Genomic DNA, 57,671 nt, shown 5'->3' with positions numbered 1-57,671 from the left:
AGATGCATTGAGCAAGCCCTAGCATTAGTCGAAAATGGAACAGTCTGGATCGCGGGTCCCTACTCCGGATTTCGCACTCAGGATCACGGCTCTCAACAAACCCATTTACTAGGCTCACTTGAAGAGCGCATCGGTTTCCATACTCGCTTCTTGATCAAAACCGCGAACCTCGAAGTCGACATAGGCGGACGCCATGGCGCCACAAATCAGTTTGCCACTGTCTTTGAAGCAGGAGCTCAAGACGAAGTAATTGGTGTCTATACATCAGAACGCTTCAACGGCATGCCTTGGGGCCTGAGACGCCCGTACGGCAAAGGCGCCATATACCTCCCCGGCTCCGAGCTAGATGAGCCAAGTCGACGAGCCTTCCTCCTGAGCATTACCAAGCGAGAAAGCATCTTCCTCTACCCGGCCGCAGACGAGTTCACCCTGACCCCATTAAGTGAGCAAAACGGCCGCGAAGCCTGGGCCCTATGTAACTATGGCAGCCGTGCACACACGATTGATGCACCGAGCAAGCAAATCCTAGCGTCCAGTAAGATGGTCATCCAACAAGGAGACCAAATCCAAATGCCTGCAAAGTCCTGGGCTATTGCAGGCTGATACATGTCCCATTCAAACCTCTCATCGGCAGCATGGGTCAACTGGTTGAACAGCGTCGTGATTTGCTTGCACACTCTCCTTGCGATTATTCTAGCGAATAACTTTTCGAAGCAATAAACATGCAACGAGCCCTATTTGATACCCCCTAACAATGACCTCTTATATAGCGAATAAAGCTCCGCGTAATAAACGCGGCTTTGCCTTGGTAGTTGCGTTGTCCTTGATGGCCATGGTCGTCCTGCTATTATTGGCAATTTCCTCTCTTACACAGATCCATATGGCGACCACTCGCCATATGGAAATCGAGGTGGAGGCCCGTGCCAATGCACAGTTGGGCTTGATGATCGCCCTTGGTCACATCCAAGAGCAAACCGGCCCCGATCAACGAATAACCGCGACAGCTGCAGCGCTCGAAAATGTGATTGGCGAACCCGCCCATCCCCACTGGGTGGGTGTTTGGAAATCCGCCCAATGGGACGAAAACTCACCAACGGCGACGCCCGATAAAGATGATCTCTTTAACCGATGGCTCGTTTCTTTACCCACTGGCGCAGATAACGAATCGCTTGCAGCGCCGCACGACTTAATTCCGGATGAAACATGGTCGATCATGGTTGGTCCGGGTTCACTCGGACCAGACGCCGATGCATCAGATATTGTCTACGCAGGCAAGGAATCAGTACTGAATGGACATTTCGCCTATTGGGTTGGCGATGAGTCAGTGAAGGCCCGCTACAATCTAACTGAAAAAGGCTCTTCTTTCGATCCACAGATAAGACAAGCTCTCAACTTTGCTTCGCCTCCTCAATGGGGAATCGACGCCGTTGGCAATGACATTGATGACATTTTTGCTCTGGAATACGATCCAACCAATAACGAATTAAAGAACCTGCTGTCCTCTTCGATCGTCGGCATGACAGCCTCAAACTCAGCAAATGCGACTTTGCTCCAGCATGCCTATAATCGCCACTACCATGATCTGTCACTGAGCTCGGTCGGCCTACTCACCAATGCTCGGGATGGTGGTTTAAAGCAGGATCTGAGTATGGCCTTTGAGTTGGAGGACACCGCGTTCAATGCACACCCGGACTTTAGCGTGGGAAGCGCCGGTTGGGATTCTCTCTATACGGACACAAACCCAGACCAGCAACCCGTCAAACACCTGTGGGTTTACAAAAGCGAAGACCCTGAAGAGCCCCAAGGACACTACAAAGGACCCACATGGCACCTGCTACGTGACTACTACCGCCTATATCGCGAACTGGATAATCCCACCAGCAGCCCTTTGCTTAAAGCCCGCAATGCACTCCCATTACCTGAGAGAAACAGCAACAATCTGAGCATTGCGAATCTCTATAATAATGGCCAGAGAAGTTACAATACCGGCTACAGCGGCTCGAGAAGCCTAATCCGCCCACGCTCACTCAAAGTAGCACCAGTACTAGCGCGCATTCAGTTGGTTTTCAGCCTGACCGCTGTTCCGATTGATCCAACCACTGTGGTGCGCCCAGCAAGCGTATCCAATGGAGCCGGAGCCTATAAGCTGCGCCTCATTGTCGATCCGATTGTGACCCTTTACAACCCATATACAACCAGCCTTTGGTTTCAGGGTGTAACGGTTCGAATTCCCAACATTGTCGAGTCCCTCCGATGGGAACTCAATGGAGTGGAATCCAACACGATGAGCGTTGAGGAGCTCTTTGCTTTATCCCATCCTGAGTATTCTGTCTCTCGGGCTTTGGGAGATTTCGTCTTTGGCGTCATGTCCATTGCCGATCCAGATGGCATCACCTTAGCGCCAGGGGAAGTGCGCGTTTACTCCGCAGGCAACAACAGCCCCGTCCCCTACACCGATGCAATTGATGCAGTAGAGGGCTGGCCATCGAGCGGCGGATTCTACGTCGACACACTCGATCCCGCACCCAGAGAAACGGATTGGACTGCCAATAAAATCACGAAGCAATACTACGATCACGAGTTGGATGGTGACGTGAAAAACGTCATCATCGGCACCGGCTCCGATCAAATAGCCGTAAGCTTCGAAGCGCTCTTGGATGATGACGAGAATGTTAAGTGGGTGAGCCGACTGGGACATACCAATTCGGAAAAGCAAATGGGCATCAACGCGTACCTGGTTGCTGAAGGATCTTATAATGATCGCTTTCGCGTTACTCAGACCAATGCAGATATTTTCCTAGCCGATAAAATCCAGCACTACACCGTGCTACGCGCTAACCTCGGGTTTGGTTCGTCATCCACAATGGGAGACATCGGGCGACTCCCCGACGCAAATGGCGCATATAGCTTTAGCAGCCTGGCTGGCTTCAAACAAAGCCTTGGTCAAATCGATATCCGCCTCAAAACCGAGGACGACACGATACGCCCCTACCCAGCGTTCGGACTGTCATCGATGAATGCCTTCCAAACGAATCAGCAGTCGGCATCCAGTGGCGATTATGGTGTTTTGAATCCCCCATTTGCTGCGGTTCGCACCCCCCTAAGCGATGTCGTGCTAGCGGTGCAATTTGACCCGGACACCCTCCGCGGATTCTGGGGTCCCAGCCGCAATTTTACTTTTGATTCGACCAGCTTTGTAGCAGGCACTGAGATACCCAAAGCTCCTCTGACTTCACTCGGGCAACTCCAACATGTCGACACCGCAATCTATGGCTATGAATCATCCCACGCCATCGGAAACTCTTTTGCGACTCCATGGATTAAACTGAATGAGATAGAAGAAACAGACCGTGCCAACATTGATACGTCCTACCTCGCAAACAACGCCATATGGGATGGCTATTTCTTTTCAAGCATCACCGACCAAACGTCATCGGTGTTTGGAGGTTCTAAGCGGACGATTGCAGCAGTAATTGAAGATTTCACCGGTGCATCGTCTGTTCCCCTACCCAACTCTCGGATGGTTCTGATTGGGAGGCAATCTCAAGACATGAAAGATGCTCTCCTGGACTCAAGCGATGAGATACTTGACGATGCCCACCGCGAAAGCGCTGCCTTTCTCGGCGTCGACGGAGCATTTAATGTTAATTCTACATCTGTCGAAGCCTGGAAATCTCTGTATGGCTGCCTTGGTGCTGGGGATCTCTACAAAATTAACCAAGAAGGCAACCTAACTAAGGTTAACAATACCGACGACCATCGCATATCTCGCTTTACCCTGCCATTGGCCGATGCGAGTAGCAAATGGGCAGGCTACTCCAGCCTCACCGACGATGAAATCCAACGCCTTGCTGAGGAAACCGTGATCCAGGTAAAAAAACGCGGGCCATTCCTGAGCATGGCGGAGTTTGTAAATCGCAACATCAGTTCTAATCCCGAACTAGCCAAATCCGGTGCACTTCAGACAGCCATCAACGACTCAGGCATCAATGACACAAGTCGCACAATTAACTCTGCGGAAATCACCGGCTATATCGAAAATAGCAACGCCAAAGTCCCCACCGACCTCGGGGCCGCCGGTTTCCTAACGCAGGCTGACCTGCTGACGATGCTGGGAGCATCCATGACTGTGCGCGGAGATACATTCACGATACGCGCTTATGGTGATGTAACTGACCCGCTGACAAATGAAGTCACGGCTACTGCTTGGTGCGAGGCGATCGTTCAGCGCATTCCTGACTACGTCAACCGGGAGTCCGACGCGCCAACGGTCGAACCAGCAGATCTCACTGACACCGAGAATCAGGAATTCGGACGGCGCTACAAAATCATTGCCTTCCGATGGCTCAGTGAAGATGAGGTATAAACACACTGTACACACGATGCGTAGCCCCTTTCTAATCCTTATCACTGTATTGTTCGCGACACTAGCACCTGCGCTACCCGCACAGACAGAAGCGCTAAACCTTGAGTTTTCTGCGATCAGCTTCGACTCGATGCCTCAAGAGCTATGGTATGAGAGCGAAGGGAAACTAATGGAACTTCAAGCTGGCGGGTCAGTCCGTGGCCCTCTGCTTCGGTACTCGGGAGAAAATCCCGTCAATTTCTTCCGGCTCGTGCCTGATGGTCAAGGCGGCAAAAAACGTGTGATGCAGGCCAGCGCAACCATCCCTCAGGGTGTCAGCCAAGCCCTGCTTTGCTTTCTTCCCAACACCAGCCCAAATGCCGCCCTTCCTTGGAAAATCTTCGTCATGGACGATAGCAGCCAGTCCTTTGCTCCTGGAGACATTCGCTTTATCAATTTTGCAGGCAAAGCCGTAGCCGGTGTTCTGGGAGAGGAAAAAATCCGCTTACTTCCAAACACAGAGCGTACGATCACGCCAGATTTATCCGACACGGAAGGCTTTGGGATCAAGCTTGCTGCATACCTCGACGAGCAATGGGAGCCATTTTTTAGCGCCCGTTGGCCACATCGCAAAAATGTGCGCCTAATGATTCTTTTCTTGCCCGACACAAAGAGCGGAAAAGTAAAAATGCGCGCCGTGCCACAAAACTGGACGCGCTAAGGTTTAATCTTGGCATAGAAACGTCCTCAACGGATCGATTGCCATTCCGCAATCCCCTACGGGTAATTCGCCTTGGCCACCAATCTCTATAGTCAGTTAGTCGCTCCCACACATGAGATTTCAAAATGCAGACACCTTTGCCTAATCCCATTCTCCCCGGCATGCATCCTGATCCAACGGTCTGTCGGGTTGGGCAATGTTTCTATCTCGCCAATAGCAGCTTTGGTCAATTTCCGGGCGTGCCACTTTATCGTAGTCGTGACTTGAGAAATTGGGAATACGTTCGTCATATACTCTCGCGTCCCGAGCAACTACCGTTTGTCCAAAATCAAAAGCTGGGAAACGCCGGTATATTCGCCCCAACCCTACGTTATCACGATGGAACCATTTACCTGATCACGACAATGGTCGGCAGTGGCGGTCATTTCATCGTAACCACAAAAGCACCCGAAGACGAGTGGTCTGATCCCATTTGGCTTGGTTCAGAACACCAGGGCGGCATTGACCCGTCTCTGACCTTTTTGAGCAATGGAAGCGTGCTTTTTCAATCAACTGCTGATTCACGCAAAGGTGAACCGCAGGGAATCATCCAGTTCGAAATAAATCCACAAAATGGCTATGGCCTCACCCCTCGAACATTTCTTACCATGGGCTTCGGCGGTAAAGCAACCGAAGGTCCGCATATCTTTCAGCGCGGGAAATATTGGTATTTGTTGACCGCCGAAGGCGGCACCGAGACCGCTCACCGGGTTTCAATCGGGCGCTCGGACTCAGCTTGGGGGCCTTGGGAGCCTTGTCCGCATAATCCCATTCTATCGCATGCTGGCATAGATTCCCCAATACAAAACACCGGACATGCCGACATGTTTGACGACTCACAGGGCAACTGGTGGATGGTATTTCTTGGCGTCCGGCCGCAAGGCTATCCTCCGGTTCATTTATTGGGCCGAGAAACGTTCATCACCCAAGTAAAATGGACAGATGACGATTGGCCCATCGTAAACGAAGGGAAACCTGTCGAACTCGAACTCTGCAACGCAAAGCGTCCCCACCCCTGGAGTGACTCCTTTAAAAGCACAACGAACTTACATCACCGCTGGGCAACGATTGGGCGATCCTATCGCGATGTTTACGACTTAACTGGACAAGGAATTCAGCTCATCGTTCAAGCAGATTCTTTGTCCAAAATCGGGAAGCAAGGATGGATCGGCACCAGGATGACTCAACTCAGCGCATGCTATGAGGTCGAACTCCGTATTGAATCTCCCGAAACGGAGGTCGGCTTGGCAGCCTATCAAGAAGCCTTTGGATACTTCAGCCTTGGCATCAATGAAAACCCATCAGGAGATGCAGATATAACCTTCCGGCAACGAGTCATTGACATAGAAAAAACGACCCATGCGTCACTCCCTAGGCAGGCTACTTATCGCTTGCGAATGCAGCTATCCGACGATCTGGAAAAGCATTATGCGAGTGGAAAAAGCTGCTTCATCTTTTCTGCGATGCTCTCAGATGGCTCATGGACTCAGATTGCCCAGGGTGCCTCCAGATTGCTATCGACCGAAGTCATCGGCGGCTTTGGCGGTCTATTTGCGGCGGCATACTGCGTTGGCAAAGTCGGCGCAACCGCCCGAGTATTGAACTTTGCCTGTCGCGAAAGCGAATGAGCGATTTTAAATGAACTAAGCCCGAGCACCCCAACTCGGGCTGAGTAAGCATACCTCTATTTGGTTATCAGAACGGAATAACCGTATAGTCCGTGAAGACTGCACGAGTCGTTTCTCCGACTACCCCGCTACTGGAGAATATACCAAGATGAACACTAGCGCTCAGGCCAGTGAGCGTGATTTCATCGATCTCAACAAAGGTCACGCCATCAGTTGAAGTTGCGACTTGGATACTATCGCCAGTCCGCTCTAGAAGCAGCCATGCATTCGGATAAGAGTAAGACTCTGTCGATGTGCTCCGTGTCAAAGCTCCGGCGACCGCTAGCCGAGAAGCGACCTCGTAGTTGCTTCCAGAGTTTGTGGCGACCGCAACCGTTCTGGCATCAGCATCTAAACTCTCACGGATAGCCAAGCCTGCCTGTGGCGCTGATCCACCGTATATATCGTTCACTTTTACGAGCGCCTGGAAATTGCCGCTAACGCTCTCGCTCTCGAAAACAAGGCTATCCGCAATGCCATCAAGTCCAATGCAATCTCCGTCAACTTCCCATTCGCCACTGGTAAGAATACGGCTGCTGCCAGTAGCACCGCTTCCAATCGTGTTTGCCACAAGCCCCGCTGAAGTCAGGTCATGGACAATCGATGTGCTTTCCACAATATCCAATACGTTGATGAAGGCATATCCGGTGTCATCAGACGCGTGGAATCCGATCGCAATCTCACCCAGAGAATTAGCCTGAACGCCAGTGAACGTGATGGTTTGATTCGTATTGCCAGTCGCATCGAGCGTTAGCGTCGTTCCGCCAATCGTGTATTCTCCTACGCCATCATTCGCCGCATCGAAGGCCGCGGATGCAAAGATGGTGATATCAAACGTCGATAGCGGATTAAGATTCCCCAAAGTAATCTCGGCCAGATTCCCTAAGTTAGTGTAATAGGAATCGAACGTAGCATCATCATGGTAAAGGCCCGTTGAAATTGGCCCCAGTGTGTTACGCGCCTTAAAGGCATCAGTCACCACGAGGTTCATACCAGTGCTATTCCCATCCACATCGATCAAGTCAAGAACGGCGTCATTCTCTCCGCCATAGCGAACAAGATTCCAGTTCTCAGTAGAGGGATAAAACTGACCGCCAAAATCAAATAGCAACCTACGGCTAACCGTTTGAGGCGTGTCATCGTTTACCGTAATGGTAACGGTATCAGATGCATTTAAGACTCCGTCGCTCGCGGTTAATTCAAGAACGTAGCTACCATGCGTTGAAAAAGCCACGCTGGTGTCGACTAGGCTTGAGTCAGCAAACGTGGCCACACCAGGACCGCTAACCATTGCCCAACTCGATGTTGGCGTTGGGTAACCTGGTGCAAGCCCATCATCAGAGACCGTCCCAGCAAGTAAAGCTCCTGCCGAGAGCTCCACATTTTGATCAGCACCTGCATCCACCACGGGAGCCTCATTCGATGCAAGTTGCGTCAACTCAATCACATTCACAAAAGCTTCACCACTATTGTCGGATGCGATCATTGATAAAACGATGTGCCCTGAAGCATCTGGAAAAACCTCATAAAAAGTTATCCTCTGAGAACTGTTTTCAGATGCATCCAGCGTCAAAGTCGTCGAGCCAATCGCGTACTCGCCAACCCCGTCATTAGCAGCATCAAAAGCCGCTGAACCAAAGATGGTGATGTTATAGGCCGAGCTTGGATTTAGCCCTTCAAACCGCATCTCGCCCAAGTTTGCATTATTCACATAATAGGAATCTGTCGTCGCATCATCGGGATAGAGGCCTGTCCCCGAAAGCCCTTCAGTGTTACGTCCCTTAAAGGCATCAGTAATGACTAAATCGATAGTAGTGGCATTGCCATCGGTATCAATCGCATCCAATACCTCGTCGCCTACGCCAGCATAACGGACCAAATTCCAATTCCCCGCCGGCAGGCTTGCGGTGCCGAAATCATAAAGCACCGTCAACTGACCCGCGGGCGTCGACTCATTCACAACGATCGTAACCGTGTCATCCGTTGTGTAAATTCCGTCTGTGGCAGACAGCTCTAAAAAATATGTACCTTCGATCGAGAAAGTCGCAGTCGTGTTGACATCACTTGCATCCGCAAAGCTGACGACTCCAGGCCCACTGACCTGAGACCATACCGATGTAGGCGTAGCATTACCCGGCGCCAGCCCATCATCAGATACGATGCCGGAAAGAAGCGCCCCATCCGATAGGCTTACCACTTGATCAGCTCCAGCATCCACAACGGGTGGCGCATTCGCAACGTTGTTGACAGTTATCGTTAGCGAATCGGAAGCAGTAAACACTCCGTCTGTTGCCGATAACTCAAGCACGTAGATGCCTTCAGCCGAAAAGCTAACGCTAGTATCAACCGCACTGTCATCCACAAAGTTGACTGTCCCGGGTCCGCTCACCTGCGACCAAGAAATCGTGGGAGTTGCCGTTCCTGGCGCCAAGCCATCATCCGAGACGGAGCCAGCCAACGTAGCGCCGCTAGAAAGCATTACACTCTGGTCAATCCCTGCATCAACTACCGGAGCTTGATTCGATGGCGTCGACGTTTGTTCCAGTAACTCAACGACATTGATGAAAGCTTCACCTGAATTATCAGAGGCAATACAAGAGAGAACGATCTCGCCTGAAGCGCCAGGTGATACACCGCTAAACTTAATAGTAGCACTCGCGTTGTCCGCTGCATCCAGAGTCAATGTCGTTGAGCCAATGGTATACTCACCGACTCCATCGTTGGCCGCATCGAAGCTAGCAGACGCAAAAATGGTGATGTCGTATGTCAGGCTCGGATCAAGGTCGCTAAAGGTCACTTGACCAAGGTTTGCATTATTCACGTAGAAAGAATCCGTGGTCGCCTCATCCGGGTATAGAGCCGTCCCGGAAAGGCCTTCGGTGTGCCGACCTTTGAAGCCATCAGTAATGTGTAAATCAAAGACCGTCGGGTTGCCGTCGGTATCGATCGCATTCAAAACCTCGTCACCCAGCCCCGCACCATTCACCAGATTCCAATTGCCTTGAGGCAGACTTTGGGTCCCGAAATCGTAAAGCACGGTTCGTGGCGGCAACACTGCATAGACCGTTAGCGTAATCGTATCAGTGGTGGTAAACTCTCCATCCGTAGCCGATAGCTCCAAAACGTAGGTGCCCTCAGCGGAAAAAGAGGCTGACGTAGCGGCCATATTCACATCGCCAAAAGTAACCTGGCCCGGACCACTAACCTTGCTCCAACTAATACCAGGAGTAGCCGCGCCTGGCGCTAAACCATCATCAGTAACCGTTCCATTGAGCGCGGCGCCATTGGCCAACAAAACGATGTCTTGATCTTCTCCGGCAGTAACCTCGGGAGCTTGGTTGATAATCGCTACGACGAGTAGTGTTTGTTCCGTATGATTATTCGCGGCGTCAAGGGCGGTGACAGTGATCCGGTTCATCCCATCATACAAGGGAACGTCATCATACTGCCACGAACCAGCGATAGTAATCGAATCACTGCCACCAAGGTTATTTTCCCAGGTTAACGCCGTCACTCCGGTGTCATCACTGACCGTTCCTGCGATATCCAAGGTTGATGAATAAACCGTGTAGACAGGGCTGCCTGCTGGTTGCGTAACAGAAAGCACCGGCTGTGTCGCATCGCCGCCAGTGGAGACTCGATTAATGTAAACATACGTATTCGATGTCGTGATGCCATTCCCCGCCAGAACATAGTTTGGGCTCTCGGCTTCGATGTAGATCTCGTTGCTTTTATCGTTCCTGAGAGGATCCACCGAAACATTCCAACTCGAAGTTCCAGTGACGGGAATAATATCGCTGTAGTACTGAGAATTCCGATAGGTAATACTGCTAGTCGTTGAAGCGGCATTACCGGAAAGGGCATAGCTGTCGGCGGTCGTTGATACATGCTCTGAGCTCGGCGAAGTGACCTCAACAAACGGCCCAAAAGTATTGCTTGGAGCCTGCCCTCGACGCTGAGACATCATCCATGGCACCAATGGCGTCTGCGCGTTATAAGCGCGCTGCCAAGCGCCAGCATGACCTCCTGTATCATAGCGCGTATAAATTGGCTGGCCTCCCAGCTCACGCATCGTGGAAACAATGTTATCCGATCCGTTTACGGACACCGATCCATCATTCGCACAATGAAATGCCCATAGCGGAATATGCTCAAAACCGGTTGGATTCGAGAACCCGAGCCAACCGCAATTTTCGTTTGCGGCTGCATACCTGCCAGGATAGCGAACCAACTGACTCATCACCCCGTTTCCTCCCATGGAAAACCAAGAAGCAAGAACGCGAAGAGAAGCTGACAAAGCTCCAAGCTGAGCTGGAAGAGGCTAAGAAGCCTCAACCAAAGAATGGTGACGTTTACACATTAGGTAACGCAGTCTGTGTTCTCACTCCTGATGGTCATAATATGATTGTTGAGGACGCCGGTCACGTTCCGTTCCGACAGGGAGGCTTTGAAGCTTTCCTAGAAGACAAGGGAGACGCGCCGCAATACCTAGCAATCGATGTCCTGGACTGGCTTGGATATTAATCAATCAACTCTAATCATGTTAATAGAAGAAGAGTTCAACATTCCTGAGTGGGCCATGATTTACCTTTCTTATGGTCGAGATGAGAGCCTTAGCCGAGAGGAGATAGCCTTAATAGATAATTGGCTTAAAAGGGCAGGATATACCGTAGGTGATTTTTACTCCTGTGAGGAGTCCCACCATTTCTCTCATTTTCCAGAATTTGGAAAACCCTGTAACGTGTATGTAGGGCTGTTTGTGAAAGAAGAGATAATTTCAGATCAATAACAACTAACTAGGAGACATAACCAATGTATATCGAAGTAACCAAGAGCATCTTTATTGATGCATTCAGACAAGCAGGAAGAGCTGAGCAGTTCTCTTATGGAGCCTTATGCGCTCTGTATGATCACCTTACAGACCTAGAAGAAGGACAAGAGGGGACTGGTAGAATGAAAAATACTCCTAAATTTCCCGAATCTTTCCATTCCTTTGTTACTTGCTGTTCTTCGATCTCTTTGGAAACTGATGATGGATTTACAGTTACAGCCCGAATCGATTTTGATGACCAAAGTCACATTGACGATGACGACTGTCACAACACAGATAGAAGCGTAACAGGTTGCAACTTTGGTCAACACATGCAGCTACTAAAAGCTCGCAAGGCTTGGTTTGATAATGAGTGGTTTTATTGTGGGGTTGTCCTCTCTGTATCTAAAGCTGGAGTGGTGTTAGACGACCATGCAGCATCCTTATGGGGGATTGAGGCTAATTATCCAAAGTCAGATAATAACCGCCTAACAGAGGTAGCTAACGAATTGGCAGCGGAAGCCTTAGAGGTTGGACGTGAGGTTTTAGCTAAGCTTGTGGCATGACCCCCACGCAATCAATAATCCTCTGTGTTGTGGGCTTCTATTCTCTCGCCTTCCTTCTAGCTATAGCATTCAGACCAAAGCAGCCAAAAGAGTAAGAACACACCTAAACACTCTCAATCTAGCCTCTCAGTTAATCGCTGAGGGGCTTTTTACTTCCCGCTTGCCTCATGCCACGCCCTAAGCAATCCTAAAGCCTCCTATGGGCTTTTTCATACCCTCACAGAGCAAGCGAGATAAGCGGACCACAGAAGACAGTGGAGAGACCGAACCGGAAACGGCGTTTCTTGAGCTGGACGAGTTTAGCTTTAAAGGCTTTCTGTCTCTGTGCGTTAAGGTGCTCATGGGGTTGTGCCTGTTTGGTTTAGCAGCTTTAACGGTGTTTTATCTAGGAGTTTGGCCCATTGGTTTATTCTTTGGAGGTCTGCTAATCTATTCGATATTCAAGGCTTAATCCTCTCTTAGAGATGAGCCCAGGAATTGATTATTCATCTCGACATCAAGACATATCCAATGAGGAAGCTTAGCCTGAACCTCAGAATCCTGCCCTCTTTTGTAAGTGTTCGTGGAGCACTCGTAAGTGTTTATGCAGGAAGTAAAGCCTTTTTATCTGGCACTTAACTTGGCACTTCCTAAGCTATTCGCTTTTAACGGGTTTTGTAAGTGACTCTACTTCAACAACCTAAAGTGGCACGGGGCAAGGGAGTCGAACCCCTAACCTCCTGATCCGTAGTCAGGTGCTCTATCCAATTGAGCTAGCCCCGCTTGAGGTGAGAAAGTGGAGGATAAAGCCATCCCATCACGAGCATGGCAAGTGTTTTTTCAAAAAAATCTTCAAAGAAATTCAACTCACCGCAGCCGCCATAGCAAACCGCTTGCGCACAACGCTAGCCATGATCTCCAAAGCCTCAGGAAACGCATCGATGTTCATGGCGTAATTGATACGGATACACTCTTCTGCATGCGGCCAAGGCTCGGACAACGCATGAAAGAAAAAATGCCCCGGCACCACGAGCACGCCAGCGGCATTCAAGTCTTGGTAGAGCGCATTCGCCCCACCCGGCAGCCCAGGAAACCAAAGCCATAAAAAAAGCGCGCCCTCCGACACATGGATGCGACAAGGTAAGCCTGCCATTGCCGCGCGCACAATATCCACCGCCTGTTCGCTGCGACTCTTATAGTAAGGACGAATAACATCCCGGGCTAGAGTGACAATCTCACCCGATTCAAACAATGGAAGAGTCAGGGCTTGGCCAATATTCCCATTTGCCAAGCCAGCCACCGCATTCATGGATGAAATGGCTCGGCAGATTTCCGGTGGACCAATTAAGATGCCGGTTCTCGTCCCCGGAAGCCCGACTTTCGACAGGCTATAAGTCAGAATCGTATCTTCCCCCCAGAAGGGCTCGACGTCGGTGAAAATCATATCGGGAAACGGTGCGCCATATGCGTTGTCGATAATCAGGTAGGCGCCGCGCTCTTGAGAAAGCGTATGCAAGCGACGGATCTCACCGTCCGTCAAAACATTGCCCGTGGGATTCGTGGGGCGAGAGACACAGACAGCGCTGACAGAGTCATCCCAAGGCAAATTTTCAAAATCCACATGGTACTTAAAGAGGCAATCAGGCAATTCTTCAATCACACCGCGCGCGGCAATGAACATTTCCGGATGTAGCCCCTGCTCCGCATAGCCAATGTATTCCGGCATCAGAGGGAAAAGCACCCGCTGCATGCCCGCCTCCCCCTCACCCGCCAGGAGATTGAATAAATAAAAATAGGCAGTCTGCCCTCCGTTGGTGATAACGATGTTCTCCTCAGTCAGCCCCCAACCATAAGTATCGTTGAACAGCTTGGCGACAGCGCGCAAAAAACGCTGATTGCCTTGCTGGGGATCATAGACGCCGAGCATACGGTCGAAGCGATCAGGCGACTCTACTAGCATGTCCTGCATGAGTGTGCGCCATTGCTGGGCAACTGCTGAAATGGGAGCAGGATTGCCCCCACCTAGCATATGAATCTCCCCGGCGCCTTCCGCCAGAGCGCGCCCCAAGTCGTCCATCAGCCGCTCGATGCCACTGCCGTATGCTAGTTTGGCCTGAAGCCGGGTTTGATGTCGCTTACGCTGCTTCATATGCAAAGGGTGCAGCATGAGGCAATGGCGGAACGGTGAGCAAGCTAGAACGATGCTACCAAGGCCACTCTCCATGGACTAAGCGCACCGAATGCTCCGCAAGCGGCAAATCATCCAGGGAGAAATCTACCCCAGCGACAACCTTCTCGGAAAAAGGGATAAACCACTCCACCCTCTCGCGAAAATGCTGGTTTAAACGCATCTGTAGATACTCACAACCGTGTTCAGCTGCAACTGGCCAGTTGCCATCATAGTCTCCACCAACACGGAATGGTTTATCCAAGTTGCTTGGGCAGAAGACAAACCCGTCCGCCTTCTCATAAAATAAAACAATAAAATGTAGTCCACGATCAATTGCCTCCCGGTTCCACGTTGGCCGCAGGGAGGACATGGCTAGTAGACTTCAACCACGACCGCAGTCATGTTGTCCCGGGAAACATCCCAAGCTTCTTTGATTAGTCGCTCTGCAGGCAGGAACTTTTGCGCTATAGGTGAAGGCGTGCGGATAAGATCCTCGATTTTCCGGGAACTCACCCCGTCAGAAATTCCATCGGAACAAAAGACAAACCAATCGCCTTTTTCGTATAACACCTGCCCCAAATGAGGATCGACATTATCAACCCGCCCCCCCAACGCCATCTGCAGCAATGATTTACTCGGGTGCGTGCGCGCTTGAATTTCCGTGAGTTGCCCCGCTCGGACCAATGCGCCAACATGCGTGTGGTCATGGGTGATCTGTCGATAGCCTCCATCCTTGGGCAGATGGTAGATGCGACTGTCGCCGACATGGCCAAAATATGCCTTTTCCGGGGTAAACCAACACATGCTGAGCGTTGCGCCCATGCCGCTGGTTTCTTCGTAAAATTGCCCCTGCCAACGCATCTCAGCATGAATCTCGGTAATGACCTCCTGAAGAAAATCCGCCCCCCCCCGCCTAAAGCCAGTCGCTTTTAAACGAAAGGCGCTGGGTAGTAACTGGGTGATTTTTTCCACTGCGATTCGGCTGGCGAATTCTCCTGCGTTGGCGCCGCCCATGCCATCGCTCACGGCAAAAATAAAATCACCTTGCTCAAAAGTTGCTTCGCCGATTTTGCCCATTCGAAAGACTTCACGCCCATCCAGCATGAGCCCCAAAAACGCGTCCTCGTTGTTTTTCCGAAAACGTCCTTTGTCTGTCAGGCCCCACCAGCGCAAGCCATTGGGTTCTGTGTCGAGGTAAGTTTCGTCCATCAGTCCAGTTGCTTGCGTTGTTGATCCAGTCTTTTCTCCACCACCACATCCACGGTGAGCCCTTCCCCGGTCTCCAGAATGGTGGCGAATTCAAAATCGATCAGGCAAAAACGGCCAAGCTGGGGGCTGTAAGTGACATTACGCGCGAAGCGATCCTCGTGGCGAACGCCATAGGTCTCAAGCTCATCAAACAATAGCTTCAGCTTCTCATCGCTGATCTTTTCCACGACCTTACCACAGCTAGTGGTGACCATGTGCAGCCTTGCGGGATCATTCTCAACAATCCGGGGGACAAACGGGCATTCCCGCTCCTCCAAGTAAGTGAGCACACGTAGCTCGTTCTCAAAACGCTCCTTGGCCATGGTTCCAAGAAATGTTTTGCGGACCAAGCCATCATAGCCGACATGAACCTTAGCCTGTTTGGTGTCTTTATCGCCCTGCATGACAGCACGATGAGTAATTCTAGCGGTTTGTTAAGTCAAACCTTTGCCGATCAAATACGCTCACTCAATTTAATGGCTGCCTGTGCAAAATTCACTTCACATTGCGGTCAAAACATGAAAATGATTCATCAATGTCCACTGTGCTGTTTAAATTCGTCCATCCATCTGGAATAATTAACGTAGTCATAAACAAAATCACTTATTTGGCACATGAGGTGCTTTTGGACGTGTCTTTCATCTGAAAAACCCGATAGTCAGCACTGCCGTTCTTTCTCGGAGCGGTTATCTGCATTATCTATCTAACCATAAACACTGATTATGCCTAAGTATAAGCTCGAGTATATCTGGCTCGACGGTTACACCCCCGTGCCAAATCTCCGTGGTAAAACCCGCCTCGCTTCTGAGGAGCCAAAGTCCGTTGACGACCTCCCGCTGTGGGGATTTGACGGCAGCTCCACGCAGCAAGCAGAAGGTCAAAGCTCTGACTGCGTGCTGAAGCCAGTTGCTCTTTACCCAGACAAGGGACGCGACGAATTCTCATTCATCGTGCTCTGCGAAGTCATGATGCCCGACGGTGAAACACCGCACCCATCGAACTATCGCGCCACGATTATTGACGACAACGACACTTGGTTCGGCCTCGAGCAGGAATACTTCCTGATGAAGGACGGCCGTCCGCTTGGCTGGCCCACCGAAGGCTTCCCTTCCCCGCAAGGACCTTACTACACCGGCGTAGGCTACAAGTATGTTGGCGACATCGCCCGCGAAATCGTCGACGAGCACCTCGACCTTTGCCTCGCTGCTGGCATCAACCACGAAGGCATCAACGCTGAAGTGGCTAAGGGTCAATGGGAATTCCAGATCTTTGAAAAGGGTTCCAAGAACTGCGCTGACGATGTTTGGGTAGCTCGCTACATTCTCATCCGCCTCTGCGAAAAGTATGGCGTGGATGTCGAGTTCCACTGCAAACCTTTCCAAGGCGACTGGAACGGTTCCGGCATGCACTGCAACTTCTCCACGAAGTATCTGCGTGAAGTTGGCGGTAAGGATTACTTCCTCAAGCTCATGGACGCGTTCGAAAAGAACAAGGACGAGCACATCGCCGTTTACGGTCCAGACAACCACCTGCGTCTCACCGGCCTCCACGAAACTCAGTCCATCGACAAGTTCTCTTGGGGTGTTGCTGACCGTGGCGCTTCGATCCGTGTTCCTCACGGCTTCGTTAAGGGTGACAAGTATCAGGGCTACCTGGAAGACCGTCGTCCGAACTCGCAGGGTGATCCCTACCAGATCTGCGCTCGCGTTCTTAAGACGATCGCCGAAGTTCCCACCGAATAAGTTTTTAAAACATACCACTACTATTGCGACGACGCCTCCACCTTGGGGGCGTCGTTTTTTTTAACCCAGCAATGACTCACTGAGTGACCACCGAACAGCACAGCGTCGATCTCATTATGCATTCAAATGCCATCGTCGAGACCATGCCTCTAAAAAGTCTCAGAGCAGGGCCAACTTAGTTGAGAAACTCGACTCGGCACCTTGGTCAAACCCCATCCAATGCATGCGACAAGCAGATCCTACGGCTAATCGTCCAATAAACGCCCCAGCGACAAATCGCCTTATCCTTTTCCCAGGCTATATGCCGGGTAAAATTTTACCCATTTGCGAGGCGGAAGACAGGCCGATGATCACGAAGTAGAGCACAACGAGAAAGGCGCCTTCCATACGGGTCACCTTACGCTCAGTGTAAAATGCAAACCACAACAAGAGTGTCAGCAGGACCATTGACGGGAACTCGATCACAAAAAGTCGACGTTCGACTTGGAGCGGGAAAAAAGTCGATACGGAACCACCGATAAGCAGCATATTGAAGATATTGGAGCCCACGATGTTTCCAGCAATGATGTCGCTTTGCCGACGCAGCGCTGCCGCAATCGAAGCTGCCAGTTCCGGCAAACTGGTCCCAAGCGCAACAAGCGTCAGGCCGATCAACACTTCATTGACGCCAATACGTGTCGCGATCTCAACTGCGCTTCCAACCAGCATCTCGGCGCCCAGAGCAAGAAATAGAGACCCGACTAGAATAAACATCGCGCACTTCCCGACTGACTCAAGAGGGTCCTTCAACTCGTCAGCCAATTCATCGGATATCTCACCTTCTTCAGCTGGCCCTGATCGTCTAGCCTGGCTGACCATAAAGAACAGGTAGCCAGCAGTGCCCGCAAGCAACAATAAGCCTTCCACACGCCCGATCTCGCCAGCAGCGAGAAACCCGCCCATGCTCATGAGAGTAAACATGACTGTCACGATCAGCAACAACGGCACCTCTTGTTTCACTAGTCGGTTTTGAATAGTGATCGGGTAAATCAACGCAGCCACGCCGAGTATTAAGCCAGCATTGCCCAGATTACTTCCTACGATATTACCCACAGCCAGGCCACTGTTTCCGCCTGCAGCAGCAATGAACGCAGTGATCATTTCCGGCATTGAGGTGGAAATTGAAACAATCGTCAGCCCCACGATGACTGGGTTGATCTTCAAAATCAAAGCCAAGCTCGCTGCTCCCTTAGCCAACCAATCACCTCCGACGCAGAGCAGGCCCAGTCCAATCAAAAGTATGAAGGCCAGCAGGAATGTATCGAATGTTTCGTAAGGAATCACCAGGTGTAGAAACGTTTTTGAACGTCAAAGCGGAAAATCAATTGAGCGACTCCATGAATTGCAAGCGGAATGCGATCAAGTTGATAAATGCATCATGAAAGGATGTGCGGAGACTAGAAAGATTGTCTGGAGGAAACAACCCTTGAATCAGGGAATTATTGCCTTAAATGCTGATTACCTGAGGGTTAGTGCCCTCGTTTCGAATTTCTTCAATCGCGCTAAGCGATGCATGAGCCAACGCAGCCCAAGTCTCAGCCTTTTCATTCATCAATGAAGAAATGCGCACTGTGCGCCGGGCAAACTCTTCAGCCACACCCATGGCGCCCAACACATGGGACGGACCGGCTTTTCCAGTTGCGCAGGCTGACCCGGTGGACACTTGAAAACCACGCTGATCCAGCCTTCTAACAAAACGCAGGTTGTCACCAATCGGTAAACAAAGGCTGAATGTATTTACCAATCTCGGGGCTCCTGAGCTCCAGATTTTCACTTCAGGTTCCTTGGCCAACAACGCCACTTCAAATGCATCTCTGGAGCCTCGCACACGAACACGGGCAGCCTCTAGCGAAGTATAACTCGCCTGCAATGCAGCCAGCATCGAGGCAACTCCAGGGTAATTTTCCGTACCAGCCCGATGGTCATGCTCCTGCCCCCCCCCTCGCTGGCCTTGGAACCCAGAAAAAGACGATGCGGCGATCACGATGCCGACACCCTTGGGGCCACCAAATTTATGCCCACTGGCGGTAATGAAGTCAGCCCTGGACAGTCCGTCCAATGGCTCTTTGCCCACCCACTGAGTCGCATCAATGTGAAGCGCCACTCGTTGCCTACGGCAAATCTCGATGACCTCAGGCCAAGGCTGAATGACTCCGGTTTCGTTGTTGGCGGCCATCAGCGAAACGAGCGCAATATCTCCCTTGGCCAACCCCCTCTCCAAAGCATCGATTCGAATGACTCCATTGCCATCCACTGGCAACTCACAGGCATCTTCTCCCCATATTGCACGGGCGTTTTCCAAGATGCTTGGATGCTCCACGGCGGACATTGCGAGGCGCTTACGCGGCGACACCTTACGCATGTAGGCCAGAACATCACGGTTACCTTCAGTCGCGCCAGAGTTGAACACCAATGACTCTCGCGGGACCTGAAACAAGTCAGCAATGCTGGCGCGGGCGCCCTCTAACTTCGCATGAACACGGGCCGATGCACGAGATGGACTGGACGGGTTTTGCCAATGCTCATCCATCGCCTCCAGCCAAGCCGCACGCGCCTCTGGTAAAAGCGGCGTAGTCGCGTTGGCGTCGAAGTAATGACTCACCTTACTCTGGCACTTTCAGGGTTTGTCCCACCTTGAGCGCATTGGGATTCGGCAGTTGATCCCGATTCGCCTCAAAAATCTCCTGCCAGCGCCCGGTGTCCCCGTAAACTTTGGTGCTGATGCGCGTCAGCGTGTCCCCAGAGACAACGGTATATGTCCGCTGCGAAACATTCGCACTCTGGCGATTTACTTGCTGCGGGGGGACGTAAGTCTGAGGGGCGGGCTGGCGATCCGGTGGACGAGTCGATTGGTAACTGACCCGCGAATTGCCGTTTACATTGACTGTCTGCGGCGCATTCTGCGCCACCTGTCCCTGACGGGCCGCCGCAAGCTCGCGCTTCAGCTCTTTGTTCTCTTCGCGGACAGCTTCCAGCATCTCCAGAAGATCCAGGCGCTCGATAGCAGAGTCATAAGGCTGCCCAGGCAGCGAACGGGCAAAGTCTTTCTTAGCGCTTTCGATCAATTGCTCAGCTTTTTGCGCCTCCGCAGAATCGGGCCGCAGCTCGACATAACGTCGCAAATGGTAAATCGACGCAACCGGATCACCGATGTGCTGCTGATAAAGGATGCCAGCCTCCAAATGAGATTCTGGCGCATCCGGACGCTTTTCGATTACTTTGAGAAATGCGTTCAAGGCTTCTCCTTCGCGCCCCTCACGGAGCAATCGCTGACCGCGCTGATATTGCTTTTCTTCAGTTTCATTGACTACGCCGCCGGTCTGTGAATCACAGCCAGCCCAAAAGATGCACAGTGTCAAAAATGTCAGGATTAACCCGGTACGACTCATGGGGGGCATTTTTGACAGATAGCCCCAAGCACATGCAAGCGGAGAATGCGCAGTCCGCAGATTGTAGCTTCTACTCAGACTGCCGCGGTGCTCGATTCTGTAACTTCGACGGTCTCCAGAGACTGAATCGCCGATGATTCGCCAACCACGTAGAGCACATCGTGCGCGTGGATAATTTCCTCAGGAGCCGGGTTGGTGATGCGGCGCTCCCCACGCTGAATCCCTAGCACAGTCACACCGTGTTTTTGGCGTAATTCCGCGCTGGCCAGCGTCTCATCAACGAGTTTGGACTCACGTGAGATATAGAGCTTCTCGATGCGTAAATCTGGCGCCGCCTGAGTCACGATGGGGGATTGACCCGCTGCCGTGAACAGAGTTCGGGCATCGCGGGTCTGTGTCTGGCTGCCAAAAACATACCAATGGTCGCCTGGGAAAATAATTTCATCAGGATCAATGTCGTAGAGCACTTGCCCAGCACGGGCCAAAGCCACCGCGCTAGCGCCAGTCGAAGCGCGGAGATTTGTTTGCCGGAGCGTTTGGCCGCAGAGCTTCCCACCCGATGGCACCGTGATTTCCTCGACTGCGATCGGCCAGGGATACCTTTTTTCAATCTCCTGAAGCGTATTTTCCCGCCGGACCACCTCCTCATTCACGACCCGCTGATTGAAGCTCTCCATGAACAGGTATTCAAGCTGGCTGTTGAACTTAATGATGCGCTTCCAGAAGAAAACCGCACTCGCCACAATCAGCAGGAGAAACGCCGCCAATGCAGTGCCTGACGGGAGATACTGCGCCGCAACCGACAGGTAAATACCGCCCATCAACAGACTGACTGCGACGACGATGACGCCGTTAAAAATATTACGCACACGCCCCTGGATAAAGCTCCGCGTAGCGCCGGTAGATAAAATCGAATCGAGCAACATCATGATGACTGCATTGAGGTTGCGGATCATCGCCGTAATGAACGGTAGACTCAGCACCGCAGTGGCAAGCCACACGGCCAAACCAAGAATCATAGCCAACTCTGGTTCTTCGATGCGTTGCGTAATCTGATTGTTCGCCACTGAGGCGATCAGAATGAATGCATTCAGGAGCAGAAAATTGAACAAAATCTGCAACAAAGGACGCTTAACCATTTTGAGTAATATGGCGCGCTCTGCCTGCGTCCCCAATCGATCCAATAAGTTACGATAGAACTCGGCGAGAGTCGATAAGCCACTAGGCAAGCGTCGCGCAAACCAGCCGTGCAAAGGGTCGGAATTTTTCGCTAAAATAATGCTGCCGTCCGTGCTCAACACCGATACGCCGACCGCAATAGACATCAACGAATCATCAGTTACCCCCAGTTGTTGCCCAAGTGCTGCAATGATAAATGAAAATTCGCCGATCTGCGATTTCACCGTCGCCGCTCGAAAGCTCGTATCGGTTCGCTGCCCACTAAGGAAAAAGCCAACCCACACCGAGAGCACCTTCATCGGTTGCATCACCAAAGTCAGCAAAATGATTACCAGCGCATTATCCCAGAGCGTCTCGGGGTCAATCAGCATGCCTGCGGACACGAAAAAAACCGCACAGAAGACATTGCGCAATGGCTCGGTCGCATGCTCGATTTCAGCTGTCATTTTCGATTGGGACAAGATCGACCCGGCCAAAAACGCGCCCAGCGCCACCGACAGCCCCCACAACTCAGCCAAATAACAGAGGACCAGCATAAGCGCGACCACGCAAATCGTCCCCAGTTCCCGACTGCCATATTTCTCCAATGCATCGAGCAATCGAGGCGCAGCGAGTTTGCCAACGAAATAGAAAAACACCACAAACAGGCAGATCAGAAATGTCACTGCGCCAATCGCCGCCCAATTCAATGTGCCCGTCACGGCAACACCGGACAGAATAACCAACAAGGCAATAGCCAGAATGTCCTCCAGTATCAGCACGCCAACGGCCAACTGCGCATGTGGCTTTTGCCAACGTCCTAACTCTTTAAGAATGGCCACGGTGACCATTGAAGAACTGATCGCTAGAATAGATCCCAAAAATAGCCCCTGCACAACGCCCCACCCCAGCAAAGGGGCCGCCTGTGAACCAATCAGCAGCATCACCAACGTTTGCAGGACAATGGCCAACATTGCTGGCCCCAACACCTGCCTTAAGCGCCTCAAATCGAACTCCAAACCCAGCGAAAACATCAGGAAAACGACGCCCAACTCACTCAAAGCCTGAATCGTCTCCAAGTCATGAACCGGAGATCGCTGCCAAAGATTAGGGCCAACGAGGAAACCACTCAGTAGATAGCCGAGAAAAACGGGCAATTTCAGGCGCTTAAAGAGCAAGGTAACCGCCGCCGCACACATCAAAACAACTGCCAAGTCGTTGATCAACACCGGTGTATGACTCTCCACGCTCACCATTACCAGATTGCCTTCAGACTACATCCGTGCAACTGCGAAAATCCACTCGCAGGAATATTTCGCAATGTGCAAAAAAATGCCGCCCTCCCTACCCCTAGGGAGAGCGGCTTCTCGTATATTCCCCAATAATCCCTAGATTTCTCTAGAGAAAAGATATCCTAAGATCAATCGATATCTTTAGGCTGAATCACCCACAATGCAAGCTGTAAACAATGAATATTGTAAAAAAATTAACTTCAGCTTAATGTCTAACGGGTAAGTCGGAATTACATTCATACCCCTGTGGATTTTGGCTAAAAATCTTCATGCGACACCACCTACGACCAGATAAATGATAGGCCAATCTCAAGAACGGGATAGCAACTGGCGTACAGACTAAAGCAACACAACTTAGGCTGCGTAGCTGAACGATTACGATTAAACGTGCTCGATTTTACAGATCAGCCGAATCAATCCAATCCAGCATCGCCTGCTTCGGCTTCGCGCCGATGAGCATATCGACTTTTTCACCGTTGCGTAGGGCAACAAAAGTCGGTGCTCCACGGATACCGAACTGAGCCGCCAAATCCGGCTCTGCTGAGGCGTCAACTTTCACGATTTTCACGCTGTCTGCGAGTTCAGTCGAGATCTCCTCCAACAGCGGCTCCATCTGTTTGCAGGGCATACAGTATGGTGAGAAGAAATCGATCACCACGAGTTTTGTCTCCTGCACAACTTCTGCTTCGTAAGTATCCTTCGTGACTAAAGTAAGAGCGCTCATTTAATTCAAATGCTTAAGGTCTAGAATGCTTCCTCTGCCTAAACTATGGCAGAGGAAGTAACCAATGAGCCATCGCATGGTCTGGCGCAAGTCGTTTTGGAATTTTTCCTTAATTCCACGATCCGACGCGAGAATTTATCGTTCTGGAAAATTTCTTTGAATATTCTGAGAGACCAAGAGTCCAATGCAATAACGCAAGACAATGAGAACCTCAATTCTACTCATTTTATATCTATCATCACTATTATCAACCTATAGCACTGCGGTTGCGACGATTGAGCAAGATGCCTACATCTGGCAGCGTACATGGAGCGAAAAGCTAGAGCGCGCGCTCATCGAACACGTCAATGAACTCAATGGCTTCACCGTTTTAGCTGCGGAAATAACGCCGACGCCGGAAGGTGCTCAAGTCTCGTTCTGCAGTATCGACTTTCCAACTTTAGTAGACTGCCAACTGCCTATCACGCTAGCCATTCGCGTAGGTCAATACCCAGGTCCATTTTCCAACGACGCACCGACCACGCAAACATTGCTTAAGCTCGTCCGTGAAGTTCTCCAACGCGCCCAACAAGCAGGTGTAGAGCCAGCAGCAATCGAAATCGACTTTGATTGCGCCACCAGCAAATTAACTGGCTATCAACATTGGCTACAGCAGTTGCGCATACAGCTGGGAACAACTCCACTGTCCATAACCACACTTCCCACCTGGATGACGCGACCAGATAATTTTCGCCAACTAGTGCATACCGCAGACCGCTACGTTCTGCAGGTTCACAGCATTCAACGTCCAACTTTTTCAAGCAAAGCAATTAAACTTTGCGATGCAAAGTTGGCGCTCAAATGGGCACAACAAGCAGACGCCTTTGGTCAAACGTTTCAAGTTGCCCTACCGACTTACGGATACCTCCTAGGTTACAATGCCGATGGTGAGTTAATCAGCGTCAGCGCCGAAGACACAGCGGCAACACAGGGTAATGATCAGCATTATAAGGAGGTGAGATCCGATCCAATTGAAATGGCTCAGCTTGTTTGCCGCTTCAATGAACTGCCCTTACCAAACTGCAGCGGCATCATCTGGTATCGCCTGCCCGTTGGCGAAGAACGGCTCAATTGGGACGCGGCGACTTGGCGCGCTGTTCGGCTTGGACAAGGCATACTGCCAAACTGGCGTGCAAGCGTAGTGACACAGTCAGATGGCCTGGTCGAAATTCTGCTCGAACAATCCTCCCCTATAGCCAGCGACCCTCCAGATAAAGTAACGCTGCACTGGCAAGGTGCAGCCGCCATTGCCTGGGATGGGCAGCGGAATTTCACCGTTACCCATTCCGGAGAAAACGCTCTGGAATGGAAGCGCCCTTCCAACTCTCCACCACTTTCACAAGGTGAATCCTGGACACTGGGCTGGGTTCGTTTTGCCCAAACACCGTCCCTCAGCTTAACCGTCACACCATGAAGACTCGCCAAATCCTCACCGCTCTCGCCCTGCTGACACCGCTTGCGGCAATCGCCTGTGGACCGTGGCTTCCCGTGCCCTACGTTGTCCGCAACGACTCTGTTTTCTTCAGCGCTCCGCAAGTGGGCTTCCTGCAAGAGTTGGAGCAGGTTCTGCCTGTTGAGCCCACCTTTACTGCCGTGCTCGTTGAAGACCAATCCCCCAACGCCACCGAAGCCTTATTAGTCACGCTGCGAAACGAAGACATACCGGAAAACGAGCGCACGCAAATCCTCAATGCCTACCAACGCTACAGACAGCTCCTGAACGACGCTAAGACTTATCACGACACTTCCCCTTACCGCTCTTATCGGGCAGCGCAACAAACCCAGGAAATGGTCATCGCTCGCCTGCGCAACGAACACCCACCGACTTCGCTGCCTGCGGAATTCCAACGCTATCTCGCCGGTGCCCGCGAATACTATCTTGGAAACATCGACCAAGCGCGCCAGCATTGGCAAGCGGTACTCGATCTGCCTCAAGCTAAACGGCAGCACCAGTCTGTTCGCGCGGCATTCATGCTGGCAAAAACCAGTCCAGACAAAGCATCCATAGCCGCCTTCCAGCACGTTCGCGATCTTGCCAAACAAGGCTTCGACGACCCAGACGGTCTAGCCGCTGCAAGCTATGGACGCGAAGCCCAGATTGCACTGCGACAGGAGAATTTTCAACGCGCCATCAAGCTATATCTCTTACAATGGCGCACGGGCTATTGGAACGCCGGTTTGAGCCTTCAACGGACCGCAGGCTACACCTGGCAAATAGAATCAGCAGAGCGCTTTGCCCAGCTCTTGAAAGACGAGCAAGTGCGCGCCGTATTAACCGCGCATTTGCTCACCAGCTACGACACCTCGGAAACCAAGGATCGGCGCGAGCGCTTTCTTACCGCCCTCCCCAGCCCTAAGGAGATAACCGTCAACGAAGCCGGGCGTTTTGCATTGTTGGAGTATCAGCAAAACAATATCTCCGCAACGCGCCACTGGCTCGCCTACGCCACTCCGGATGATGCGCTGGCGCTCTGGGTGCGGAGCAAAATGCTGCTGCGTGATGGCCACATCGATGAAGGCCGGACCTTGCTCGTCGAGTTGCTTCGCCAAAGTAATCAAGAGACACCAGACTGGGATCGCCTTGACACTCGCCACGCGTGGGGAGAGCTCGGCCTGCTCTATCTGAGAAAGCAAAATTATTCGCAAGCGGCAAACAGCTTTGCCAACGCCCAAAGCTGGCTGGATTTGGCCTACGTAATGGAGCGTGTCATGACCACTGAAGAACTTTTAGAGTGGTCACTCTTTGCGCCGGGCATTCCAGTCGAGCAAAATTTCTGGATCAGTGATCCACGCCAACTCATTGCGCGGCGACTCATGCGGGAGGCTCGATTTAAGGACGCCCTCGCCTACTTTAGCGGCGAACTTCGATCCCAGGCTGACGCTTACATAGCCGCCATGCAGACCGCCAGCGACGATCAACAACCTCCGCAAACTCGCGCCAAACACTACTGGATCGCGGCGCGCATTATTCGCGACTACGGCATGGAGCTGCTGGGTACAGAACTCGACCCCGATTTTGCCTGGAGCGACGGCTTACATACTTGGCCACATAGCATCAGCGAGCGTCGAGACCAGCGCGACATGAAAGGATATGCAGTTAATGTTCCCAGTTACGAGGAAATTGACCGCGTTGACCGCAGCGCTGCTCGGCCCAATCAGCGATTCCACTACCGTTATCGTGCTGCGCAATTGGCAGAGCTGGCCGCCGGCCTTCTGCCCAACAATGACGAAAACGCTGCCCGCATATATTGCATTGCAGGCTCGTGGATCAAAAACCGTGATCCCTACGCCGCTGACCGCTTCTATAAACAGCTCGTGGTACGCTGCCCAGAGACCCCACTGGGGCAGATTGCCGCGAAACGACACTGGTTCCCCGATCAGGCCGACATTCCGGGCGAACCCTTTGAAAGCTAGCGCGGATCATTTTCGCAATCGTAACGGCGCATTCGCGAATAACGACTCGCTATCGGCGCCGCAATTGCTTTGCTAACGCGCATGAACCGCGGTTTCTCGCTGACAATCTACGGGATCAGCGCGGCCTTCTTCGGCTGCTTTCTCATCTGGCCCATCCTGCAGATTTTGCAGGGCGGATTCTTCGTCAATGGCGAATTCACACTGGCTTTCTTTACTGAAGTTTTTTCCAACCCGATTTACCTCGAAGGCCTGCGCAATGCGTTCGGCATGGGAGTATTCTCCACCATACTTGCACTACTACTGGCGCTTCCCCTAGCCTTCGTCGCTGACCGCTACGAGTTTCGCGGCAAAGCGATCTGCCTCGGCGCCGCCTTACTGCCAATTATGCTGCCCCCCTTCGTCGGCGCCATCGGCATCCAACAAATCCTCGGCCGCCATGGCGTATTTAATGTCGTGCTCGCCAAACTCGGCTTAATCGATCCAAGCATGCCCGTTGACTGGTTAGCCGACGGACGCTTCTGGGGCATCGTTGTTCTTAATGCGCTCAGCCTATATCCAATCCTCTACCTGAACGCCGCCGCTTCTTTGGCCAACATAGATCCCGCCATGGAAGAAGCCGCCGAAAATCTCGGCTGCCGCGGTTGGAAGAAGTTCTGGAAAATTACTTTGCCCCTCATGCGTCCTGGGCTATTCGCTGGCTGCACCATCGTCTTCATTTGGGCGTTCACCGAACTCGGCGTTCCGCTAATTTTTAGCTACCCACGAGTGACCTCAGTGCAAATATTTGACGGTCTGAAAGAAGTTGGCGACAATCCATTTCCCTACGCGCTGGTCACGGTGATGTTGGTTTTCTCAGTCGCATTTTACCTAATCGGAAAAGGCCTCTTCGGCCGAAACACCTTCACGATGATGGCCAAGGCCAGCCACGCCAGCGGAGCCAAACGTCCCGGAGCGCTTGGCCAACTGCTCTGCTTATCTCTATTTGCCGGAGTCAGCTTCCTGGCGCTGTTGCCGCATATTGCAGTGATCCTTATTTCATTTTCCAGTGACTGGTATGACACCCTGCTGCCGACCGGTTGGACGCTCCACAATTACGACCTGGCGCTCAGCAATGGCCTGACCGTGCCCGCGATCCGCAATAGCCTCTTCTACGCCGGCTTGGCGACGCTGGTTAACGCCACATTCGGCCTCGCGATCGCCTACGTCGTCGTGCGCTCCAAGCTGCCCGGACGCGGCTTACTCGACACCCTCTCGATGCTCCCTTTGGCGGTGCCCGGCCTGGTGATGGCGTTTGGCTATTTTACCATGGCGCAGGAGGGTAAATTCTTCGGTTTCCTGAACCCGATTGAAAACCCAACTTGGTTACTGATCATTGCATATGCCGTGCGCAAGCTGCCGTTCATGGTGCGCAGCGCCGTGGCGGGACTCCAGCAGACTTCCGAGACTTACGAAGAAGCTGCGCAAAACCTTGGCTGTCCACCAATCAAAGCGGCGTTCAAAGTCACGCTACCGCTCATCACGGCCAATTTGCTGGCGGGCGCAATTCTCGCTTTTTCGCAATCGATGCTGGAGGTGAGTGACTCGCTGATCCTCGCGGTAAAGCAGGAGTTTTATCCCATCACAAAAGCCATGTTCGAGCTGATGAGCCTTCTTGGCGACGGCCCTTACCTCGCCTGCGCTCTCGGCGTCTGGGCCATGTGCTTCCTGGCGGTCACCATCATCGGCGCCAACTTGCTCCTCGGTAAAAAGATGGGCGCAATTTTCCGCGTGTAGTTGTAACCAGGCGGATTTTAAACCCCCATCAAAAGAATTGCGTATTGGCGAGACAGTAGGCATTTCAGGTGCTGTAGTTTTCCAGCTTTAGCCTTGTCAGCATCCACTATTTCACGCCTTTGAACAAGTATCCTGAAGACCTTTCTGACTTCTGTGAAATCCTCCAATTGCTCGTGCGCGAGCCCTCTGTGGTAGGGGCGGAAGATTCGTTTTTCCGCGTGATTCGGCGCGAATTGGAAGAAGTTAATGTACGAGTCGAGCGGCATCTCGGAGTGCTCGTCGCACAAGGCGAGGAACCGGACAGCCTAATTCTCTCCGCGCACATTGACCGGCACGGTTTGCTGTGCACTGGCCCAAACGAGTTCCAATACGCGGCCTTTATCGCAGGCAATAAGGGCGAACTGACCGGCGACTCCGTCTCCGAGCAAATGATGGCCACCATCGCCGACCGCTTTACCGGGCAGCGCGTGCAGGCCCACCTCCCCTACACCGGCACCTACCAGGGCCAAGGCGTCATCGCCAACAGCTACCTCTGCCCCAAGCGCAACAACTTGATCTTTGAAATTAAGGGCTTGGAATTTCTGATGCCCGGCGCACCAGTGTCGTTCCTCGATCGCCTGGCGGTCACAGAAACGCACCTGTCTGCACAGCTCGACAACGTGCTCAGCGTAGCTCTCATTATTTATTTGTTTCGCAATGGCTTCAAGGGCACAGCGATGCTGACCGCCCAGGAAGAAGCGGGCCGTAGTTGGCGCTATGCGCTCTCGTGGTTTCAGCGCGGCAGCGTGATGACTTCCCGGCTGCTCGTGCTCGACACCAGCCCCTACCCGTCTCCTGAAGCCGCAGCTGAGCAAGATCTCGTCCTACGCAACAAGGACGCCACAGCAGCCTTCGACCCAGGCTTCACCCGTGAAGTCGTCAAAATGTGCGACCGACTGGGCATTCGCTATTCCTTTAAGGACGCGTGGATCGAGGCGCAAAATGTCGACCGCCCGAAACCGATGTCCCTCGGCCGCACTGAGCTAGGCCGACTCGTCGCCGCGACCGGCGGCGCGATCAACGGGACCACGCTGCAGATCCCCACAACCGGCTACCACACCGCCAGCGAAACAGCGTCCTTTGAGTCGGTCCGCGCCGCGCTGAGACTGTTGAGCAGCTATATTTAGGGAATCCCTGCCAACGGCAATCTGCTTGCCTTAAGGTGTATTGCTAAGGCCCTTCCAGCGAATAAGCGACTAGCAACCATCCAGTCGGCTCGTTAGCAGTATAGCCTACCGCATCGGAAAGCATCAGAGAGGGATCAAAACAGCGCCAGGAAATTTGCGCGTCCCCAAAGTAGGAGCACACTTGAAATGAAACCGATCACCAGCAATGCGATGTAAAGCTTGAAAAAAGATTTCTCGGATGAATAGCGGTTAAACAGCTTGCCACACCAACTTCCAAACAGCGTTAAGGGAAATAGAACCAGTGCAGCCCCCGCATTGCCAATGTGCAACACGCCGAGCGCCACAAACGGGATAAGCTTGATCGTGTTTTGAATCAGCAGGAAGTAATTCTGCGCCGCAACGAATTGCTTCTTCTCCAACCCATGGCGGACGAAATATACCGTGATCAATGGCGAACCGGAGTTGGCGATGGTCTGGCTCAACGCAAGCAAGCTGCCCACGCCGAACACTCCCTTCGGTGTCGGTGGTCCTCCGCCGCCGCCAAGTTTGGCAATCTTGTCCCGAAAGCTAACCAACGCCACGTACAACAGTGAGAGGCCCGCCACCACATACTCAAGGCGCCGATGCACCACAGCCTCCTCCCCTGAGGCAATCAGCGCCCAAAGGATCAACGCACCAATCGCCGTCCCCAGAAAAGCCGATGGCGCCAGCGGCTTGAGCAACTTTTTATCGACGTTATTGCGATGCTGCCAGCACCCCAGGCATCCCGCCGGAATCATCAGGACGGCAATGATCGCTAAACCGTCCTTTGCGCCCAGCGCGAGCACCATCAATGGCGAGACAACAAAGCCTCCCGCACCCAACCCGCTACGCGAAAAGCCCATCAGCCATGCCGTAAAAACCGCCAGACCAAGGCTAAACCAAGGCAGCGGCGCTTGAATCAGTGGAGCCACAATATCCTGTAAGGGCATGTGGCTAAATTATCATTCAGCCCTCGACTGTCACGACTTAAGGGCGCCACTCCCCCAAATGCATGCCAGCCCACTTCAAAAACAGCGAACACGGTTCATAAGACTGCTCAACAGTTTGATTATAGCATAGATTGGCATGAGCAGGCGCATGGGATTGTATGAGTTTAGTATCCCAATAGCCCCATGAGAAATATTTCCGCATGCATCACATTGAGTGCAGCACTCTTGCTAATCTCCATAAACTCCAGCGCGCAAACCGCATCCGAAGACTTTGAGGACGGCAGCGTATCGCCCTTTAACCTCGAAGTCATTTCCGGAAATACGGCGGAAATCATCTCCCCCACTGGTTTTCCTGCACGCTCTGGCAGCAAGGTTCACCACCTAGTCTGGAATTCTGAATTCTACAATGGCAACCGCTCCAGCAAGAGCGTCGAAGGATCATCCGGCTTTCACCTGGATCGCATCACCGGTGAAGGCTGGCTTGGATTCAGTCTTTACGCGCCAGAAAGCTTCCCCAGTCCGGGCAAGGCCATCGTCTTTGGGCAAATTCACGCCTGGCATTCAAGCCTTCCAGCAACGAATATAACCATCACTGTCGGCATTGAGGCAACTGGCGCCCTCATCCTGGAGGGGGCTTATGGAACCGGCAATGGTGGCAAAACCGTCACCGTGTATTCGACTATCGCGCCGAGCCTGACCAAGGGGGAATGGCATGACTTCATTCTCTATTGCAAGCTATCCCGCAATGAGACCGGTATCCTACGCGCATGGTTCGACGGTGCTCCGGAGTCCACGCCAACGGTCGAATACATTGGCATCAATCTAGGCAACGGAGCCTGGAACAGTGACGAAGAAATGACCCATGGCGCGTATGTAAAGTGGGGACAGTATTGCTGGGACCACACAAACTACGATGCCAATGAAACCCGCGAAATTTACTTCGACGACATTGCATACATCGTGGGTAATCCTACAAACGCCTTCGATTTGGTCAAACCGACTGACTACGGAGCTGGCTACAGCCAACCTGAGCTTGGTGCAGTTATTTTTACCGAAAACTACGACGCAATGACCACCGGATCATGGCCCACTGGCTGGAGCGTGGACAACGATACGACGACCAATATCTTTGTTCGCGAAACACCAAGCGCAACGGACAAGTCTATGCAGTTTTGGGACGGAAATCCCCTCGGACAAATTGAGGCGTGGCGCAGCATTCCCCAATTGACGTCACCTTTCAACCTGCACTTCAGCTTTAAACAAACCGGCGGTGGATCGCTCCTAGGCGAAGGGCACCACATGGCGTTGCTCTCAGGCAGCGAAGTGGCGATTGAACTGCTCACGCTCAGTGGTAACCTAGTCTACCGCGACGCCCATGGAGATCATGTGCTGCAAGCTGTCCCCACCGGAGCTTGGTACGATGTTGATCTCATCGTCGATCCGCTAAAAGGCCTGACAAATATTTACGTGAACGGAGTGCGCTACCTGACTGGGGGGTCCTTTCAAACAGCAACGAATTACTTCGATGGCATCCTGTTTGGCACCAGTAACGAGTCCTACACCTACCACCTTTATGTAAATGACATCGTTATCTCAAACCTGGCTCCAGCGCTTCACGAGACCTTTGACGATTTGGCAACGAGCAGCCGACCGGAAAGCTGGACCTACAATCTAGACAGCAGCACCAACATCGCCGTACGTGAGATTCCCAGCGCTACCGATAAATGCATTCAACTCTGGGATGGCAACACGAGTGGCTACCCAAGTCTGTGGAAAAGCTTTGTGCCGCAAAGTAACCCTGTGACCGTATCGTGGGAGTTCCGTGAAAACGGCATTGTCGACGGACACGTCATGAAGGTGCTGGCTGGCGACACAGCCGCTATCGAGCTCGTTACGGACGGCTCTGGCAACCTGCTCTACCGACAAGCCGATGGCAGTAATGTCGTGCTCGGCGCCATCCCGGCCAACACCTGGCATCAAGTTGAAGCCATTGTCAGCCCCAGCTCAAACCAGGCCGACATCTACTTAAACGGAACGTTCTGCCTGCAAGGCGCCAACTTGCGCAATCCGATAAATTTCGTCGACCGCGTGTTTTTCAGCTCCAGCGATACGGCAGCGAGTTACCACCTTTACATCGATGATGTCGTCGTCGATTCAGCTGAAATCCTAAATCCGTAATTCTCTGACATGAGTTCGATTTCCATCAGTGACGCACGCATTAGCCAAGTCCGCGATTTCATCGCTGGTCATTGGGAGGAAACCGTGCGCAGTTGTCCCAACGACGACGGCACACTGATCGGGCTTCCTTATTCGTACACCATTCCCTGTCGCAAAGGCGCGTTCCAGGAGCTTTACTACTGGGATACTTATTTCACAACGTTGGGCCTACTGGAAACTGGCCATCACGAACTTGCGCTGAACAACACGCGAAACCTGCTGGCCCAAGTTGAACGCTATGGCTTCGTGCCTAATGGCAATCGTACTTATTACCTAACGCGCTCACAGCCTCCCTACTTGGCGCCACTGGTAGACGTCGTGGCCCGCCGCTTGAGCCATACCGAGCTGATCGCCGAAGCTTATCCACTGATTCAACGCGAGTATGACTTTTGGACGACACAACGACTCTCATCCACGGGCCTTTCTCGCTACAGTCAGCACGCCAGTCGGGAGGACTTGATTACCTTTTTTGAAACCATCAAACACCGACTCGGCTTGAGTCATCGAAAACCAGAAGACTGTCTGGAAGAAACTGCGCTTGCCTTGGCGGAATGCGAATCTGGATGGGATTTCAACTCACGTTTCGACCGGCGTTGCCCGGATTTTTGTCCTGTTGATTTAAACGCCAATCTCTGGCTTTATGAAAATCTTCTGGCCCAATGGGCGCCTCAATCAGAGGCCGAACAATGGCGTCAAAAAGCTTACGTGCGCCATGCATTGATTGAAAAATACTGCTGGCGCAAAGACCTACAGTTTTTCACCGACTATGACTTCCGACAAGAAGAGACGAGTGTGCAGCCAACCGCAGCCGCGTTCCAACCGCTGTGGGCTGGATGCGCTACCTCAGAGCAAGCCAAGGCTGTTGTGATAAACGTTTTGCCTCAACTAGAGCATGCCTTTGGCGTCGCGAGTGGCATTCCTCAAGCACAGCCGCAGCAGTGGGATTACCCCAACGCTTGGGCCTGCATTCAGCATCTGGTTTACCGCGCCCTGGCCCGCTATGGCTATCATAACGACGCGCGACGCATCGCATCTAAATACGTGACCAGCGTCGTCCAGACCTTTGAAAAAACCGGCGACTTGTGGGAAAAGTACAACGTCCTCGACGGCTCACACCGCACCTTTGAAGAGGCAGGCTACTTGATCAATCCCGACAACCTCGCTACATGTGCTCCAACCAATGAGAGCACGGAGGCGCCAGCCATGATGGGTTGGACAGCTGGCGTTTTCATCGACGCAGTTGCGTATCTGGCCTCTGCCGAAAGCGAAGCGAAAACCACACTTTCGAAAGCACTGTAATGGCACTGAAAAAATCCATCCTCACAACCCTGATCGCCACCCTTTCGTGGGTCCCTGTTCACGCCGCACAATCGCAATACAGCGTAAGCGTGGATCATCCTGACGGCGTTTACGCCATCGGTGAAACTGCGGTCTTTCAGGTGAAGCGTGACGAAGCCGCAATTGGCGACATCGCGGAATATCGCATCTGGCAAAACCGTTGGGACACCGTCTCTACGCAACCGTTGAATTCACAGTTGGTCGATGAAGCCATTAGCTACACATCGCCGGAGCATGGATGGTTTCGTTGCTCGGTACGCCTGCCCGACGTCAAGCGTCCAGCCGCAGAAGCCGGTGTCATTTTCGGGACCGAAGCGTTCCAACCAAAGCTTCCGCCGCCGGATGATTTCGATGCATTTTGGGCCAGGCAAAAGGAACGTCTTGCCGCCTCGCCAGCGACTCCGACCATTGAGCCGCTTACTGCCGAGCAGTTCGAACTGGAGGCTAAGAATCCAGACCACCGCAATAAGATCAACCGCATAGCAGAAGGCTTTACCTACGCGAATGTCGAAATCCCGTGTCTCGATGTCCAACCAGTGCGCGGCTACTATAGTGCCCCGAAAGACGCGGCGCCCGGCAGTTGCCCAGCAATTATCCTTTTCCACGCTGCGGGAGTAGACGGCGGCTGGTGCCGCTCCAGCCTTGTGCAAACTTTATCTTACGCCGAAAAGTACAACGCCATCGTGATCGACATCAACGCCCATGGCATGCTCAACGGACAACCCCAATCCTACTACGATAGGTTGGCCGAGGGCGAACTGAAGAACTACCGCCACCAAGGTAACCAAAACCGCGACGACTTTTATTTTCTAGGCATGTTTCTCCGACTGATGCGCGCGATCGATTTCCTTTGCGACCAACCGGAGTGGGATGGCCAGCATCTTGTCGCCTACGGCATCAGCCAGGGCGGCGGCCAAGTCCTTGCCGCTGCCGGTCTGGACGAACGAGTCTCCGCCGCTGTCGCAATCGTGCCCGGTCTCTGCGACATTTCTGGTGATATCTCCGGTTGGCCCGGCTTGGGTAAGGCAGAAATCGGCACGACCGAGGGAGACGCAATAGCCAACACCATGCGTTATTTTGACGCAGTGTACTTCAGCGCACGCTCCAAAGCTGACACACTATTGGCAGTTGGCTTGATTGACATCACCTGCCCACCTCCGGGAATTTTTGCCGCCTACAACCAACTACCTTCGTCGAAACGCATCATCAGCGTTCCAGATCAGGGGCATCATCAAATGTCCGTTCCAACTTCTCAACTGCGCCGGGAATACGAAGACTTCATCAAGGAACACTTGAAGAAGTAGCATATGCGCCGATTAAGCCTATAACCAAGAAGTTCCTCACCCTATGCAAAACCCAAACCAACTCCGAAAGGGGGCCAATGCCCTCACCGCTCAACGCAGCGGTTTCGCGTTGGTGATTGCGATCCTTCTCATGGCCATGATGGTCCTGTTGTTAATTTCCTTAACAACGCTGACCCGGGTCGAGACTGAACTTTCCACACAAAAAAAGCAGTCATCCATCGCACGGCAAAACGCCTTGTTCGCGCTCAATATCGCCATCGGCCAATTGCAGAAATACGCCGGCCCCGACCAACGCACTACTGCTCGCGCCGACATGGACGCCACACTCGCCGACACCACCAATGCTAACGGCAATTGGATTGGCGTCTATGGCAACACGACTCCAATCGACTACGCCGAAAAGCCATCCTCCGTTGCTGGCACAATTACGGGCAATGCAGACCGCAAGGGCTCGCAAGCGACATTGCTTAATTGGTTAGTTAGCGGCAATGAGAACGTCAACTTCACGCCAGAAAATGATGTTGCAGACGACGGCCACATTCTCAGCGCCCCCAACGCATTCGCTTACACGCCAACCAGCACGATCAATCTAACGCAGGCTGACAGCAAACCCACGCTCAACGACACCCAAGTGCTCCTTCTCGGTGCGGGCACAGCCTCATCGGTATTTGACTACGTCGCAGCGCCTTTGGTCGACATCAAAGAAAATGCTGCATCCGTGGTAACCGGCCGCTACGGTTGGTGGGTTGGCGACGAAGGCGCTAAAGCGAACGCGACCCTCGACATGGCCGAAACAGCGAACCTGGACAAAGCATTCGTCACAGCGCAACGCACTGCAATTGAGCTGATGGACCGAGTCGAAACCAACGCCTTTGACCAGAGCTTGCTCATTGGAGATAATTTCAACCCTTCTTCCAACGACCTAGCGTTGCTGAACTCTTTAGATGAGCTGTCATTCCTCGCGACAAACGACTCCGATGCAATGATCACTGCCATGCAAGCCAATCCGCATGCGATTACGATACATTCCGAATCTCTGTTGGTCGACAGCTATGCTGGCGGATTGAAGCAGGACCTATCCGGGCTCTTAGCATCAGGAGCCAGCTCCCCTGCCGATACGGCTTACCTCTTCGAACCGAACACCGATGATAGCAATGACTCCTTCGCCGTGCCAACTTGGGGTGCGCTACGGTCATTTGCTCAGACCACATCTCCTAACTCGGGCGGGTTGGAACCACGCATCCCCACCACAACTGATGTCGGCGTTGCGCCAATTTTAACCTACTTTTCCCTCGGCATGCGCTACTATGCGCCAGATGGCAAGGCGGAAGGCTTACCGATTCGTCTGGCGCTATTTCCGCTGGTCGTATTGTGGAATCCCTACACGGCGCCAATCAACGCGCACACTTACGAAATCGGCATCAATCGTCGCTACCGAGCCTGGTATCAGTTGCAGGTGTACAATGAGGACAGTGAAGAATGGGAGCACAAGGAAGCGGTCAACTTCGGTTCGGGCGCCACACTCAGTCAATTCCCAGCCGAATCGTATGTCCGCTTCCAAATCTATTGCCCTGAAATACCACCAGGGGCCAGTTTAATATTTACGCTGCCGGAAGATCAAAGTGGCGTTGCCTATGACGCAGATCGCTACGGCCCAGCGAATAATATCATGACCAATGGATTATACGGCGCAGGGCATGCCTATCTTGATTTCGGTGCTAACGCAGTGAGCTTTGAAAGCGATGAGGTCGATGCACAGTTCCGCGTAAGCGGCGCACGCATGGTCGACCCCGTCACGGATTCATTTGGCATGTCCGGTGGAGAGGTTGCCGTCTACTTTGGTGAAGCCATGCAACAAGGACCGCGCGGCTACGACACTACAGATCACAACGACCAACAATGGCACCAAACAATCACGCGTTTATCTCCAGCACAAGATAGTAACAACAATCTCCACAACAACCGCAATGAATTCCTGCAAAGTCCCGCGCCATTAGATGACTATGTCGTCCAACCGAGCTCGGTGATGTACGTTGAAAGAAACTTTGCAGCAGCTCCCCCCTCATCCTCCATTTATCCTGATGTGCGCTGGATCGCTCAAGGCAACCCCCGATCATTATATGTAACCGAATCCGAGGGTGATTCCAACGTAAACCCCGCCAACTTCAGCGGCGGAGGAGGTATGGAAAGTCCCTGGATGACCTTCAACGCCGAGACAACCGGCAAGCGTGCTTCCGCCGGGATCAGCTTAGATTCCGTTACAGGGATCGTCGACGCTACTTTGTTTGAGTTCCGTCCCCAAGATTTGCCGCTGCTATCATTGGGACAGCTGCAGCACGCCAACCTGTCTTACATCAACACATATCCTGCATATCCAATTGGCAATAGCTTGGCCGACTACCACTTTTTAGATAATCGGAGCGAAGTTAGCCTAGCCTATGATGGCGCTAGCAGCCTGCCCACCCCCAGTGATAAAATTACCTCCTACTACGATATTTCCTGGCTGCTAAATCGCGCGCTATGGGATCGCTACTTCGTCTCGACGATTCCCTATGAAGGTACTGGCACAGACACTGACACGAGCGGGAGCGCGATCCCCTCGGAACTCGTCAACCCACGAATCGAAAACAACGGTAATCTGTCAGATGCAGATTTACGCGATGCAGAATTGGCCGCGTCTGGTCTCAGTCTTAAGGGCGGCTTTAATATCAACAGCACCTCCGAACAGGCTTGGCGCGCAATACTTGGCGGCCTGAATCAGCTACCATATGATCCGGTAGCCGACGGTTCATCCGCAGATAAATTATCAGCAGCGCTCCCCCGCTTTAGTCGACCAACAGAAGCACCTGATATCGACGCATCGCAAGCTTGGGCTTTGCAAGGCTACCGTCAACTGACGGAGGAACAGATTGCCGAGCTAGCGAAAAACATAGTCACTGAAATTCGCAACCGCGGCCCGTTCGTTTCGATGGCGGATTTTATCAATCGTCGCCTGACGGACAATCCTGACACCGTTGACGACGAGCGCTTCAAAGGTGCGCTGCAAGCCGCAATTGACGCTACGATCTCAGGCACTGCCGCTGTCAATAATGGTGAAGATTTAGCGTATGGCAATTCAGGCACAAACCCATTCCACCACCCATCCGGAGATTTACCGAACTACCGTGGCAGCAAGTTTGATCTTGAGTTGATGCAAGGCTACGGAGGCACACTAAACGGTGAGGTTCCCTATGGCTCAACGTCCGCCTTTGCCCCACAATTTCTCACTCAAGCCGATGTGCTTTCCGCCATTGGTTCCGGTTTAACCGCACGTTCGGACACCTTTGTCATTCGCACTTATGGCGAGTCCATTAACCCACTTACTCAGGAGGCAGAGAGCCGCGCGTGGTGCGAAGCGGTCGTTCAGCGCACAATCGACTACATCGACTCCGACGCCAATTCACCCGAAGACACCTTAAATAATCTGAGTCAGCAAAACAGGGCTTTCGGTCGCAAATTTAACATTGTCTCATTTCGATGGCTTACCCCGGAAGAAATCTAATGCACCTCAAATTTCCTTTAAAATTCGGCCTCAGCAACCTACTTGTCGCGATAATCGGCATCAGCTTACATGCGCAAGAGGCAGCAAGCGGAGCAGCCAGCTTTCGCACCTTGGCGCTCGGTAAAACACTGTCCAACGTCTACTACGACTACGATGGCGAAGCCAAGCGGCTCATGGCTGGGAGCACCGGCTTCTCCTCGCCGTATCAAGCCGACATCGGCAAGCAGGTTGATATCTACCGCGAGATACCTGGCGAAAAACCCGGCGCCCCACCCCAAAAGCTCGAAATCGCTAACTTCACGCTAAAAGACGCCGGGCCCTATTTAATTCTGTTTCATGTCAATCCACTCAACACTGACGAAGTTCTCCTGAAAGTCGTGAACGACTCATGGGAACTCCACCCAACTGGCTTTATGCGCGTGTTTAACTACTCACCACGACTAGCGATGATCAAAGTCGGTGATGAAGTCGCCGAGCTGGAGACCTCGCAATCGCATCAGTTTCCCTACTCGAACAAACTACAGGTATGGCTCCAAGCCGCAGTACTCGACAAAGAAAAATGGAGCCTGCGCGTCAGCGCGCCTCAAGTGCTGATTCCCAATTCGCGCTCAACCATTGTCCTGGTTGACCAAGAACCATCGGAAGACCGCCCAGTCACTGAAGAACTGCTCGTGCGTAACTTTATCGAACGCACTCCAAAGCCGAAGGAATAAGGCTAGAGCACTCCCAGCTTAAATTCCGCTCCCACCAGAGTGGACCATTTAAAGGGAAAGAGCTCTAAGCACCGAGTCAGCCAATTCGCTCAAGTATCGAGTTTGGTCCATGAAACTCCTCACTCTTGAGATTGGGGCAGCTTTCAATTGACTACATATGCCCCGACACCGTGCTAATCTGCATCTCGCTCCGCGATGATTGCCTGCACTTTCTGACGGGCTCGCAGGCCACCCCAATATAAAAGCCCACCGGACGCCAGAATAAAGCCAGAGACAAACAAGATACAAACGCGAGCGCCCCAATCGTTCGGCACCAACAGAATTAAGAGCACTGCAGCCCCCACCCCAAAGACAGCCTTGGCCAAGACGAAATACTGATCGTAGTCGATGCTAGTGGAGCCGACTTCCTTCTCGTAATCAATCGGTGTGTGCATCGTTTTGAAAAACTCATCTACATCAGCGCGGGACTTATCCGATGTTGATCGGTAAAACAGCCGGCAGATGATCGTCGCGACCAAACCAAAGATTAAAATCCACATGGTGCGCTGTTGGATGGTCCATTCCTCACCAGTGGAATGCTGCACCCAAAACGACCAGAAGGACGGCAGCATACAGCCTCCGAAAATTGGGAAATAAGACCACTTGGGCAGTTTCTTGATCCACAGCCCCATCAGCATCGGAAAGCCCATTGGCACACCAATCACCGAGCCTAGAATCAGGTAGGCGTCAAATAGCGCAAACTTTGTCTGACTCGCAATGAGCAAGCCGTAGGTGATGATAATCGCGCCAAGGACAATCGTTGACAAGTGGCAGATGCGAATCTCCGTCTTCGGCGCCAGCTCATCTTTGTAGCCGAGCGCGCCACGTAAACGCGGCACAATGTTTCGAGCAATGTTACCCACCTGTGCGTTGAGGCCGGAATCCATACTACTCATTGTCGCTGCGAACATAGCCGCAATCAACATCCCAAGCATACCATTAGGTAATAGCTTTGTTGCGATAAATGCATAAGAGCTCTCCGACGGTTTATCCAAGCCGCTATCCATAAGCTCGGTCTCAAACATAAAGCGTGCGACCATTGGCGGGATGAACCACACCGCGCTGCCAATCGCCATCGTAGCAAAAGCCCACCAGGATGCGCGGGCGGCTTCGCGTCCATCGCGGGCAGCGATATAGCGACCCGCCGCGCTCATGCTGATCTGCGAGTAGATCTGCATGAAAAAGACCACCACGGCCCATTGGTAGGTAAATCGGTCTCCTGGGAACTGCCCGGCGTCGTTGATAAAGCGATAATCTTCCGCAACTCGCGGATCACTGAAATATTCGATAAAACCACTGAAGCCACCCACTGCTCGCAGCGCCAGAAAGCAAACCAGCAGCGTGATCGAATACATGACCAGTGCTTGCACAAAATCCGTTGCCATCACTGCCCATTTGCCTCCTGTCGTCGAATAAAAAGTGACGATTACGCCGATCGCTATCAACACGGGGACAAGGTCAATCTGCAAGACCGTGCTCGCAAACAGCGAAAGCGCATAAAGCTGAATCGCCGCGCCAAAGGGGCCAAGAAATACACCTGAGATTGCAGAGAACTGTTCCACTGCCGTGCCAAAACGAGTGCGCACAACATCCGCTGTCGTGTAGGCACGAGTCTGCCGAAACCATTTCCCCAGAAAAAGCCCGCCAATGGCAAAGCCCAGACAATTGGCCACGTAAATAATTAAAAGGCTTGGACCACCTTCATAAGCCGCCGCCGCATTACCCGTAAACGTAAAGGCGCTGATGCCGCTCATCAGCATACTGGTGCCTACCATCCACCAGGTTCCCTGCGCGCCACCACGCACAAAGTCGCTCAGGTTTTTATTGAATCGGGCAAAAAGCCCGCCCAATAACAACAAGACGCCAAGGTATACAACGAGGGTGATGTATTCAATTTTCATACTGGAGCAACATGCAGTTCGTCACTATTGGCTAGCACGTACTCCATCGGCGAGAACAATCGGTTCAATAATATCATCGACCGCCGTAATTTCCCATACGCCATCACTACCGACTCGAGCTGCAAAATTACGTGGAACCTTCGATTCAAAAGTAAAATCCGCAAAGAATATTTTCCTCGCACCAATCGCGATTAAAGAGTTTACCGCATCATCCTTTTTTCGCAAAGCAACGAATTCAGCCTGCACCTGAGCCACGCCTAAATCCACTGGCTGTTCAGGCGCCTGCTCGTTCCAGCCGATAGTATCGACCCAATCTCCGTCACTGACGATCAGTTGACACTGCCCCGGCTCACTTGACAGTGCTTCGGTTTCCAGAGGCTGCACTCCGCTGCCCTTGGCAATGGGCTGAAGCAACGTCACGAAAGACAATTCGCTCCCCTTCTGGGCGAGCGTGTAGCCTCGGTGTCGTTCCATCTTCACGTCAACTTTTTCCTTTGTCGGTTGGCGTGGCGCAAAGTCCAACGCAGGAACCACTGACTGGATAAACAAATCGCCTTTCTGGCCATCAACGAACATACCACCAGTCAACACATCCGGTTCATAGCGCAAGTGCGCCAACCATTCCGCCGTAACCGGCGCAGACGCCTGCAGATAATCAAGCACTAGAATGTAATCACCGCGCCGGTGCAATACCGCACGTGTAGTCTCTGAAATATCATCGTATACATCGCTCAGATCCACTGAGGCCCAGCTCCAATCTGGAGCCGATAAAAACTCCGTCACCACGGCTTTCGCGTTGTTATCAAATCGCTGATTTTTGCCGTTGATCAAAAGCGTCGCATGCGACTCGGTGGCATTCGAGAAATATTCCCAACGTGGGCCATGGCGTTGCCAGAAATGACTCTCTCCCCCACCTTTGCCATAGCCTGGCGCCGTTAAAAGCCAATCATCGCCAAATGCCAGCGTCAGAGCCCCAGCATCTAGATGGCTATGATTGCGATTCGTGTAGCCCGCCTTCATGCTAAGCAAATAGTCGTTCTCGCCCCAGCCGCTTCGCGTCGTAATCATATCGTTCACTGATAAACGATGGTCCAACTGCTCAGGCGCACTCTCCGGCGTTGGCGCCAAACTGGCCCAGAGCATTTGCAGCGCATACTGGTCGAGTCCACCATTGAGCGGATAAGCGATATTTTCTGCGAGGTAGGCTGCATCGGGATCATCATAAACCGAAGCCAGCCCAAACAAAATATGATGCGGCCCATGCCAATCACGCGCTACAGCATCGCCCCAAAGCAAATTTCCACCGAACCCCGAAGTCGAAGCCATCAGGCGGTAGCTCGCTGCGTTCTGCAAAAACGACAGCTCATAGAGGGATTCAGAATCGATGATCGGGCGTGTCGCTTCGATAAACTGCAAGATGTATTCCATCCCATAAGTCCAGTAGGACACGCCCTCAACCGAGCTGCCATCAGCCGCCATACTCCGGCCCACGTTGATGAAATTTAGCCGCGCCGCCGCCAACCAAATCGGCGCCGAGGGTATTTCGTCATAAAACGCAATGCCACAGTAGCCCAGAGCCGTGACGCTCACATGGTTATGGTTTTCCTCATAACCACGCGCCCAATAGGCATCGCCGTATAATGCGCGTAATAGATTCGGCATGCGACGAGCTATAATCTGCCGTATTTGAGCCTTCTCCTCGGCGGTGAATAGGTCACAACTCCAATCATAGGCCAAGGCAATACCACGGCCGATATGCCCCGCCGCCAAATCCGCATTATTGCCCATCGGTGGATCATGCCGCCCCCAAGATTGATACTGACTAGCGGCCATTACCAAGTCATGTAGACGCGCACGATATAGGGCGTTATCCGGGCGTAATCTCACGGCAAATGCGTAGCCAAAAATCTGGTTGCCAACATCGCGTTGCCAAAGCTCTTCACGGGCGCTATAAAGGGTGCGTGCATCTCCTCGGGTGCCAGCCACTTTTTCCGGTGGTAAATATTGCGGGACAGGCTCATCGAGCAAGCGATCAGCTTCGGCAAAAAAGCGCTCGCGATACTCAGCACGCAGGCCATTCATCGTATCAATATCAGCCGCTATTTTCGGCCATTTTTCCTTATCGTAAAACAAACGCGGCGCATGGGATAGCATCGCAGCTTCCCACTCGGAAGCATGCTCACGCAGTGACTCGGCTACAGCTTCCGGCGAGACATATTCAGTATCGTCGCTGGCCCACGCAGCCAGAGATAAAAAACAAAGGCATGAAAAAATCCGAGAAACAAACTTCATAAAGCAAAAACGGCCATTCGGTAAAATGACACAAGGAGTATACGGTGAGTCGATTACCTCTTAGGTTGCACGATCGTATATATCAAGGGTAACGACTGCATGTAGCGGATCACCTTTCATGAAGGCGGCAATGTTGCGAAGCGCCTGCTCGCCACAACGGGCAAATTGATCAGAAGTCGGACCGGCGATGTGTGGCGAGAGCACCGCATCTTCCACATGGTGCAGTGGAGAATCAGGCTCAATCGGATCTTCCCTGTAAACATCCAGCGCGATATCGATTCGACCTGATGACGCCAATGCAGCAAGCGCCTTTTCATCGACAACCGCGCCACGCCCAACGTTAACAAACAACGCGCCATCGGGGAGTTGTTCCAGCTCCACTTGAGTCACCGAGCCCAAAGTATGTTCATTCAGCGCTTCGCACTCTACGAGGATGTCGCTGTGGGCAAAGAGAGACTTTAGGCTGTCGCAACGCTGAGCGCCATACTCGTCATAAAGCGCGGATGGAGCCCCTTCCGAGTAGGCAAATACACTGACCTCAAACGGCTTCAGCAATCGAATTAAATTCTGCGCCACGTTCCCCATCCCATGCAGTCCAACGCGTTTGCCGAAAAGCGTGCGCGTGACAATCGGCGAAGGTTGCCATTCACGTTCACCTGAGATCACGCTTGGCCATTCCGAGGAACGGCGCAGACCAGAGAGAATCAAGAGCAATGCATGTTCAGCAACATTAGCTGCAACGAGCGTGCCCCAATTCGTGACGATCAGTCCGTGCTCGATGTAAGACCTGGGCAACAAATTACGGACCGATCCACTTGCGTGGCAAACGTAGCGTAAAAATGGCATCTCTTCGCGCCACTGCTCAAGCAGAGTCGGTGTATTCCAACAACTAATGATCAACTCAGGCTGGAATTCCAAGAGACTTCGGCGAAAACAATCCTTACCATCTTCCAGACAAAAATGACGAAGCTCAGCGCCTGTAATGCGCAAACCATCAGGAAAGAATAACGCGAGTTCATCCTCGGTTAACGCACAAAGTATACGGTGCGCTTTTCTGGTATCGCCTTGATTGGGTATTGTAGTCTGTAATTCCGATTCCTGGGGCATTTACAGTATTGTTACCGAGACCGAATTTGGGAACGAGTCAATGTATGCTCAAACTGTTGACATTGCACAGCTCAAACACTGGTATTGAACCATGAATTCCCGGGTAACGTTGCGCGATATCGCAGAGGCCGCTGATGTCCACTATAGCACCGTCAGTCTCGCACTTCGCGACCATCCTCGGGTTTCCGTTGCAGTTCGCGAAAAGATTAAGACTTTGGCGCAAGAAATGGGCTACGTACCCGATCCGGCATTGTCGGCGCTCAACGCATACCGTAAAACAAAATTACCCGTTCACTACAAATCGACCATTGCCTGGATTGACACTTGGGTTAATCAACATGAGCTGCGTGATCAGCCCACATTTAACGATTACTACACTGGAGCCAGCGAACGTGCGCGGCAGTTGGGCTACTCTCTCGAAGAATTTAAGCTACGCGATAGCGATTTGAGCTCTAAGCGACTCTCTCAAATTCTAGTGAGTCGAGGCATTGTAGGCCTTTTACTGCCGCCGATCGAAAATCCCGGCAAACCGCTCGAGCTCGACTATGAGCAATTTTCTACCGTCACTTTTGGCTACAGCATCACGCCGCACCTCTTCCATTTAGCGACGAATCACCAGTTTCACAGCATGAGTCTGGCCCTCGAAGAATTGGCCAAGCTCGGCTACCAGCGCATTGGCGTTTTTCTGCATGAATACGTCGACAGCAAAACCGACAACGCCTACACATCCAGCTACTGGCGCTTTCAGCAACGCCATCCCGAGCGCAAGCACATACCCGCCTGCATTGTCCCCGATGAACAGAGCGACCGCGAAGCGCTCGTAGCTTGGTTTAATCAATACAAACCGGACGTCATCATCAGCGACACCGATGAGCCAACCACCGAGATGCTCGCCAAAATGGGCCTACGCGTCCCCCAAGACATTGGCTGCGCCTGGCTCAGCCAAAGTGGTGAAAACGATCTTCGCGCTGGCATTGATCAGAAAGGCCAACTCATTGGGCAAACCGCCATCGATTTTTTAGTCGGCATGTTGCAACGCGGTGAGCGTGGCATTCCGGCAACCCCTATTCGCATGCTCGTGGAGGGCGCTTGGCGCCCGGGGCAAACAGTCCAACAACAAAAGCAGCGGTAAACAGGGCGCAAAAAAGGCCGGCAAAATTAACTGCCGACCTTTATTGAAATCAGTGGAGATCCCCCAATCCCCATCTGATATAATTCAACCCTAAATTTATTCGATACTCACGGAGAGCGGAGTTGATTCATCCACTAGCTCCAGGGACACATCATCCACATAAAAGCTACCGCTTGCATCCCAAACGAAAAGAGATACATTCATCTTGGCCGTCTCTGGAGATGCCTCGAACACAGCCTCCAATTTTGTCCATTCAGTAGGCATGACTTGGCCATCGAAAACACTGATGTCCTTCCCTCGCATCAGCCGGTCATTGACACCCAGGTAGAGGATGCCATTCGTGGCGTTGTCCCAACCATCCACGGTAGAGAACATCGTGACACGGAGCAAAAAGCCTGGCTTGTCGTAATTCGGCTGAAAATCTTCACCCGCCTTAACCCAAGCGGTCACACGGTAGCGCTGCCCCGGCATGAATACATGATCCTTCACGTAGTTCACGATGCCATAGCGCACAGGTTCGGGAGAGATCAAAGCTGCCGAAGACGTACCATTGTGGGACTCCTCCAACGTAATCGACCAATCACATCCACTAACGGAAGCGTCCCCCGGGGCAAAGAGAGACCAACTCACCTCGCCGTCCTCGAAGTCTCCGTTGTAGAGTAAATTCTCAGCCCGGCAGGTCATGCCCCACAGTAAGACCATCGCCACGACAGCATTGAATGCGCTAAAGATTTTCATAATCGAAAACATATTGTAATATTCAAACAGATGACAGCACTTACGTACGATAATTCTGTGGAGGAAAAATTGTCCTAGCGGCGACGCTTGATGAAGGCAAGTAGCCCCATCAAACCACCGAATACTAAGGCAATCTCAGACGGTTCTGGAATCGCAGCGAAGCTCAGGCTCAAAGCGCCAGAAGAGCTATCTAGGTTGGCAATGTAGTTCGCCGTATCGTAGCCTGTCACAGTGACATCTCCAAGCGTGCCACTCGCGAATCCGCTAACCAGCTCATAGCTGTTCTCGTAGTCAAAGCCATCGCCAAGACTGAGTGCGATGGTGGCGTTTTCAATGCTGTAGATGCCGGAACCAGAACCAAGAATTTGGTCCATATCCGTGCCCACATCGAAGTTCAGCGTGCCACCAGTAACCGTAAAGTTTTGATTAGCTGCAACGTTTAAAGTCCCAGCGGCCCCGATCCCTCCAGGAGTGATCGAACCAGCGCTCATTGAAAGGCTGCCAACACCAAGTGAAATGCTTTCACCGGCGTCATTTTGCAAATCTCCACCATTCACGATAACTGAGGAGGAGTTGTTCAAGTTGTTGCCAATGATGAGCGTGCCCCCGGAAACCGTCGTCGATCCGGAATAATTCAACGTGCTAAAAAGACGCTGCGAGCCACTACCTGTAACAACGATATTTAGGTTATCCTGTATTGTCGCGTTAAAATTATTTACGGCGCCTGTCTTGGTGTTGATAGTCAGCGTCGCATTCGAGCTACGAATAGTGCCACGGCCTTCCAGACCAGCAAGCTCCTGATCCACATTGAGCATGCGGAACGTGGTGTTCGTCGTCATGTTCAACGTCGTAGTCACTGGTAGCGCATTGCTTACCCCATCGGACAAGAAATAAGCATTGTTCTCAAGGAAGGTGTCTCCGGTGTAGGACGCAGCCGTTTTGATGTTCAGCCGCCCCCCGTTGTTGTCGGAAGTCAGCGTAAAATCATGGTCGCCGGTTAACGAAGAGAACAAATCGATGTCACCAGTTCCAGAAATTGAAATTGTAGATACATCGATAGAAAAGTCGTAAAGGCGCAAAATTTGATCACCGTCTGTGCTGTTACGTGTTAGGCTGCTGGCGACGATGTCGTTTTGCAGAGTAACATCCGTAGATGCAGAAAAACCATTAAAAATGGCCGCGTTTCCATCCGACCAAGCCACGCTGGAACCTCCATTGTCCCAATTTAGATCAGTCGTGTTCCAGTTTCCATCTCCGGGGAGATCCCAAGTGAGGTCATCAGCGAAGCTGAGGTTAGCTACGATAAGCAAGGCGCTGGTTGCCAAAACGGCGCGGCGGTTCAACGCGTGGGGCGAGTAGTCGTTCATAATCTTATAAGAGTTAGGGGTTGTGAGGGTTGAAGAATTCAAACTATGCCCGAATCAAAACCTCCACAACAAGAATGAGCAAACTGGCAGTTGCTCAAACTGTTGACATTGCGCAATTCTGCTCCGAAATCTAAGGTCATCATCGGCTGTTCAAAACAGGAGAGTAGATAACAAAAATCTCCTTCTCCCTCACCGGATGCATTCAACGCTGTTCCCCCAGTTAGGTCTAACAACTCGTCAACCTGACACCGGGACGCTAAAGAAAATCAGCTTCATGAAGATGAAGCTCACGCAAGTATCCAGAGTCAAACTTACTGGTGGGTCCCTTTCAGCCGTTCCTCACTCGGACTATGCCCCCAGAAATCGCGGTAAACCCGCGAGAAGTATAGTGGATCAGCGTATCCAACTTCCGTCGCGATTCGCTTCTGCTGCCATTCAGTTTCATGCAGTAGATACCGCGCATGCCTTAGCCGTAGCTGCTTTACATATTCTCCAGGCGTGCACAACAGCGCCTCCTTGAAGCGCAATCGAAAATAATTCGGCGTCAGCGAACTACGGTGCTGTAATTTCTCCAACACGTTCGGGGTAGCATAATGTTTCTCCAACCATTGCAACGACTGTTTGATCTCCGGATGCAGCGGGCGTGACTCATTGATAGTATGCGTAGGGTCGGTCTCCACCTTGGGAACGAACCGAGCCAGCATTCCCTTCAGACAACCTTCTAACTCCAACTGCAGTAGTTTCGTCTCCGCGACTTTGGACTCTTCAACCCGTTCCCACAATCGCAACATTTCAAGATAGCGCCCCTTTGTCTGCAATTGCTCTGCGGATGGAAGCTGGCGGTAAAAACACCCACCGCGCTGGATTTCCTTGGGATCGTCATAGAACTCGCACCAAATGATTTCACAGCCAGTATCCACCGCCGACCACCAGCGTCGGTGCCAGGAAGGTATTAGAAAATGCGCTCCACTTCCAAAGTAGAAATCATTCCCTTCAATCGTGTATTTCAACTTGCCGTTAAGGACGAGAATGAACCGGCATGTCGTGATAACCTCATCCTCCGCACCTTTTCCTAGAAGCATGCGTTGACGCTTCACCCGTGTAATCGGAAGCGCTGATCGAAGACTTCTTTCAAGTAAATCCTCCAACATACGCATTTTTCCTACATTCATAAATCAACTTTAAAAATTCCTTATTTTGTTGCTTTTGTCCATTCTATTATCTCTTTGCATCATGCAGAAAACCTCGGCGTCTATCAGCTAAGGTGAACAATAAATAGTCATGAACCCCCTCATGATACACGAACCGGCACGAGAGACACCAGTCTCCGGCGAATACGACTTATGCGTTCTGGGCGGCTCCTGCACCGGGCTTTTTGCTGCAATCCGTGCGGCGCGATTGGGCCTATCTGTGGCCGTAGTGGAACGTATGGGCAGCTTCGGCGGCGTCGCCACCATTTCGCGTGTCAACATCTGGCACAGCGCGATGGACACCGTCTTCGAAAAACAAATTTTTGCCGGCCTTACGGTCGAAGTCATCGAGCGTCTGAAAAAGCGTGACGCCGTCACCGTAAAGCCAAACAATCCCAACTCTGGCTGGATCTTCAACTCGGCCGAAATGCAAATCGAGCTCGACGAATTGATGAGCGAGAACCAGATCGAGCCTTGGCTTCACACGAGCTTCGTGGCGCCACATATAGTCGATAATCAACTGACCGCGATCATCGTGGAAAACAAGTCTGGTCGCAGTGCGCTAAAAGCTCGCTTCTTCATCGACGCGACTGGCGACGGCGACCTGTGTGAGCGCCTTGGCCTGGATACCTACCGCAGTGCTCACACACAGCCATCGACCACCTGTGCACTCTTTGAAGGCTGGGGCGAACTAATGCAGAAAGTTCATTTTCAAAAGCTGATTCAAGAACACGGCGTAGAGTTCAACATTCCCGAGGGGTTCATTTGGACTAGTCAACTACCTGATTCGGAAATCCACATGCTCGCTGGAACGCGCGTTTACGACGACTGTTCCAATGCTCTGGGCTTCACCAAAGCCGAAATCGAAGGACGCCGCCAAGTCCGTGCGATACAGGACTTATTGCGCAAATACGCACCTGACACACCAGTTAAACTACTCGACCTACCAGCACGCATTGGCATTCGTCAAACTCGGCACGTGCGCAGTCACTATCAATTGACGGGGGAGGATGTGCTATACGGACGGTCATTTGACGACGCCATCGCGAATGGCTCTTACCGGGTCGACGTTCACCACGACAATAAGCCCGGCCTGACCTTCCGCTACCTCGACGGCAAAGAAGTGTATGCCCGCCCGGGACACGCCCATGTTAACAGTCGCTGGCGACCCGAACAATCCGAAGACCCTACCTATTATCAAATACCCTACCGGTGCCTGATCCCACGAGGCCCTTTTGGCAACGTGCTGGCAGCAGGTCGCTTCATCGATGCCGACGAGCAGGCCCATGCCGCAATACGCGTGATGGTCAATCTGAACCAGACCGGTGAAGCTGCGGGAACCGCCGCTTGGCTGGCCTTGAAAAATGAACAACAGGCAGATCAGATCGACACGTCTGTTCTACGCGGGGTGCTGCAGGAAAACGGTTCAATCATGCTATGAATACGATTCAGGAAACACTCCCCCCCACCCCCGTTGCCTACGAGTGCGACCTCTGCATCATCGGCGGTTCCTGCACAGGTGTCTTTGCAGCAGTGCGCGCCGCGCAATTGGGACTGTCAGTGGCGATCGTAGAGCAAAACAGTCTCTTCGGCGGAATGGCCACTGCAGCGCAGGTCAACGATTGGCATTCGCTGCATGACACCAGCGGAAAGAAGCAAATTATCGGCGGTCTAACGAGCGACACCCTCAACCGCTTGCGTGAGCGCAATGCAGTTTGCGACAGAGTGCGGAAAGACCGAGGTGAGCATTTCATTTTCAACAGTGCGGAGCTTGTGCTCGAGCTCGATCAGTTAATCCTCGAACAGCGCAACATACGCCCATTTCTCCGTGCAAGTTGCGTCTCCGCAATTCGCAGCGGAGAAGATCTGGATGTGGCCATCATCGAAGATAAAACCGGACGCAGAGCCATACGCGCACGCTTCTTCATTGATGCTTCAGGAGATGGCGACCTTTTGCGCCGAGCCGGATTCAGCGCATGGAGAAATCAGCATCTACAGCCGCTCACTTACCAAATGATGGTGGCGGGTCTCAATCGAATCATGGAGAAATCCAAGGCACACATCTGGCCGCAAATCGCAGACCTCGTCGATCAGTATCAATACCCGACTGACAACGCCACCCCGTGGATCAATGAGTACGGCGGAAGCGGTGACTTGCGTAACATTTATGGGCCACGCCTCAACAATATCGACGCCTCAGATGCCGATCAGCTGACAGCGGCATTTCTCGAAAGTAGACGCTGCCACCGGGCACTCCATGACATGATTCGCGAACGCTTTGGCAGCGTTATCTCACCAGTGTCGTCTGCCGTCTCAATGGGCGTTCGCGAAACGTGGCATGCAAACTGTCTCCATCGAATCACTGCCAATGAACTGCTCTCAGGGGCTCAGCCGGAAGACAGTGTAGCGTGCGGCACATATCCCATCGATGTTCACTCTGCAGAAGGCACCTTGTTGCGCTTCCTCGACGGACGAGAAATTCTCATTGGCAAGGATGGCAAGCATCTCGAACGCTATTGGAAAAAAGCAAGTACGCCTCCGTCCTGTTATCACGTTTCCTACCGTAGTTTGCTCCCTCAAGGCGCAACAAACCTGCTGGTATGCGGACGCCTACTCGATGCTGACCGCGAAGCTTTTGGCGGGATCAGGGTCATGGTGAACATGAATCAAACGGGTGAAGCTGCGGGAACGGCTGCGTGGCTCGCGTTAACCTCAGGGCGCACGGCGCCAGCCATCGATGTTGCTCAACTGCGCCGGAAGCTCAAGGAGAACGGATCACTCCTGCCATAAGCGTTCAAGCCACAATTTACTGAGCCTGCAAATAAGTCGCCCACCAGTAAGAACGTTAGTCACCTGCCAAAGCATATTATCGATCTTAAATAGCAGACACTGGGCAGAAACTGTATCAATCCTGACTGGCCCAGGACATGAAACGACCATCCGAAGCGGTCTTCACCAAGCATATTGATGCGCCTTCGAAATAGACTTGGCCTTTCAATTTGAGCAAACCGCCTTTGCCTTAATCAGGTGCTTTTTACGCGGTAAAGACGCGTTCAGGGCGAGCAAACTGCCCTTCAAATGAGTAAGGCAGTTGGTAAACCAGCTTGCCGGAATAATCACAAAAAAATAGGTGCGAAGGACTGTGCATTAGCGTATCGCCATCAGCCCAAAAAGCGTAAAAAGGATCGCGCGCATTAAGCGGGCGGCGCACGTGGCTGTGATTCGTCTGACTGTTCGAGGTGACCGATTGCTCCCGACACCATGTCTGGCCTCGATCAGTGCTGATCCAAATCGTTACCTCACCCCCGGTTCCTATCGGGTCTGGGCCGGCGCCCGTTGGCCCGATGATGCGCCATTGCCCATCTTCCACATACAGGCTCCCAACATCGTAGTTGTGCGTCGAAACCGCAACGGTACTCGTGCGCCACACTCGGCCATCCCAATAGGTCACGCGCCATTCGCGGGGGTCGCCTTGTGGTCCCGGATTTCCGTCTCGGCTACACACATACAACAGAATGGGATTACCCTGCTCATCAAAGTTCAAGTCACACGTATAGACTAAACGACCATCAGCTTTGTAATCGATCACCAAAGCATTGTTTGAAGGTTTATCAAGAGGCAGGCTCAACGCATCGCCATTAGCAGAAGTCCACGTTTCGCCAAAGTCCGAGCTCTCAGCATAGTAAAGGTTCGTTCGTTCGTTATTTTCGCTATCTGGATGCCAGTTAAAGAATGTGGCAACCTTACCGTTTTGACAAGCGGACACCTGGTAATGCCCTCCGAAGCCAGCTAATTTGGTGTCATCCGACCACGCCTGTCCGTCCTGGCTAGTTTTCCAAAACAACTCGCGAGCAGAGCCTTTAAGTCCATCGGTGTATTTCGTGAAGAGAAATAAAAATCCCCGTTCCGGTATCCACCATGGCTGTGGGTAAGTCACCTCCTGCTCATCCACGAGCTCGAACGCATCAATCTTGCCGGGATGACGACTCCGGTAAATGAGTCCCGGACGCATTGTATTGCGTCCACTGACGAAGACCCAGATGTAACCGTCATTGTCAATCTGCAACGACCCGTTGTCATGTGGATCATCAACACCATTTTTATCACATACAATAACCGGCTTCGGAACCTCGCCCGTGCAATGATCGTAGTAAGAGGCCATGACGAGGAGATATCGTTCATCCGCCGAAGGTGTGCCACCATATGTAAAAAACGTTTTCTGAAAGTGTTCCGAATAAACAGCTGCCGGTTGGTGGTAGGCGGTATAAGTGCCTAAGCCTCCAGAATACCGATCTCCATGCTCGTACTGATGCCCGAGTTCAAACCAAATACCTCGGTAGCCATTAACTCTAAGAGTAGAGGGAAGCGATTGCACATTTTTCATGCAGATATGCTCACAAATCCTTAATCCGTTCAGCAAGGTGAAGTGATTTTTTCATTTTAATTTTAATTTTATATTTTTATCAACAGATAAACATGCACCTAACACTCCTAGAGCTCGCAACTCTGCGAAACGAATTAATCTGGATCTACGATCACGAGCCGGGTTCGCTCACGATGAAGGCAAATCGTGCTCCCGAAGGCGGAAATTGGGCATGGTATTTGCGCGCAGGCGAATTACAACTCACCCAAGGTGAACGTATAACAACGCTCCACCCTGGTCAATGGGTCCTGCTTCCTGAGGGTTCGGCCGAACACCGTTTCACCCCCGACTCGCAACTGCTATCCATTCACTACCGCTGCCAATGGCCAACAGGAGACAACCTTATTCATGTGAATGCTCCGGTGATAATAGCTACCGAGCAACATTCAAGCTTACTTAAACGAGCGACGCGACTCGCCCGCTTTCACGCATACAATTTCTCACCGACGGGCACCTATAAGACGTTTCGCCGTGAACAGGCAGATTACTCGAATTTTCTACAATTGCAGATCCATTTCTTCGCCTGGTTGAAGGAGTGGACTGACGCTCTAAGCGTCAATGACGCAAACTGGACTTACTTTAAATCCGAAGACGAACGCCTGCTCACAGCATTTCGAATTCTCAATCAAGCGCCATTGAAGAAGGGCCTACCCCGTGATCAGCTTCAAGTCGTAACCCAGCTCAGCATTGTGCAGCTCAACCGACTCTTTGTCCGCGAACTCGGACTAACAATCAGTAAGTATTGGGATCGGCGTCGACTGGAGCAAGCTTGCGAGTCACTCCACGACCAAAGCATTTCAATCAAAGAGCTGGGGTTCCTGCTTGGATTCCGATCGGACTCCCTATTTGTAAACTGGTTCACGCGCCGAAAAGGAGTAAGCCCAGGGCGCTTCCGAGATAAAATAGCCAACAATGTCTAGTATCCTCGAATTTAACTAATGCTCCCCCCAAAAACAGTCACTTGTAACCTTTAAAAGTTATTAAATATATATTCTTCTAAAACCAACAATTCTCATGTTCGTGATGACTATTTAGGGGACTGCTCCGTCACATGCCGCTCGTCCAAATTTTGATGCCCCACAACGGTCCCATCGTCTAGGTGATTGATTGTTTGCTCATTTAATCGTTTAAAAAGCAAACGTATGTCACGTATCCCTCCCCAAGTGAACCAAACGCCTGTTACAACCGTCATGGTAATTGGAATGCCGATTCCCGCTACCCGCCAATAATTAGCCCAAACCGTATTCGGCCAGGGGGCTATGAGGTTCCAAATACTACCAATCAGAAAAACGCCAAACCAGATCAAACTCCAGGCAAGTAACCCTCCTGCAATGAATTTATCTCCACGCGAGAATTGGTCGCCGATACCCGCTAATCGTTTAAAGCTAAACTTGCGAATCTCGATAGGCTGAGAGAATTCCTCGCCCAGCTTTTCCGGTATTTTGGCGTATTTTCCCCGATGTAGCATACGGTCAAGATTGTAATTTTCCCGACAAGTCAGAAGTGACACCAAAATATAGACGATGATTGCGGTAATGGCTGCGGTAAAAGAAATCTGAATGCCATTCATCGGAAAGTCATGACCATAAATTTGTCGAATAAGAATTCCACCCGTAGATAGTCCGGAGCCAGTAAACAACGCACACCATGCCCCCGTAGTTGTTCCTTTCTTCCAATAAAGCCCTCCGATAATACATGCCCCCGCTCCACCGAGGTAAACTGCCATAGTGACTGACCACCACATGAAGATATACTCAGTCTGCTTAAAAAAAGTCCCAAAAAAGAATGCAAAAACAGCGACTCCAATAATCGAACCTCGAAGCGCACGAATATGCTGCTTTGGACCAAACGGCTTTTTACGAAGCGGCACCAACACATCCTGAACGAATATTCCTCCCCACGAATGCAAATGCGTGCTATCGCCTCCAAAAATTCCCATCAACAATATCGCACAAAGTATGCCTTTAACTCCGATCGGTAGCATATACGAGAGGGCAATAGGCACCTCCATCTGGTTTTGAATCTGAACGCTGTCGATCATCGCGGTATCTGCATGAGCTGCTGCAGCCTGTTGGGCATAATCAGGGTGATTCAAGAACGTTACTGCACAAATCGCCAACAGCGTCACGACCGAGATTTTACCTAGTTCTCTCCAGCGTCCGAGTAAGGTCGACATCACCGATGCATGAGGCGTCACTGCGGCAGCGCGATAGCCATTAGCATTCTGCCACGCATTCGTTCCATAAACGGATATGAAGGCGCCCATTAAAACGTACCAGATATTAAATTGAGTTAAACCCATAGAATCAAATGGGTTCAGCATAGACTTCCCCGCTGGTCTGTCGCTCAACACAGTTGTGATATCATCCCAAGAAAACATAACCACCAGAACAATTACGATGACGAGATAAAACAGTTGCGAAAGAATTCCCTCAACACAGTCCGTCAACATTACGGTGATAAATCCTCCTGCAAGAGTGATAAACAACGTAATGCCGAGAAAGCAGGCCATCAGCACAATATACGTCGAAATATCGAATCCCCAAAACTGTAACTCCACAGGCAAGCCTAGGTAGTAAACCATGAAACGGGCCCCTACGGCGGGTATAATACCAAAATTTATCACCCCTGCCAAAAACGCCAACATCCCAGTAAATACCCTGAATCGCTTGCTATACCGAAGCTCAAAGAACTGTGCCAAAGTCATCGCTCTGGTTTCCCGTAGTCTAAAGGTAACGAATCCCGTTATTGCGACAAGAATAGCGATTGGCGTCCCAATCAGTTGCCACCAACTAACCGTAAATCCGGCATGGGAAATCAATTCGAACAACGCAACGAACACAACTGCGCCAGCTTGCATCTCTCCACCAGCAACTGCCAGTAGATATGGACCAGCAAGCCTGCTGGCAGACATAAAATCAGCCACGCTTCTCATCTTTCTCTGCGTGAAAATCGCTACCGAAATCACAAAGAAAATCGGCAAGGCAACAAGTAACCAGTCAACCAGACTCATAAATTTAATACTTTAGAAATTCCCAGTTCTATTAATTCACTTAACTGCCAATACTGAAGCAGCCATCGCCCCCACCCCTTTGAAGAAGCACAATTGACAATCTG

The 57,671-nt window shown here is 52.0% G+C and carries 40 protein-coding genes and 1 tRNA gene (1 of these 41 only partly in view); 21 read left to right on the top strand and 20 right to left on the bottom strand.

What is annotated here, in order from left to right:
• From RBB63_RS08720 to RBB63_RS08705, 4 genes are all read left to right on the top strand, one after another.
• On the top strand, positions 1-603 hold the final stretch of the coding sequence (locus RBB63_RS08720; RefSeq protein ID WP_309383182.1) for a beta-galactosidase. The gene continues 1,386 nt to the left of window position 1, outside the view; 603 of the gene's 1,989 nt are visible here — the last part of the coding sequence; its start codon lies beyond the left edge, outside the window; it ends in the stop codon at positions 601-603.
• A 277-nt stretch (positions 604-880) separates the two neighbouring features.
• Entirely contained in the window at positions 881-4,366 is a 3,486-nt protein-coding gene (locus RBB63_RS08715; protein ID WP_309383180.1) for a hypothetical protein, read from the top strand.
• Positions 4,332-5,066 (top strand): hypothetical protein, encoded by a 735-nt coding sequence (locus RBB63_RS08710; protein ID WP_309383178.1) that lies wholly within the window; start codon positions 4,332-4,334, stop codon positions 5,064-5,066. Before RBB63_RS08715 ends, RBB63_RS08710 begins: the two co-directional genes overlap by 35 nt.
• Before the next feature lie 125 nt (positions 5,067-5,191).
• Positions 5,192-6,733, top strand: coding sequence for a glycoside hydrolase family 43 protein (locus RBB63_RS08705; protein ID WP_309383176.1), 1,542 nt, complete (start codon positions 5,192-5,194; stop codon positions 6,731-6,733).
• 67 nt (positions 6,734-6,800) lie between these two features.
• On the opposite strand, the gene RBB63_RS08700 is transcribed toward RBB63_RS08705, so the two are convergent.
• Entirely contained in the window at positions 6,801-10,844 is a 4,044-nt protein-coding gene (locus RBB63_RS08700) for a PKD domain-containing protein (RefSeq protein WP_309383174.1), read from the bottom strand.
• Positions 10,845-10,903: 59 nt separating this feature from the next.
• Between RBB63_RS08700 and RBB63_RS08695 the strand changes: the two genes are divergently transcribed.
• The 3 genes from RBB63_RS08695 to RBB63_RS08685 are packed head-to-tail and all read left to right on the top strand — an operon-like array spanning position 10,904 to position 12,148.
• A complete protein-coding gene (locus tag RBB63_RS08695) occupies positions 10,904-11,296 on the top strand; it encodes a hypothetical protein (protein ID WP_309383172.1) in 393 nt (130 codons plus the stop codon).
• Between the two features lie 16 nt (positions 11,297-11,312).
• Entirely contained in the window at positions 11,313-11,561 is a 249-nt protein-coding gene (locus RBB63_RS08690) for a DUF6926 domain-containing protein (protein WP_309383170.1), read from the top strand.
• Positions 11,562-11,584: 23 nt separating this feature from the next.
• Positions 11,585-12,148, top strand: a complete 564-nt coding sequence (locus RBB63_RS08685) for a hypothetical protein (RefSeq protein WP_309383168.1) — start codon at positions 11,585-11,587, stop codon at positions 12,146-12,148.
• A gap of 685 nt (positions 12,149-12,833) precedes the next feature.
• Here the strand turns inward: RBB63_RS08685 and RBB63_RS08680 are convergent.
• From RBB63_RS08680 to RBB63_RS08660, 5 genes are all read right to left on the bottom strand, one after another.
• Positions 12,834-12,910, bottom strand: a tRNA-Arg gene (locus RBB63_RS08680).
• Between the two features lie 79 nt (positions 12,911-12,989).
• Positions 12,990-14,276 (bottom strand): valine--pyruvate transaminase, encoded by a 1,287-nt coding sequence (locus RBB63_RS08675; protein WP_309383166.1) that lies wholly within the window; start codon positions 14,274-14,276, stop codon positions 12,990-12,992.
• A 55-nt stretch (positions 14,277-14,331) separates the two neighbouring features.
• On the bottom strand, positions 14,332-14,667 hold the full coding sequence (locus RBB63_RS08670) for a hypothetical protein (protein WP_309383164.1): 336 nt from the start codon (positions 14,665-14,667) through the stop codon (positions 14,332-14,334).
• A gap of 2 nt (positions 14,668-14,669) precedes the next feature.
• Positions 14,670-15,506: a PP2C family protein-serine/threonine phosphatase gene (locus RBB63_RS08665; protein ID WP_309383162.1), complete on the bottom strand. Its 837-nt coding sequence runs from the start codon at positions 15,504-15,506 to the stop codon at positions 14,670-14,672.
• A complete protein-coding gene (locus RBB63_RS08660; protein WP_309383160.1) occupies positions 15,506-15,949 on the bottom strand; it encodes a BUD32 family EKC/KEOPS complex subunit in 444 nt (147 codons plus the stop codon). Before RBB63_RS08660 ends, RBB63_RS08665 begins: the two co-directional genes overlap by 1 nt.
• Positions 15,950-16,267: 318 nt before the next feature.
• On the opposite strand from RBB63_RS08660, the gene RBB63_RS08655 reads away from it, so the two are divergent.
• Entirely contained in the window at positions 16,268-17,287 is a 1,020-nt protein-coding gene (locus RBB63_RS08655) for a glutamine synthetase beta-grasp domain-containing protein (protein ID WP_309383158.1), read from the top strand.
• A 297-nt stretch (positions 17,288-17,584) separates the two neighbouring features.
• Here RBB63_RS08655 and RBB63_RS08650 read toward each other — a convergent pair whose 3' ends face one another.
• The 5 genes from RBB63_RS08650 to trxA form a co-directional block, all read right to left on the bottom strand.
• Positions 17,585-18,610, bottom strand: coding sequence for a calcium/sodium antiporter (locus tag RBB63_RS08650; protein WP_309383156.1), 1,026 nt, complete (start codon positions 18,608-18,610; stop codon positions 17,585-17,587).
• Between the two features lie 163 nt (positions 18,611-18,773).
• Positions 18,774-19,928, bottom strand: coding sequence for a cysteine desulfurase family protein (locus RBB63_RS08645; protein ID WP_309383154.1), 1,155 nt, complete (start codon positions 19,926-19,928; stop codon positions 18,774-18,776).
• Position 19,929: 1 nt separating this feature from the next.
• Positions 19,930-20,715, bottom strand: coding sequence for a Cell division protein CpoB (locus RBB63_RS08640; protein ID WP_309383152.1), 786 nt, complete (start codon positions 20,713-20,715; stop codon positions 19,930-19,932).
• A gap of 74 nt (positions 20,716-20,789) precedes the next feature.
• Positions 20,790-23,120 carry a monovalent cation:proton antiporter family protein gene (locus RBB63_RS08635; protein ID WP_309383150.1) on the bottom strand — a complete coding sequence of 777 codons (2,331 nt, stop codon included), beginning with the start codon at positions 23,118-23,120 and terminating at the stop codon, positions 20,790-20,792.
• Positions 23,121-23,562: 442 nt separating this feature from the next.
• Positions 23,563-23,889, bottom strand: coding sequence for a thioredoxin (gene trxA / locus RBB63_RS08630; RefSeq protein ID WP_309383148.1), 327 nt, complete (start codon positions 23,887-23,889; stop codon positions 23,563-23,565).
• 202 nt (positions 23,890-24,091) lie between these two features.
• Between trxA and RBB63_RS08625 the strand changes: the two genes are divergently transcribed.
• The 4 genes from RBB63_RS08625 to RBB63_RS08610 all read left to right on the top strand — a co-directional run bounded on the left by RBB63_RS08625 (position 24,092) and on the right by RBB63_RS08610 (position 30,281).
• A complete protein-coding gene (locus RBB63_RS08625; protein ID WP_309383146.1) occupies positions 24,092-25,342 on the top strand; it encodes a DUF3142 domain-containing protein in 1,251 nt (416 codons plus the stop codon).
• Positions 25,339-27,342 carry a hypothetical protein gene (locus RBB63_RS08620; RefSeq protein WP_309383144.1) on the top strand — a complete coding sequence of 668 codons (2,004 nt, stop codon included), beginning with the start codon at positions 25,339-25,341 and terminating at the stop codon, positions 27,340-27,342. The genes RBB63_RS08625 and RBB63_RS08620 overlap by 4 nt, the downstream gene beginning before the upstream one ends.
• An 81-nt stretch (positions 27,343-27,423) precedes the next feature.
• Positions 27,424-29,115 (top strand): ABC transporter permease, encoded by a 1,692-nt coding sequence (locus RBB63_RS08615; RefSeq protein ID WP_309383142.1) that lies wholly within the window; start codon positions 27,424-27,426, stop codon positions 29,113-29,115.
• A gap of 119 nt (positions 29,116-29,234) precedes the next feature.
• Positions 29,235-30,281 carry a hypothetical protein gene (locus RBB63_RS08610; RefSeq protein ID WP_309383140.1) on the top strand — a complete coding sequence of 349 codons (1,047 nt, stop codon included), beginning with the start codon at positions 29,235-29,237 and terminating at the stop codon, positions 30,279-30,281.
• Between the two features lie 134 nt (positions 30,282-30,415).
• Here the strand turns inward: RBB63_RS08610 and RBB63_RS08605 are convergent, their stop codons facing one another.
• A complete protein-coding gene (locus tag RBB63_RS08605; protein WP_309383138.1) occupies positions 30,416-31,252 on the bottom strand; it encodes a sulfite exporter TauE/SafE family protein in 837 nt (278 codons plus the stop codon).
• A gap of 183 nt (positions 31,253-31,435) precedes the next feature.
• On the opposite strand from RBB63_RS08605, the gene RBB63_RS08600 reads away from it, so the two are divergent.
• From RBB63_RS08600 to RBB63_RS08580, 5 genes are read left to right on the top strand one after another with little or no spacing between them, the layout of a single operon-like run.
• Positions 31,436-33,430, top strand: a complete 1,995-nt coding sequence (locus RBB63_RS08600; protein ID WP_309383137.1) for a heparin lyase I family protein — start codon at positions 31,436-31,438, stop codon at positions 33,428-33,430.
• Between the two features lie 9 nt (positions 33,431-33,439).
• The gene (locus RBB63_RS08595; protein WP_309383135.1) at positions 33,440-34,768 is read left to right on the top strand and encodes a trehalase family glycosidase; all 1,329 of its coding nucleotides are present in this window, start codon (positions 33,440-33,442) and stop codon (positions 34,766-34,768) included.
• The gene (locus RBB63_RS08590) at positions 34,768-36,111 is read left to right on the top strand and encodes an acetylxylan esterase (protein ID WP_309383133.1); all 1,344 of its coding nucleotides are present in this window, start codon (positions 34,768-34,770) and stop codon (positions 36,109-36,111) included. Before RBB63_RS08595 ends, RBB63_RS08590 begins: the two co-directional genes overlap by 1 nt.
• Positions 36,112-36,154: 43 nt before the next feature.
• Entirely contained in the window at positions 36,155-39,652 is a 3,498-nt protein-coding gene (locus RBB63_RS08585; RefSeq protein WP_309383131.1) for a hypothetical protein, read from the top strand.
• Entirely contained in the window at positions 39,652-40,365 is a 714-nt protein-coding gene (locus RBB63_RS08580; protein WP_309383129.1) for a hypothetical protein, read from the top strand. The genes RBB63_RS08585 and RBB63_RS08580 overlap by 1 nt, the downstream gene beginning before the upstream one ends.
• Positions 40,366-40,538: 173 nt before the next feature.
• Here the strand turns inward: RBB63_RS08580 and RBB63_RS08575 are convergent, their stop codons facing one another.
• From RBB63_RS08575 to RBB63_RS08565, 3 genes are read right to left on the bottom strand one after another with little or no spacing between them, the layout of a single operon-like run.
• Complete coding sequence (locus RBB63_RS08575) at positions 40,539-42,305, bottom strand: sodium:solute symporter family transporter (RefSeq protein ID WP_309383127.1); 1,767 nt, start codon at positions 42,303-42,305, stop codon at positions 40,539-40,541.
• Between the two features lie 24 nt (positions 42,306-42,329).
• Positions 42,330-44,597 carry a heparinase II/III domain-containing protein gene (locus tag RBB63_RS08570; protein WP_309383125.1) on the bottom strand — a complete coding sequence of 756 codons (2,268 nt, stop codon included), beginning with the start codon at positions 44,595-44,597 and terminating at the stop codon, positions 42,330-42,332.
• A gap of 60 nt (positions 44,598-44,657) precedes the next feature.
• Positions 44,658-45,704: a hydroxyacid dehydrogenase gene (locus RBB63_RS08565; RefSeq protein WP_309383123.1), complete on the bottom strand. Its 1,047-nt coding sequence runs from the start codon at positions 45,702-45,704 to the stop codon at positions 44,658-44,660.
• Between the two features lie 91 nt (positions 45,705-45,795).
• Here RBB63_RS08565 and RBB63_RS08560 point away from each other — a divergent pair, with 91 nt between their 5' ends.
• Positions 45,796-46,836 carry a LacI family DNA-binding transcriptional regulator gene (locus RBB63_RS08560; RefSeq protein WP_309383121.1) on the top strand — a complete coding sequence of 347 codons (1,041 nt, stop codon included), beginning with the start codon at positions 45,796-45,798 and terminating at the stop codon, positions 46,834-46,836.
• A 96-nt stretch (positions 46,837-46,932) separates the two neighbouring features.
• Here the strand turns inward: RBB63_RS08560 and RBB63_RS08555 are convergent, their stop codons facing one another.
• The 3 genes from RBB63_RS08555 to RBB63_RS08545 form a co-directional block, all read right to left on the bottom strand.
• On the bottom strand, positions 46,933-47,574 hold the full coding sequence (locus RBB63_RS08555; RefSeq protein ID WP_309383119.1) for a carbohydrate binding domain-containing protein: 642 nt from the start codon (positions 47,572-47,574) through the stop codon (positions 46,933-46,935).
• Between the two features lie 74 nt (positions 47,575-47,648).
• Positions 47,649-48,941 (bottom strand): PEP-CTERM sorting domain-containing protein, encoded by a 1,293-nt coding sequence (locus RBB63_RS08550; protein WP_309383117.1) that lies wholly within the window; start codon positions 48,939-48,941, stop codon positions 47,649-47,651.
• A gap of 311 nt (positions 48,942-49,252) precedes the next feature.
• Positions 49,253-50,113, bottom strand: a complete 861-nt coding sequence (locus RBB63_RS08545) for a helix-turn-helix domain-containing protein (protein WP_309383115.1) — start codon at positions 50,111-50,113, stop codon at positions 49,253-49,255.
• A gap of 109 nt (positions 50,114-50,222) precedes the next feature.
• Here RBB63_RS08545 and RBB63_RS08540 point away from each other — a divergent pair, with 109 nt between their 5' ends.
• Both RBB63_RS08540 and RBB63_RS08535 read left to right on the top strand, forming a co-directional pair.
• Positions 50,223-51,572 carry an FAD-dependent oxidoreductase gene (locus RBB63_RS08540; RefSeq protein WP_309383113.1) on the top strand — a complete coding sequence of 450 codons (1,350 nt, stop codon included), beginning with the start codon at positions 50,223-50,225 and terminating at the stop codon, positions 51,570-51,572.
• The gene (locus tag RBB63_RS08535; RefSeq protein ID WP_309383111.1) at positions 51,569-52,921 is read left to right on the top strand and encodes an FAD-dependent oxidoreductase; all 1,353 of its coding nucleotides are present in this window, start codon (positions 51,569-51,571) and stop codon (positions 52,919-52,921) included. The genes RBB63_RS08540 and RBB63_RS08535 overlap by 4 nt, the downstream gene beginning before the upstream one ends.
• Positions 52,922-53,165: 244 nt before the next feature.
• Here RBB63_RS08535 and RBB63_RS08530 read toward each other — a convergent pair whose 3' ends face one another.
• The gene (locus RBB63_RS08530) at positions 53,166-54,293 is read right to left on the bottom strand and encodes a BNR-4 repeat-containing protein (RefSeq protein ID WP_309383109.1); all 1,128 of its coding nucleotides are present in this window, start codon (positions 54,291-54,293) and stop codon (positions 53,166-53,168) included.
• Between the two features lie 314 nt (positions 54,294-54,607).
• Here RBB63_RS08530 and RBB63_RS08525 point away from each other — a divergent pair, with 314 nt between their 5' ends.
• Positions 54,608-55,474 (top strand): helix-turn-helix domain-containing protein, encoded by an 867-nt coding sequence (locus RBB63_RS08525; RefSeq protein WP_309383107.1) that lies wholly within the window; start codon positions 54,608-54,610, stop codon positions 55,472-55,474.
• Between the two features lie 107 nt (positions 55,475-55,581).
• On the opposite strand, the gene RBB63_RS08520 is transcribed toward RBB63_RS08525, so the two are convergent.
• Positions 55,582-57,567 (bottom strand): sodium:solute symporter family protein, encoded by a 1,986-nt coding sequence (locus RBB63_RS08520; protein ID WP_309383105.1) that lies wholly within the window; start codon positions 57,565-57,567, stop codon positions 55,582-55,584.
• Positions 57,568-57,671: the final 104 nt, after the last annotated feature.

The sequence above is a fragment of the Cerasicoccus frondis genome (assembly GCA_031296915.1).
In the GTDB taxonomy this organism is placed as follows: Bacteria; Verrucomicrobiota; Verrucomicrobiia; order Opitutales; family Cerasicoccaceae; genus Cerasicoccus; species Cerasicoccus frondis.
The sequence above is the reverse complement of the archived record's forward strand: the minus strand, read 5'-3'. Positions and strand labels throughout refer to the sequence as shown.

Coding starts and splice junctions, on each gene's coding strand:
- RBB63_RS08715 (WP_309383180.1), top strand. CDS start 881: ATGGCGACCACTCGCCATATGGAAATCGAGGTGGAGGCCCGTGCCAAT.
- RBB63_RS08705 (WP_309383176.1), top strand. CDS start 5,192: ATGCAGACACCTTTGCCTAATCCCATTCTCCCCGGCATGCATCCTGAT.
- RBB63_RS08700 (WP_309383174.1), bottom strand. CDS start 10,844: ATGCGTGAGCTGGGAGGCCAGCCAATTTATACGCGCTATGATACAGGA.
- RBB63_RS08695 (WP_309383172.1), top strand. CDS start 10,904: ATGCCCATAGCGGAATATGCTCAAAACCGGTTGGATTCGAGAACCCGA.
- RBB63_RS08690 (WP_309383170.1), top strand. CDS start 11,313: ATGTTAATAGAAGAAGAGTTCAACATTCCTGAGTGGGCCATGATTTAC.
- RBB63_RS08685 (WP_309383168.1), top strand. CDS start 11,585: ATGTATATCGAAGTAACCAAGAGCATCTTTATTGATGCATTCAGACAA.
- RBB63_RS08675 (WP_309383166.1), bottom strand. CDS start 14,276: ATGAAGCAGCGTAAGCGACATCAAACCCGGCTTCAGGCCAAACTAGCA.
- RBB63_RS08670 (WP_309383164.1), bottom strand. CDS start 14,667: ATGTCCTCCCTGCGGCCAACGTGGAACCGGGAGGCAATTGATCGTGGA.
- RBB63_RS08665 (WP_309383162.1), bottom strand. CDS start 15,506: ATGGACGAAACTTACCTCGACACAGAACCCAATGGCTTGCGCTGGTGG.
- RBB63_RS08660 (WP_309383160.1), bottom strand. CDS start 15,949: ATGCAGGGCGATAAAGACACCAAACAGGCTAAGGTTCATGTCGGCTAT.
- RBB63_RS08655 (WP_309383158.1), top strand. CDS start 16,268: ATGCCTAAGTATAAGCTCGAGTATATCTGGCTCGACGGTTACACCCCC.
- RBB63_RS08640 (WP_309383152.1), bottom strand. CDS start 20,715: ATGAGTCGTACCGGGTTAATCCTGACATTTTTGACACTGTGCATCTTT.
- trxA (WP_309383148.1), bottom strand. CDS start 23,889: ATGAGCGCTCTTACTTTAGTCACGAAGGATACTTACGAAGCAGAAGTT.
- RBB63_RS08625 (WP_309383146.1), top strand. CDS start 24,092: ATGAGAACCTCAATTCTACTCATTTTATATCTATCATCACTATTATCA.
- RBB63_RS08620 (WP_309383144.1), top strand. CDS start 25,339: ATGAAGACTCGCCAAATCCTCACCGCTCTCGCCCTGCTGACACCGCTT.
- RBB63_RS08615 (WP_309383142.1), top strand. CDS start 27,424: ATGAACCGCGGTTTCTCGCTGACAATCTACGGGATCAGCGCGGCCTTC.
- RBB63_RS08605 (WP_309383138.1), bottom strand. CDS start 31,252: ATGCCCTTACAGGATATTGTGGCTCCACTGATTCAAGCGCCGCTGCCT.
- RBB63_RS08600 (WP_309383137.1), top strand. CDS start 31,436: ATGAGAAATATTTCCGCATGCATCACATTGAGTGCAGCACTCTTGCTA.
- RBB63_RS08595 (WP_309383135.1), top strand. CDS start 33,440: ATGAGTTCGATTTCCATCAGTGACGCACGCATTAGCCAAGTCCGCGAT.
- RBB63_RS08590 (WP_309383133.1), top strand. CDS start 34,768: ATGGCACTGAAAAAATCCATCCTCACAACCCTGATCGCCACCCTTTCG.
- RBB63_RS08585 (WP_309383131.1), top strand. CDS start 36,155: ATGCAAAACCCAAACCAACTCCGAAAGGGGGCCAATGCCCTCACCGCT.
- RBB63_RS08580 (WP_309383129.1), top strand. CDS start 39,652: ATGCACCTCAAATTTCCTTTAAAATTCGGCCTCAGCAACCTACTTGTC.
- RBB63_RS08575 (WP_309383127.1), bottom strand. CDS start 42,305: ATGAAAATTGAATACATCACCCTCGTTGTATACCTTGGCGTCTTGTTG.
- RBB63_RS08570 (WP_309383125.1), bottom strand. CDS start 44,597: ATGAAGTTTGTTTCTCGGATTTTTTCATGCCTTTGTTTTTTATCTCTG.
- RBB63_RS08565 (WP_309383123.1), bottom strand. CDS start 45,704: ATGCCCCAGGAATCGGAATTACAGACTACAATACCCAATCAAGGCGAT.
- RBB63_RS08560 (WP_309383121.1), top strand. CDS start 45,796: ATGAATTCCCGGGTAACGTTGCGCGATATCGCAGAGGCCGCTGATGTC.
- RBB63_RS08555 (WP_309383119.1), bottom strand. CDS start 47,574: ATGAAAATCTTTAGCGCATTCAATGCTGTCGTGGCGATGGTCTTACTG.
- RBB63_RS08550 (WP_309383117.1), bottom strand. CDS start 48,941: ATGAACGACTACTCGCCCCACGCGTTGAACCGCCGCGCCGTTTTGGCA.
- RBB63_RS08545 (WP_309383115.1), bottom strand. CDS start 50,113: ATGAATGTAGGAAAAATGCGTATGTTGGAGGATTTACTTGAAAGAAGT.
- RBB63_RS08540 (WP_309383113.1), top strand. CDS start 50,223: ATGAACCCCCTCATGATACACGAACCGGCACGAGAGACACCAGTCTCC.
- RBB63_RS08535 (WP_309383111.1), top strand. CDS start 51,569: ATGAATACGATTCAGGAAACACTCCCCCCCACCCCCGTTGCCTACGAG.
- RBB63_RS08530 (WP_309383109.1), bottom strand. CDS start 54,293: ATGGCCTCTTACTACGATCATTGCACGGGCGAGGTTCCGAAGCCGGTT.
- RBB63_RS08525 (WP_309383107.1), top strand. CDS start 54,608: ATGCACCTAACACTCCTAGAGCTCGCAACTCTGCGAAACGAATTAATC.
- RBB63_RS08520 (WP_309383105.1), bottom strand. CDS start 57,567: ATGAGTCTGGTTGACTGGTTACTTGTTGCCTTGCCGATTTTCTTTGTG.